This is a genomic window from Leisingera sp. ANG-DT (genome assembly GCF_000813785.1).
Taxonomy (GTDB): Bacteria; Pseudomonadota; Alphaproteobacteria; order Rhodobacterales; family Rhodobacteraceae; genus Leisingera.
Genome location: NZ_JWLE01000003.1, coordinates 1 through 51,373, shown reverse-complemented (window position 1 = coordinate 51,373; position 51,373 = coordinate 1). Strand labels below are relative to the sequence as shown.

Genomic DNA, 51,373 nt, shown 5'->3' with positions numbered 1-51,373 from the left:
CGCCGGGCGATGCACCGGAAGACGACGTCATTGATCTTGGCGCCCTGTTTGCCACCTTGTGGCGCGGCAAGTGGATCATGCTGCTGGCCACTATGGTCACCATTATCATCGGCGGCTTTTATGCCTTTGTGGCCGCGGTGCCGCTCTACACTTCCAGCGCCGTGGTGATGTTGGAGACCAAGCAGCAAAGTGTGGTGGATCTGCAAAGCGTCGTCAGCGGATTGTCGGGCGATTATGCCGAAGTAAACTCCGAGTTGGAGGTGCTGCAATCCCGCGGGCTGATGACCAAGGTCGTGGACAAGCTCAGCCTGATGGAGGATCCAGAGTTCAACGGCACGTTGATGGAGCCTTCTGCCTTGGGGACCCTGATCTGGACGGTGAAATTGGAGATCAAATCGCTCCTGGGCCTGCAGCGCCCGGGAGTGGAAATGCCCCCGGAGTTAGTCGAGCAGCTAATCCGGGACAGCGTGGTCTCTACCCTGCTGGACAAGGTGTCGGTGCGCAATGTTCCCAACACCTTGGTGTTCCAGGTTGTCGTGGAGACCGAATCCGCCCGCAAATCGGCGCTGATCGCCGATACCATCGTCGATCTCTATATCCTCAACCAGATCGAGGTGAAATTCGACGCCACCGAACAGGCAACCACCTGGCTGACCGACCGGGTGGCCGAGCTGAAGGCGGAGCTGGAAGCCGCCGAGGCCAAGGCCAGTGAATTTAATGCCGGCACCGCGCTGATCTCAGCAGAGGCGCTGCAGGCGCAGGAGGTGCAGCTGAAGGATCTTCGCGAGCGCATTTCTCTGGCTAAATCAGCCGCGGAGACTGCGCAGGCGCGTTATGACGGGCTGCGCGGCACAGAGACACGCGCGGCGCAGACGGAGATCAGCCAGGACCGGCAGCTGCAGCGGTTGCTGGCGCAGGCGGACACCGAAGCGGGTGCGGCTGCCTTTGACACCGCGTTCCAGCGACTGCTGGCCAGGGCCGCACTGGAAGCCCGCCGCGCAGGCCAGCAGCTGCAGACGCTGGTCCAGTCGGAAGCCGAGCTGAGCAGCCAGCTTGCCCGGCAGAGCGAGGATCTGATCACATTGCAGCAACTCAGCCGCGAAGCGGAAGCGGTGCGTCTGCTCTATGAGTATTTCCTGACCCGCCTTAAAGAGACCTCGGCTCAGGAGGGCATCCAGAAAGCCGACAGCCGACTGTTGTCGCGGGCGGTGATCCCGCTGTTCCCGTCTGCCCCGCGGAAATCCCTGGTTCTTGCCATGAGTGGCATTCTGGGGCTGATGCTGGGGGCGGGTGCGGTGCTGCTCCTGGAGGCGCGGCGCAAGGGCTATCGCTCGGCCAAGGAGCTGGAGCGCAAGACCGGCTACAGCGTGCTGGGGCAGATCCCGGTGTTCCCGGCAAACGGCCGCCGCAAGGTGCTGGAATACCTGGCCGAAAAACCCTCATCCGCCACTGCGGAGGCGGTGCGCAACCTGCGCACCTCGCTGATGCTGTCCAATGTGGACCAGCCGCCGCAGGTGGTGGTGATGACCTCCTCGCTGCCCGGCGAAGGCAAGACCACCAACGCGCTGGCGCTGGCGCAGAACTTCGTGGGCATCGGCAAGAAGGTGCTGCTGGTCGAGGGCGACATCCGGCGCCGGACCCTGACCGCCCAGCTCAGCAATGTGCCGCCGCAGGGCATCGTTTCGGTGCTGGCGGGCGATGTCCCGGCCGAAGCGGCGATTTTCCAGGACCCGCTTTTGGGCTGCGACATCCTGGCGGGGGAGAAGACCTCGGCCAATGCTGCTGACCTGTTTGCCTCGGAGCGGTTCAGGGACTTCCTGCAGGAGATGCGGCAAGGCTACGACATCATTCTGATCGACACGCCGCCGGTGCTGATCGTGTCCGACGCCCGACTGATCGCGCGCAATGCGGATGCGGTGCTGCTGGCGGTGAAATGGGATGACACCGCCGCGCAGGATGTGGAGGAAACCCTGCGGCTGTTCCACACCGACAACCAGCGCCTGACCGGGATGGTGCTGGGCCAGATCAACACCCGCCGGATGAAGCAGTACGGCTACAGCTACGGTGATTACGGCTCGAAATACTACGCCAGCTGAGGCGGCAGGCCGGGGGGCCTGCCTTGCAGAAACGGCGCGCCCCCAAGGGACGCGCCGTTCTTGTGAGCCGGGGCCAGGACCGGATCAGTTGGTGCTGACGGTGCTGGTGGTGGAGGGGGTCGAGCCGCCGCCTGCGGCGGCCGCAAGGCCGGCCGCAGCAGCGGCGGCGCCCAGGGCCGGGGCAATCAGCGGCACAAAGCCGGTGACGCCTTCCGCTTCCGCCGCTGCGGCGGCTTCTCCGGCGTCCACCACAGCGCCGGTGCAGGCGTCGTCTTGATTGGTCTGGTTTTCTTCACAGTTGTCCTGGCTGGCCGTCTGGGCGGCAACGCCGGTTGCAGACAGGGCCAGTGCTAAGAGGGTAATCCGGATCATCGTCAATCTCCTAAACCTATCCGGCGCGAGCCTATCATGCCCGGTCTGTCCTGAGAATGCCGCACGGCTGCAAAAGCCCGCCATGCTTCACTTTTTTTACGGTGTTCCGCCGCCGTCGCAACCCTTGCGGGGTGTTCCGGAGACGGCCCGGGCCTATCTGCGCCGCTGCGCGGCCAGCAAGGGTTGCAGCGGCGGCGCAAAAGCGCAATGAGACAGGCAGATTCGCCACAGGCGGGAGACATTTTATCCGGTCCCGCCCGGCTGCGGGACAGCCAGCCGGAAAACGGATATGGGGAAGCGGGCGACAAGTGATTTTTAAAAGCGTTATGAGACAACGGAGACTTCAGGGACGGCATTTGCTGCTGGCAGCGCTGATGCTGGCGGCCCCCGCAGCGCTGACAGCCCAGACCACGTCGAATTACGGCACGCCAGGGCTGATCGAGACGCCCACCGCCGAGATGTATCCCGATGGCACCCTGGCCTTCACCAGTGGCATGCTGGACCGAACGCTGCGGGCCACAATGACCTTTCAGATGCTGCCCTGGGTGCATGGCAGCTTCCGCTATGCGGTGATCGAAGATTTTGACCAGGGCGGGGCACTGAACCGCTACGACCGTAGCTTTGACATTCACTTCCTGCTGCGCGAGGAAGGCCGCAGATCCCCGGCCCTGGCCCTGGGGCTGCGCGACTTTGGCGGTACCGGCATCTACGCCTCGGAATATTTGGTGGCCACTAAGACTTTCCGGGAGCGGCTGAAACTCTCCGGTGGCATCGGTTGGGGCCGGATCGTCGGGCGTGGCAGTTTTTCCAACCCTCTGGGGATGCTGTCTGATCGCTTCAAGACCCGGCCTGACGCAAATGCGGGCGGCATTGCGACCACCGGCCAGCTGGATTTTGGCAATTGGTTCCGCGGCGATGCAGCTTTGTTCGGCGGCGCTAGCTGGCAGTACAATGACCGCCTGACCCTACTCGCGGAATATTCGCCGGATCTTTATACTCAGGAGCGCAGCCGCATCGGCTTTGAGGTCAATTCGCCGGTCAACTTCGGCCTCCAGTACCGGTTCAAAAATGGCACACAGCTAACCGCCTCCTACTTGTACGGCAGCACCCTGGGGGTCAACTACAGCTATTTCATTGATCCGCGCCAGAGCGTGGCGCCGGGCGGGCAGGGGGCGGCGCCGCCGCCCTTGCTGCCGGTTGACCGCGTGGCGCTGGCCAGCTGGAACCTGCCGGACGGCCCTGCCGCACCTGCCCGCCGCCAGCAGGCGCTGGCGCGCAGCCTCGAACAGGAAGGGCTGCGGCTGGTCTATCTTGAGGAGGCGGGCGAAACCCTGCGCATCGGGGTGGAAAACGGTCGCTACGGCCAGGCCGCCCAGGCCATTGGCCGAACCGCGCGGGTGCTGGCCAATACCCAGCCGACGCAGGTGCAGGGCTTTGACATTGCGTTGATGGCCAACGGGGTGCCGCTCAGCGCGGTGCGGATTGCCCGCAATGATCTTTATGAACTGGAGCATGACCTGGACGGCGCCTGGCGCAGCTTTGCCCGTGCCGAGGTCTCCGACAGCATCTCTCTGGTCAAGGGCGGCTTCACCGAGGCCGCCTATCCGCATTTCAGCTACCGCTTCGGCCCCTATCTGCAGGCGTCCTTCTTCGATCCAGATGCGCCGTTGCGCTATGAGATCGGCGCCCAGCTGGGGCTGGATTACACGGCTGCCCCGGGGCTGACCCTGTCAGCCGGGCTGCGCCAGCCCGCGGCCGGCAACCTGGACGACAGCCAGCGCCAGTCCAACTCGGTGATCCAGCGGGTGCGCTCTGACTGGGGGCTTTATGCGCAGCAGTCCGATCTGCGCATTGAGCATCTGACCGCGGAATATATCTGGCGGCCCGGTGAAAACCTCTATGCCCGCACCACGCTGGGCTATCTGGAAAGCATGTATGGCGGGCTGTCGGGAGAGATCCTGTGGTTCCCGGCCAACAGCCGCCTGGCCCTAGGGGCTGAGCTGAACTATGTGCGCCAGCGCGATTTCGACGTGCTGTTCGGATTCCAAGAGTATTCCACCGCCACCGGCCATGTCTCCGCTTATTACGATCTGCCCGGCGGCTACCACGCCCAAGTGGACGCGGGCCGCTACCTGGCCGGCGATTACGGCGCCACGCTCACGCTGGACCGGGAATTTGCCAATGGTTTCAAGATCGGTGCCTTTTTCACCCTGACCACGGTGAGCTTTGATGACTTCGGCGAAGGCTCCTTTGACAAGGGGATCCGGCTGGAGATCCCGGTGTCCTGGCTGACCGGCCGCCCGTCGCGCGACCGGCTGGCCCAGGTGATCCGCCCGGTGCTGCGCGATGGCGGCGCCCGGCTCAACGTGCGCAACCGGCTTTATGGTGTCACCCGCGAGGCGCGCGCGCAGCAGCTGGTCAAGGGCTGGGGAAGGTTCATGCGATGAAACGCCTGTGGTCCGTGCTGTCCGCCCTGCTGCTGCTCGCCTGCGGCGAGGCAAAAGACGACCTCGAGCTGCTGCGCGGCGCGCTGCAGCCCGATGCGCCCCGGTTCCACCCGCGTGCCTCGGCGCTGGCCTCTGTCCGGCCGATTCCGCCGCGGCTGGAGGTGGGGTTTCCGAGCCGCGGCCTGAGCGGTGTCATGCTGCTGGAAACCGAACGTGCGGGGGTGCAGACCTGGCTCACCGCCGATGGCGCCACCATCACGCTGGAGCAGGGCTTCCTCACCTCCGCCAAGGGCTTCGGCTCCGGCCTTGCGGGGTCGGATGTAAGCCAGAGCGTGGATCTGGTGCTGGCCGCGCAGCCCGGCACAGTGGAGCGGTTTCACAGCTTTCTCAACGGCAATGACCAGATCGAGCTGCACGCCTACCGGTGTGAAGTCACGCGCCCGGGGGCGGACACCATCTTCCTGCGCGGTGTGCCGGTACCTGTGCAGAAGCTGGAGGAGCGCTGCCACGGTCTGGCGGAAAGCTTCACAAATACCTATTGGATACGGCAGGGGGCAGTGCTGCAGTCTTCGCAGTGGACCGGCAGCTTCCTAGGCAACCTCTTCATGAAAAGGGTGCCGGATGAGAATTGAATGTAAGTTGATTGGAGGACGCACCGTGCGCCGCATTTCCCTTGCCCTCAGCGCCCTGGCCCTGGCCGGACTGGCCTCCGGCTGCTCAACCATCTACCGCAGCCCAGCCGTCAAGGCCGGCGTGTCGGAGGCCGGCAAGGTCCGGGTGGTGGCAATGACGCCGGAGACGGTGCTGGTTGCCAACCGCGCCGCCTATCAGCCGAAGACCCTGCCGGCTGTCTTCGGGATCTCTGCGGGCTCCGGCGCCGGCGCCAGCCCGCGCGGCCTGGGCGCGCTGCCTGATGCGCCGTCCTCCCAGGACGGCAGCCGCCAGGGGCTGCGGCTGGACCCACCACCCAGCGTTGACCCCGGCCCCTATACCATCGGCACCGGCGATGTGGTGACGCTGTCCACCCCCTCGACGCAGGGCACGGTTGCCGAACTTTCGGGCCTGCTGGCGGCGCAGAACAGCCGCAACGGCTATACCGTGCAGGATGACGGCGCGATCAATATCCCGGACGTGGGGCGGGTGCGCATTGAGGGGCTCACCGTGGATGAGGCCTCGGCGCTGCTGTTCCAGCGGCTGGTGGAAAGCCAGATCGACCCGACCTTCAGCCTGGAGGTGTCGGAGTTCAATTCCCGCCGGGTGTCGGTGGGCGGTGCCGTCGGCAAGCCTGGCGTCTACCCGATCACCCTGACGCCGCTCACCTTGGGCGAGGCGCTGGCGGCAGCGGGATCCGTCTCGGTGGCGGATATCGACACCAGCTCGGTGCGGATCTACCGCGATGGCGCCATGTACCAGATCCCGCTGGAGGATCTCTATGCCCGCTCCGCTCTGCAGCGCCTTACCCTGCTGGCGGATGACTCGGTGTTTGTGGATACCGATTACGACCTCGATCGCGCCGAACGTTATTTTGCCCAGCAGATCCAGCTGCAGCAGACCACGATTACCGGCCGCCGCGCCGCTGTTGAAGAGCTGACGGCTGCGCTCAACCTGCGCCGCGCCGACCTGGAAGAGCGCCGCGGGAATTTCACCCAGGCGGTGGAACTGGACGCGGTGGAGCGGGATTACGTCTATCTCAGCGGCGAGGTGCGCACCCAGGGCCGCTACACGCTGCCCTTCGGGCGCCGGGCCACTCTGGCCGATGCGCTGTTTGACACCGGCGGCGGTATTGCCAAGGAAACCGGCGATGCCTCCGAGGTCTATGTGCTGCGCGCCTCTGACGACATCCGCGAATTCGGTGCGGTCACAGCCTGGCATCTGAATGTGCGCAATGCCGCCCATCTGCCGCTAGCCGCCAGGTTCGAGCTGCGCCCTGGAGACATTGTCTTTGTTGCTGAAAACCCGGTCACCCGCTGGGGCCGCACCATCGATCAGATCACGCCTTCTCTGATCACCACGCCGATCAACGCGCTGTCGGATTAAAAACCTGCCGACGGGCGGCCCGGACCCACAAACGGGCCGCTCTGCCGGAGCCTGCGGTGCAGCCGGAAGCCGCGCCCTGGCCTAAAACTGTATTTATAAAGAATAACACAGATGCCCCACACCCTTTCAGAGCGCACGTCTCTCTTCTTGGATTTTTCCCGCGCGTCAGCAGCCATCTATGTTGCGCTGCATCACGTTGTAAAAGACTTTATCGGTTTTGATGGCCTCTGGAACCTGTTCCGTTTCGGGCAGGAAGCGGTTCTCATTTTTTTCCTGATGAGCGGGTTTGTCATCTATGCCAGTGAACACGGAAGGGCTCTGGATCTGCGGGGCTATCTTTTCCGCCGGGTCAGGAGAATATACCCCCCTCTCCTGGTCGCATTTTGTGTTTCCGCTGCCGTTGCACAGTATAACGGGACTTTTGCAAGGGAGTTTGACTGGGTCAATTTGGGCGGAAACATTCTGGCCCTCCAGGATCTCGCGGGGCTCAAGCCCGGAACGATTACGGAACCTTTCCTGGCCAACGATCCGCTGTGGTCGCTGTCTTACGAAGTCGCTTTTTATCTCATGTTTCCCGCCGCCTTGCTGCTTCTGCAAATAGCGCCGCGGGCCGCTTCGCATCTGATTGGGCTCGGGGCCGTTGCCTGTTTCGCGGTCTACACCGTCTTTCCGCATCACTTTTTGGCAGTCGCCGCTTATTTTCAAATATGGTGGACCGGAGCCATGATCGCCGCGTCCTATCTGAAAGGCGGACGCAGCTGGGCCACTATAGGCCCTGCCTTTTGGTGGCTGGCGGTTCTGACGATAGCTGCGGCCGTGAATTGCGCCTTTGCCGGCATCGGTAAAATCTGGTCGTATCCGGTGCTCCCGTTCCGCCACTTCATCGTTGCTTTGGTCTTTGTGCTTGTTGTCTTTAGCAGGCCCGGAAACCGGATCATCCAAACGGTTGCATTACCGCGAGCCGCCACGAGATATGCAGCCAGCATTTCCTATGCTGTCTATCTTCTGCATTTTCCCATTCTTATCCAATGGCAGGTCTCTCACTCCCCGGCCGGGTTTGCGTTCAGCCTGGTGCTTCTGATCGTCCTGAGCCATGCCACGGAAAGGTGGCTGTATCGTGTGCTGCCCCGGTTCCCTGCACGCACACCCGCCTAAGCGCGGAGACGTGTGTGCAGGGGAATGGAGAAGGGGCTAGCCTGCTTTTCTGTCCTGGCCCGGCTGGAGCTGCTGCAGGATGGCATCGATCATCTGCTGATCATCCTGCGCCACATGCAGCAGCGGATGGTCCCCGATGCCTTCCCCCCCGACCGGGGAAACAACGGTTGGAATGCCGGTGTCCAATGTCTCGAAAACCTTGATCTTGACCCCTGACCCCAGGCGCAGCGGCGCCACTGCAATATCCAGGGAACAAAACACCTCGGTGGGGTCCTCAATGAACCCCGTCACATGGACATCCTCGCCGGCAAGCGCCTTCACCTGATCCGCCGGATGCGCTCCGATGATCCAGAAATGCGCATGGGGGCAGGCCGCGCGGATGGCCGGCAGCAGGCTGCGCGCCATATGCGTGACTGCATCCACATTCTCCTGACGGGCCATATTGCCCCAGAAACCGATGCGGCCAGGCACAATTGTCTCCGCGGTCCGCTTTGACGGGTCGACAAACACCGTTCCCCGGACCGGTTCACCGGCAGCGGCGCATCCGGGCACAGTATTGCGGATCATCTCCGCGTCCTCATGCGCCAGGGTATTGACCTCCATCACCGCGCCCCAGGTGCGTTTCTCCCACTGCTGAGCGCGCCAGGTTTCAAACCTGTAAAACAGCCGTTTGCCCCCTGAGGAAGCAGCCGCCATCCGGCTGTACAGCTTGGACACGATATCGTGCTGACGGAACCGGAACAGGGGCATGGCGGAGGGGTCCACCGGCGCCAGACCCTGCGAAAAATCCGCATAGAAATCGGTCAGGGCAGGATCGGCGAGCTGCTGCTCCAGGCATGATTTTGCAGCCAGCCGCCGAGCTGAGACAAAACCGGGCAGCCAGGGGTGGCGCAGCATGCCTAGCAGGCGCAGCGGTTTGGAAATGCTGATCTGCCCCAGGTCCTGCACGTTGGCTGGCCATTCAATGTCTGTCTGGTCCAGCCGGTCCAGCTCATTCATGAAATACATCAGCCTCACAGATTTGTAGCCGCCGGCCTTTTCCAGGATCTTCTGGCGGGCCAGTTTCTGGCCGGAGGATGTGGCATCCGGGTTCGGCGCAAAGCCGCACAGATACAGCAATGTCCGGCTGCTGTCTGGCGGCAGCGTCAGGCTCTCCGCCTGGGTGTGCCACTGCGTCAGCACCCGCTGCCAGTCGGCATGATCCGGCATCCCCTCCAAAAACCGGCCAAAAGCATCAATTTCCGGTGCATAAATCCGCTGCAGCAGATTGCGCACGGCCTCGGGAACTGGCGCGTCCTCGCCGGGAAACACCTGCGCAGTGGTCTCCCCGACCGGCCTAGTACTGCGCCCGTCCGTGGCGTGGGACAGAAGCGCCTCCAACAGCTCCTGCGGCTGGGAACTGATCTGCTCAAACGGAAACACGCGCAGCCTGTCGCGGCCGAACACCCGGCTCCAGCGCTCCAGCTGGCTGGCATAGTCGCTGTAGCGTCTGGAGCGTTTGAGGCATAGGTAGCCTGCCAGATCCCGCACCGGAACATCGGCCAGGCTCCAGCCCCTATCAAAGGCAGTTTCCATCTTGGCACCGGACCAAGCGCGCTCCACCGGATTGCGCGCAATGAAGACCACCTTCATGTCCGGGAACAGGGCCCGGACGGCACGGATGCGCCACAGCGGCATCGGGCCGTAATCCGGCGCAACCTCGACAACCGGACCTTCATTCTCCAGCCCTTCGAACTGGGCCAGATAGCGCTGCAGGCTCCACATCCGGCCGCGGTCGAAATGGTGGCATTCCTTGATCTGCGCAACCGCTGCCAGCTGCTGCCGCTCCAGCTGCGCATGCACCCAGGTGGTGCCGGATTTCTGGGCTCCGACAACCATCAGGCTGACCGGCCGTTTCATCCGCGCCCGTACCAGCGCCCGGTAAGGCGGCAGGTAAAGCACCATCAGCAGTTCCGCAGATGCAACAGCCATCTGCAGCCCTTTGGCGGCTGTTGAAAAAACGCCTTTGCGTTCCCGGTAGGGGTTGGCCCCAATCAATTTGCGCAACATGCTTCCGTTATCCCTTGCAGCCTGGCTGCTGTCCAATCCGTTGTGTCCAATAGCAGTATCCGCCTCTGGCTCAGCCAGGATTCTGCAGCCGCCCCGCTTGCTGCCGGGCGCCGCTCAGGCACCGGTGACCCGCCAGCCTTTGCGCAGCCAGGACAGCACCGAGGCATCAAATCCGGTCTTGCGCAGCGCTGCCGTCCAAAGCGTGGCCTCCAAGCCTGCAAGGCCCAGACCGGCCCCCGCCGCAATCCCCGGAACACCCCAGGCATAGCCGCAAAGCGCAATACAGCAAACGCCTGCAGCCAAAGCCCAAAAAGAGATCCTGGCGTGCAGTTTCTCATGTCCGGTCATGTTCAGCAGCATGCCGCAGCTGCCGCTCATACCATTGGCCAGATGCCCTGCAGCCAGGATCACCAGAACCGGATACATCGGCACAAAATCCGGCCCCAGAAAGGCCAGCAGCTGCTCTCCGAAAGCAAGCGCCAGAACAAAGGCAGCCAGGGCGGGCACAAAGGCCAGGCTCGCGCCGGTCCGCAATTCCCGCCGCAACCGGTCCAGGTCACCTGCGAAATAGGCAGCGGAAATCCGCGGTCCGATCACCGTGTTGACGGCGTTCAAGGTGAAGGCTGCAAGCGCTGCCGTGCGCGATGCGGCAAAATAGGGGCCTGCCTGTTCCGGCGAGATAAAAACCGCAACTGCAACCACATCCAGGTTGCTGAACCCGACGGCAGAAACAGTTGTCACCCAGATGCTGCGGGTGGTTTTCGAGACCTCGGCCAGATCGATTGCGCTCTGCCCTGTGCTGCCATTCCGAGGCGCTGCCACCAGCCGCCACAGGACCCGGGCCTGCAGCAAAGCCAGCACCGCCAGCAGCACCGCCCCCGCAGCCAGAAGAGCCGGAAACTGCTGTCCCGGCGGCAGGCTCAGAGCCACTGCCAGCCCGGCAGGCAGAAGCAGCAGGCGCCAGATGACATCGCGCGGCGCCAGAGCCAAGAAGATGCGGCCGAAGGATCTCAGCATCGCGCCATGCACCTCAACCGAAACAAATGCCGGCAGCAAGATCAGCCCAAGGCCCTGAACAGCAATGCTGCCCAATACGCCGTCCGGGAGCCGGCCCGCAGCCAGCAGGATACCGCCGCCGCACAGGATCCCCGCCGCCGCACAGACCGATGAGACAGCCAGCGACCGGCGCGCAGCATGGCGCATCACCATACGGGCCCCGGCCCGCTGCTGTGCCGCATTGTATTGCCCGAGATAGCGCAACAGGCTGATCGGCAGACCCAAGCCGCAAAACGCCGTCATCAGGGTCACAAAGCTGATGACAGAAACGAAACGGCCATAGTCCGTGACCGACAGCCAGCGGCCAAGAAGCATGACCATTGCATAGGTCGCCGCCGCCGCCAGGACACGCAATGCAAGCGCGGCAAGCGCCTTGCCGACCAGCCTCTCTCCGGCCCGCTCACCCATGGGCATATTGCTCTTCCTGGGCCGCGCGCAGCCGCGCTTTGCGCTGTGCCGCGCTGCGCATCTGGACACCGATGCAAAACCCCGGAGCTGCCCAGATGTAAAAGGAGGTCAGAATGCCGCCATCCATGAAGGCCGAAAGCCCGAATATCAGAAAAGTCAGCCGCGTCCGGCTGCGGTCATAGGGATACCCCGCATAGCCGCGGCTGAACAGGCAGATCAGAATGGCCCCCAACAGCAGCAGCATCATCGGAATGCCCAGATACATCAGCAAGCGCAAAAAGAGGCTTTTGGCTGTCAGCGCATCGCCGTTGGCCAGGTTCTCCCGCACTTCCCATAGGAAAGACAGCTTGGCCACACGCTCGGGGAAATAGAAGATCTCGTTCGACCAGCCGATCCCGAAAACCGGGTTCTCCAGGGCAATCTCCAGCGCCGTGAGATTATAAACCGCCCGGATAATTGCGGAGGCATCGTATTCCACATTGGCCAGACGGTCGATAATTCTCTGGAACAGAATGTCGCCTGCCGCCATCAGCGGCACCAGCGCCAGGAACAGCAGCACGAACAGGACAACTTTGGTGCGGCCATGCACATGCCTGCGCGTCAGCATCACTGCCACTGCGGCCACCGTCATCCCCACACCAATGATCGACAGGGAGGCCAGCCCAAGAAGCAGGCAGATGGTGAGCTTTCCCCAAGCAGGGCCGCCGCTCAGCGGCTGCGCAAACCAGGGCAGGAAGAACACCAGCATCAGCTTGGCAAGCTCAGAGGGCTCCATTGTTGGCCCATTCAAACGGCCGAATCTTTCAATATAGGGCAGCCCGAGATTGTCCCGGGCTCCCTCGAACAACGGCCACAGAAGGTCATACAGCGGGTTAGATACCTGGGATGACGCAATCTGGAGCAGTGTATAGCCGACTGTAATCCAAAATGCCGCCGTGATCATACGGTTAAGCCTATGCGCCGTCATCAGCTGGCTGACTGCCACGCAGAACACGACGAGAACAGAAAGGAAAACCGGAACGATACTTGTAATTATAGCCTTGCGGGCCGGGTTCAGCCCGTAACCCTGAACCCCCTGCGCACTAAGCAGCGCCCCATGAAATACAGTTAGCAACGAAACCAGAAAGAAAATGATCACGAAACAGCGGAGGAAGAACCCTTCTGGCCCCCGCTGCAAGACAGGCTTGAGCAAACCGCCATTCAGGAAGAGTAGCGGTGCCAGCAGCAGAAAAGGTAGCAAAGACAGATTGGTGTCGAAATTCCCGAGAAGCCCGGGTTTGATCATCGCACAGAACGGCAGTGTCAGCACAAAAGCTGATGCAAGCATCAGTTTTGCGCGGTAGGGTTTCGCCTGATGTGTAATAGGCATTTCCAGCGCTACGCCCGCCCGTTCATGACCTTCGTGCGCAGCGGGGACTGATAAATCATCCGCATGAACCCTGCTGGCGCTACTCTTAGCAGAAAGCGCGCAACGGCAAGACAATAATCTGCTGTCAGCAGTCCGTTGCGGGCTCGTATAGCCCGGCTGTACCAGTACAACTCCGCCAGCCCCCGCTTTAGTGAACTGCGGCGCTCAAAGAATCGGCTGCCGAGGCGCCAGCTGAACACTCGGTCAGGGCAGTTTCCGATTTTCACGCCGCGTTCCACCAGCGTCACCAGAAATGCGAGATCTTCACTCAGAAAAGCCACTGGGTATCTCGTTGCAGGATCGCGGGCAACGTCGCCACGCATGCAGTAAGTCGGATGTAGAACTGGATTCAAGCATCTCAGGGCGCGTGTGCAAGCGTCATGGGACAGAGGAAAGTTGCGTTGTCCGGACGGCTTGCCCGAGTCGTCAATGTCAGTCACTTGGCAGCCAATCAGTCCAAGCTCCGGATTGGCCTCAAGGTATGCGATTTGAGACCGGAACCGCTCTGGATGGGAGATATCATCTCCATCCATACGGAACACAAAACTCTCGTCCTCTAGCACTTCCAGGAGGGCATTGAGTGATTTAGCCAGCCCTTCATTCTGCGCGTTCCGGACGATCTTGTAGAATCTGCTTGCATTCTGCTCCAGCCAAGACTCATGCCTAGTAGGCAACGGGCCATCGCAGCACAGATAGATCCGGGTGTAAGCCCCGAAACCGGCTTGTGCTTCGATTGATCCGACAGCTATGTCAAACTGCTCAAGGCTATCGTTTTCGTAGAGAGTGGTGAGAACTGCTGTCTGTGTAGACAACACCGGGGGAAATTGATCTGCCTGCACACTCATAAATCTATCCACTATTCCTCAGTTTTGACCCGCCAGAATGCTGATGGGCCGGATATCAAGCCTCACCTCACCCTCTGGCATAGACGTCCTCGTAGCGCACGATGTCATCCTCGCCCACATAAGCGCCGGTCTGCACCTCAATTAGCACCATCGGCACCTTGCCGGGGTTTTCCATCCGGTGGACGGCGCCCAGCGGCACATAGATGCTCTCGTTCTCGGTTACCAGTTTTTCCACCCCGTCCACAGTGACCTTGGCCGTGCCCTCGACCACGATCCAATGCTCGGAGCGGTGAACGTGGCTTTGCAAGCTGAGCGCGGCGCCGGGATGCACAAGGATCCGCTTCACCTGGAACCGCTCGCCCACCGCCAAGCTCTCGAACCAGCCCCAAGGGCGGTGGTCCTTGGGGAACTGGGTGGCTTGGGGCGCGTGTTTGGCCTTGAGTGCCGCCACCGCCAGTTTCACATCCTGGGCGCGGGATTTGTCGGCGACCAGCACCGCGTCATTCATCGCCACCGCCATGATGTTCTCAAGCCCGATGCCGACCAGTTCCAGCCGCTCGCTGTCCGCGCGCAACAGCGTGTCGCGGCAGCCGATCGCGGTGGCGCCGCCGCTGGTCACAACGCCCTGGGCATCCGGGGGGCTTTCGCGCCAGACCGCATCCCAGCCGCCCAGGTCGGACCAGGCGGCATCAAACGGCACCACCGAAAGATTGTCCGCCTTTTCCATCACCGCATAGTCGATCGAGATATCCTCGGCGCCGCTCCAGGGTTCCGGCGCCAGACGCAGGAAGCCGAGGTCAGGTTTGGCCTGATCCAGCGCCGCCTGCACCGGTGCAATGAGGGCCGGCGCATGAGCCTGGAAGGCGGCGATCATATCGGCGGCGCGGAACAGGAAAATGCCCGCATTCCATTTGAAACTGCCCGCCGCCAGCATTTCGGCGGCGCGGGCGGCATCGGGTTTTTCGACGAACTGCTTGAGCGGCACCGCGGCGCCGTCCGGCGCGCCCCCGGTCTCTGGCGCGGCGGCAAGCTCAAGATAGCCATAGGCGGTTTCGGCGTGGGTTGGCGTGATGCCGAAAGTGACCAACTGACCCTCCGCCACCGCCTCAAGGCCCTTGGCCACGGCGGCGTGGAAGGCGGCGGTGTCCGGCACCACATGGTCCGAGGGGGCCACCAGGAGCACCGCATCGGGGTCCACGGCCTGCGCGCGCAGGGTGGCGGCCAGCACCGCGGGCGCGGTGTTGCGGCCCTCCGGCTCGATCAGGATGGCACCAGGGTCGATGCCGATGGTCTGTAGCTGCTCAGTGACGATGAAGCGGAAATCGGCGTTGGTCAGCACCACCGGCGCGGCAAAGCGCAGGCTGCCCGTCTGCCCGGCCAGCCGTCGGGCCGAGGCCTGGAACAGGGTCTCCTCGCCCATCAGGGGCACGAACTGCTTAGGGTAGCTCTTGCGCGACAGCGGCCACAAACGGGTTCCGGAGCCTCCGCACAGGAGGACGGGGGTAATCAACATGATTAAATACTCAGTCAAAGTTCGCTTGCCTCCGGTCCTAGTGAATGCCTGCCGCACTGACAAGTCTCAGGGGCGAGGTGCAGCAAAAAATTCATCATACGGTTTAAAAGGTGTGCTGGGATGCAATCTCCAGAAGGGCGCGGGTTCAGGAGTTGGTGCAAGCTGATTTCTGCTAGAAGGGTGCTCCTAAAAATGGAAGCCAACGGTTCCTGAGATAGCAACGGACTATTCGGTGGCCTCGGAAAATTAGGGCCAAGCCGCGTACTCTACACAAAAGGCTCGTGTTTAGCTTATGGTGCCGGGAAAAAGCAGGCAGAGGCGTTCGATGCGGGCTATTCTTTCAAGACCGCTCCTTCCCCGGCTGGCGGTCTTTGCGATCATCATGCTGGCGGAAGTTTATGCCATCCGGTCTGTCTTTCAATACCGGGAGGTGTTCTCCTGCGCTGAAACCGCGGCGCCGGGCTTGTGTTTCTGGATGACCTCCCTGCCGGTGCGTGCGGTCTATGTTAGCCTGGCTCTGGTGTTTGCGGCGGCGCTGAAGCCATCCCTATGGCAGGCAGCCCTGTCCGGTGCCGCCGCCTCAGCGGTCCGCCCGCAAGCTGCCCTGCTGCATTTTGCAGGCCTGGCGCTGCTCTTTGCGCCGCTCTGGCGGGTGCCCTTTGCGGAGTTGGAGGCGCAGTTTCTATTGGTGGCACCTGTCTTTCTGCTCGGCGCTTTTTGTACCGCCCTGGGGGCGCTGCTGTGGCTGATGCCGCTCCGGGCCTGGCGGCAGGGGTTGTTCGCAAGCGGCCTGTTCCTACCGGCCACCCTAGCGGCCTTCTTTGCGCTGCCGGATATCGTTGATGCAACCGGGTTCCTCTGGGGCGACAATCATCTCCTGACCCGGCTCACCTTTACGGCTGTTGGCCATGTCCTGTCAGTTTTTCACGCAGATGTCAGAAGCCTGCCGGAAGATCGTATTTTTGCCCTGAATGATTTTGCTGTCCGGGTTGGCGATCCATGCTCCGGGATTGAGGGCTTGGCCCTGATTACGCTCTTCATGAGTGGCTATGCGCTTCTCTCCATCGGCAGCCTGCGCCTGAAACCCTATTGGCTGCTGCTGTTCCCCGCAGCCCTTCTGCTGAGCTGGCTCTTCAATGTCCTCCGCATCTCGGTGCTGGTCTGGCTCGGCGCCTTTGTCTCGCCGGAGCTGGCGGTGGAGGGCTTTCATTCCTACGCCGGCTGGCTGGTGTTTTCCCTTCTGGCGATTGCCATCCTGATTGCCGCCCACAACATGGCGCTGTTTCAAAAAACGGCCGCGGCGAAGGCCCCGGGGGCCGCCTCGTCCCTGGCCGCGGATCCGCTGTTTGCCCGCATCGTGCCCTTCATCCTCTTCATGATCAGCGGCACGCTGACACCTCTGTTCTGGGAGGTCCCCTCCGATGGCTACCCGCTGCGGGCGGCATTGATGCTGCTGGGGCTGACGCTGTTCTGGCCCGCGCTGAAGGTGTTCAACTGGCGCGCCGGGCCGCTGGACTGGCTGGCGGGTGCCGCGGTGGCAGTGCTGTGGCTGTGGACGGCGCCGGAGAGCGGCGGCAGCAGCACCGCCGCGGCGCCGGATCTGTTCTGGATTGCCTGCCGCCTGCTGGGCACGGTGCTCCTGGTGCCGGTGATCGAAGAACTGTTCTTCCGCGCCTATGTGCTGGAGCGCATCGCCGACGCACCCGGCGCGCCCGCCTGGCGGCGCCTGGCCGGGCTGGCGGTCAGCAGCCTGCTGTTTGCCGCGCTGCACGACCGCTGGCTGGCGGGGGCAGGGGCGGGGATCATCTTCGGGTTGCTGTATCTGCGGACCCGCCGCCCCGGCGGCGCGGTGCAGGCGCATATGCTGGCTAATGCCCTAATTGCCACCGCCGCCATTGCCGCCATGGATTTCGGCCTGCTCTGATCCCGCCTGGCCGGTACCGGCAAAACTCGGCACGCAGCAAGCCGCCGAAGAGTGTTTTTATATGACCGGCCACATCACCATTTATACCTATGAAAACAAATATAAAATATGGATGGCCGAGTGGCTGGCTTCTCCTGAAGTCGCTGACCTCAGTAAAATTTCTAGCGCAGACAGAGGTAATATGCCAGCCCATACGGCGGTCCACACTTTCTCCAAATAGTCCCCGCTTGCTTAGCCTGCAGGGGTGATACAGAACATTGTTGTTTGGCTCTTTACCGCGCCGTGAAGGAACTCAGCGTGGCGTGTGCTCTGCTGCGCGCGCAAAGGTCTCAGGACAATTTCCCGAATAGCGGACACCTATGAATTTGAGCCGGCCCTGGTTCATGCTGCGAGCGACGTTGGCGCAGCGGCCTGCAGATAGCGACCCTTGCAAAGTCACGGTTACATTATTGAGTAAACTGATGCTGTTGGTCCGGAGCTGCCATGTGGAACTTCGAGGCTCAAGCCGCGTAAATGAGAACTGGAAGCAACATACAAACGTGACAGGACCAGGTTCTCTGCAAAGGCTGATTGAGAACCAGCAAAGCATTCTCTGGCTATTTAGAGCATGAGCATCAGTATCGGGACTATCGCGAGAGCCCCTAGGAGAGCTCCAAATCCCCCATCGTCACCGTCTTCTTCCGATTCTTCTGTAGGATCGGGCGCGTCATCTTCATCGACGTCTGGGATTATGGGATCATCGGAATCGTCTGGCGCATCATCCAGTCTGGCCCAATACTCCTCCATGGCAGGCGACCACTGTGGGCGATCGATAACCACTCTCATAATTTCAAATCCATCCAGGTCAGCGCGAAGGTGTCCTTCAACGTAGATCTCAGTTTCAACTTCGCTTTCTGACGGCGTGTCCAAGAAAGCATCTGCGTGTCTGCTACCAGGATTGTCACCATCTTCCACACCTAAGCAGGAGACAGAGATCTCATCACCGGACGTAAGCAATCCGTTCAAGTCCAAAATCGTGGAGGAAACCTCATCTGTTTTTGAAGCGACGAACAAAACAAGTTTCTCAGGTGAGGCAAATGCATGAAGGTCGACTTGTTCAAGCGACAATTCGTTCTGGTCACTTTCTGACCCAAATAGGTCAAGTGGACGAGTTCCAGGAAGTGCCTCCTCCATAAGCCGGAACATCTCACCAGCCGGTGTAAGTTCTTCATGCTCAAAGCCATGACTGAGAGTATTTCTTGTGTTCTGGAGAAGCGGCCAGACGTGAGCGGTATCCACATCGTGCTCCGAGAACTCCTCCATAATGTTTAGGATCTCATGCGCCTGTTTCAGACCGTAGTCGTTTTCTTCATCAAGACTGTCAGTAGATTTTTGGTTCCATTCTGTGACGTACTTTTTCAAATCTGGATCCCGCTCTTCCCAGCCCCGCTGAATTTTTTTCAGAGAGAAATCACGATGAACGGGGAGTTCGGGACCTCGGGAATAAATGTGGGCAACGACGCCATCTATCGACGCGAACTCTGTGTCGCTGAACTCGTTTCGAAGTAGCTCGTCATTTACCGCCGCCCAATTGACATCACCGGAACCGTTCAGGAACCTTTCACCGAGCTCCACTTCGTAATCTTGGGCCAGTTGCTGCAGCATCTCTTGAGGTGTTTCCAGATCAGAATACTGGTCATCCAGCTTGGCGTGATTGAAGTTTGTTGCGGATTGCACAACAATTTCAATGTCCTGCGCCTGGGGGAATTCCCCCTCAATGGAGGCTAATGCTTCATCTACGACAACGCTCATCTCGCTTGCTAGTCTTCCGTACTCCACAGAGGACATCTGCCCCCCGTCCCAGTATTCATTGCCGATTTCGAATGCTTTGATTTCGGCAACGCCATGAACTCCGGTTGCAACGTCCTGAATAAACTTGGTGAGTTCACCGTGATCGAAATCAGGATATCTGTTCCCATTGACGTCTGTGCGCTCAGATAAAAAATTTCGCGTTGGAAGAACAATTGTAACTGAGTGGCCAGCCTTCCCGGAAAACGCCAAAAATTCGGATAAAGGTACGAGTTCTTCCATTTCATCTTCAGCGTCATCGTAGCCGATCACCCGGTTTGGATCGTTGATATCAAATAGTCGCTCTGTGATAGCCCCGCCAGGATAACGCAGTGTTTCTACCCCCAACTCGGCAGAGAGTTCATCGAAGGTTCCATTTTCACCAAGGCGATCTCTCATAAAGAGAAAATTTCCGCCAAACTGATCTGGTCCGAATGCGTTCCAGTATTCTTGGTTAACCGACACACTGATCATAACAACACCTCTCAACCACAGCTTTCATCTTGAGCAGGTCGAGATAACAAATTGGAAACAATAAATTTTTAAAAATTACAAATTCACTAAAGCTCAGCTTGAAATCAGGGTAGCTGGGTAAAAATTTCCTTCAGAAATGACGGATTCGGTTACTGTTGAAGGTTTTGGGGGCGCGGCGAATGGCGTGACGTTTCTATTTTGAAAACAATGGTGCTTCTCTTTGTCTAGGCTTTATGGCGCGAATGCCGAGAGGGGTCCCCGTCACTGAGTCAGCATGACACGTCCGTCTGAGGGAGGGGAGCTACGGGCGTCAACTCCTTTTGCAGAGGAAAGCCATGCTCAGGGGAAGCTTCCGCTGAAAACCCAAAAACTTTCGTAAAATGAATCGGAGGTTTACCAGTGCTTAAGGCTTTGGCAGAAATGCTTGTTGTGTGGTTGGGTTTGGTTAGCCAATAAGAAGTAGATGCGAAAAATAAGAGGTCGTCACTTCCTTCTCCGACCGAGCATCGGCAGGAGCAATTTATTGATGTGCCAAAAACACTGGAAGATTACAGGCGTTGTATGCTGCCACAAAATAGGCGCCAAATTTGGAAGTAGTCTTACTGGAGTAATCACATGCCAAAAGAGAATGATTGTAGCACAACAAATGTGTTCCAGATTATCGATGGGGCGCCAATGCCAAGGATGCAGCTCCCGAAGGCACCTTTGCAAAACGTTCCTACAGCACGCGAACTAGTTCAGCGGGAACATCTTTCAAGGCTCAATCCATCACCAAATGCCGATCTGTTTGAGGCGATTTTCGACCAAATGGACGACGACACGTTTTGGGAGATAATCAACTTGATAGAGGGATGTGGCTTCTCTTTCTATTACGATGAAAGCGGAAAGAGGACTGTGCGAGAAGATCTCAAAGAAGCAAAACCTATTCCCGATCGCAGTTAATTTTTGAAGTTGCACAAAATTGGTACTGGGGATTCATGTCACGGATCCAGCATGATAGCTGAAAGGCATGAGCATTTGGGTCCCTACGAAGTACCAGACCACGAACTGCTCGTCCTGCAATGATGCGCTGAAGCGGCGCGGATCGCTGACAATCTGGTTCGATCCTGAGATGACCTGGACACCACCACCAAGCGGCAGAGCGGTCGACAACAGCGCTTTTGCGATGCGGCGATCCAGTCCTGTCTGGCCATGAAGGTGCTGTTTGGATTACCGCTGAGGCAAACGACCGGCTTCGTCGCGAGCCTATTGCGTCGATTTGGTCTGTTCCGGACTTCAGCACGCTGTGCCGTCGTCAGAAGGCGCGGAACGTGAACCTCCAGTATCGCGGTTCCCTCGGTCCATTGAACCTCCTGATCGATAGCACCGGCATCAAAGCCGAGGGCGAAGGTGAATGGAATGCCGGCAAGCATGGTGGTCCCAAACGCCGTATTTGGCGCAAGATGCACCTTCGGATCGACGAGGGAACACTGGAAGTGCGGGCTGACGAGATCACCAGCAGCAACGACGGAGATGCTCCCATGTTGCCGATCAAATCCCACCAGAACAGCAGAACAATGTAATCGCCGGACGTAATCTCCCAAAACCGTCGTTTGAAAACCCCCGCCGTTAGCGGCAGGGGCAATTCCGAACCTCAAATAGTCTGAATTGGCGCTGCCGCGGTACACAGACGGGCATTCGGCTCAGCCCTCTCGAAGGGATCGGGCCAGCAAGGCCCAATTCGGCCCTTTAGGCCTCATAGGCAGGTCCACACTCCAGGCGGCCTGTGGGCGCAGATCCTTAAAATTTTCCTAACATGAGACCTAAAGTGTTGATAATGTACTAATTTTTGCCACATCTCCAGCCCGGTCAGTGCGCAACGCTTTCTTAATCAGTCTCCAACGCCCGTTAACGCTTTGGAGGCCTGACCATGCTGGCACAGAACATCGCATCTTCCGCCGCCGCCCTAATTGGCCGCCGCCGCTCCGTCCGCCGCACCCTGATTCACTCCGGTGCAAAAGCCGCCGCCGTGCTGGGCCTGGCGCTGATGGCGCTGCAGCCCTCTGCCGCCGCCGCCCAGCAGACCTATGTGGTCGGCAGCGACCGCGGCGGTTATCTGCATGACCGGCTGATCGAGCTGAAGAACCTGCAGCAAAACGGCGTCCGGGTCGAGATCCGCGGCAAGGTCTGCTATTCCACCTGCACCATGTTCCTCGGGCTGCCGGGCGCCTGCGTCGACCCGGCCACCACTTTCGGCTTCCACGGCCCCTCGCGCGGCGGACGCCGCCTGACGCAGGAGAAATTCGACTACTTCAGCCGGGTGATGGCGCAATATTATCCGGCGCCGCTAAAGAACTGGTTCATGGCAGAAGGCCGCAACCGGATTTCCGGGGTCCACAAGATCAGCGGCCGCGAGATCATCCGCATGGGCGTGCCCGCCTGCCGCAACGCCTGAGCAGGCCGCGCTTGTCCGCTGCCGGCAGGGCAGTGTTCCCGGCTGTTTCCCACGCCCTCGCTGCAGGAGCTCCCGCGGCGGGGGCGTACTCTTGTGCGCAGGCCTCTTTGCGGGCCGACAGGGCATTTTTTCCTGCGCCGGCCGGGCAAGCGATTCCCGCCTACAACTATCACCTGTAATCCGTATTATGAAAAATAACTGAATGCGGCCTGCGGGGCGGACAAAAAAACGGGCCTCGCTTGAGGCCCGTTTTCCAAAGATTGCGGCGCCGCCGGTGCCGGCGGCAGGCCGTCAGATCAGTTGGTGGTGGTGGTGGTGGTGGTGCTGACGGAATCGTCGTCGTTGGCAATGATGCCGACGACCAGCAGGGCACCAGCCACGGCTGCAGCGGTGCCAGCGGTCACGCCGGTGCCGAGCAGGCCGGTGTTTTCGCCGCCGGTCGGTGCCGGAGCGGTTTCCTGAGCGGAAACGGCAGTTGCCGACGCCAGGGCTGCCAGGGTCAGAGCGGACAGAAGATTTTTCATTTTCAAACTCCTTTGGAGAACTGTGATAGGTGCGTTGAGGCGACCTTATGGGAGGCGGATGGTTATTTCAACGTATGGAATAGCGGCAAAACTGTTGAAATCCCGTTTGCATTGAAGATTTTTTCCGCCCGTTGCCGCAATGCCGCGGGAACAGGGCAGAAAACCGGCGCAGCCTCACCGCTGCAGATGGCGGATTCGGATATATCCGATCTCCGGACCGGCCCATTGCCGCGATTGCCAGACCCGGATGCGCCCCGGGCGGGAATCAACCCAGTAGTCATTGACCACCGCCCCGCCGGCGCCTTCGCAGCGCTCCTGCAGGTGGCGGGCCGGATGGGTGATCTCGACAATTTCCACCGGTTCCGGGCCGAGGTCGTGCAGGCTGCAGGCCATGTTCAGCACCCGCTGGCTGTTGCCATCGGCGCGCACGGTATAGCGGCGCGCGCCGCCGCGCGCCGGGCCGCCCTTGCCGTCTGCGGCCGGCACCTGCGCCGACAGCAGCCCGCCGCCCAGGCCGCGGGTGGCAATCAGCATGCCCTGGCGCAGCGCAACGGAGGCATTGTCCCGGCTGCGCCAGACCTCGATTTCGCCGGCATGGCTGTCGCGGCGGCGCAGCCCCGGGGTCAGGTAGGCGGTGACCGCGCGATTCTCGATGGTGAGCTCGATATGGGGCAGGGTCTCGTTGTCCAGAAGCGCCCGGGTCAGCTTGGGCAGCGGCGGCGGGCTGCGGCGGCGTTTGAACTGCTCTGCCACCGCCTGCACAACTTCCAGCTCGGCCTGGGTCTTTTCCGGCCCCTGGCTGCAGCCCGCCAGCAGCAGCGCAGCGGCCAGGGCGGCGGCGGCCATCCGGATCATGCTCATGCTCATTCCCAGAACCTCGCGCGCTGGTCTTCCAGGCTCTTGCGGTGGGCCTCGCGCACCGGACCGTAGAGCCGGTCCGGCACCGCCACCCGCTGGCCGCCGTCGCGCTGGGTCGGGCGGATGGTCAGGCCGAATCCCGACCGCGACGGTTTGCCCAGCATCCAGTCGACCGGAATGCGGAAGCGGAAGCCCTTGTCAAAGGAGCCCTCGCCGAAATCCTCGGCGGAAACATTTGTCAGGGTAAAGAAGGCGCCGACCAGGAAGCCATTGTCGAACTCCCGGTTCAGGCTGAAGGTGCCGCCGTAGTCGCCGGCCAGGTAGCGGCCCGCATCCAGCTGCAGCAGATAGCCCTTGCCCAGCTCCGCATAGGCCGAGGCATGGCCGGTGAAGGTGCGGTAATCGCGGAACGAAAACCGCTGGTCGAAATCGCGCTGCACCACATAGTTGGCCTCCAGCCCGAAGCCGATGCGGCTGTTCACCGGTTTCCACAGCACCTCGCCCGAAATGCCGCCGTACATCGTCTCAAACAGGCCGGCGGTGGCGCGGGCATAAAGGTTGCGGCCCGGTTTCCACAGGCGGCTCACATAGAGGTTTTCCAGGGTGGTGCCGAACTGGGCGTATTCGCTCTGGTCGGTGCGCACATGCGGCAGCACCGAGTTGGAGGCGCGGCCGTTCTTCACATTGCCGGCCAGCCGCTGGCGGATGGTGCCGGCAATGCGCCAGCCGGGCGCGGGCGCATAAGAGGCGGTAAAATCGAGGCCTGCATCAATCCGGAACGGCTTTTCAGGATCGAAATAGGCGGGCTCGGTATAGGGGCTGATGGAGCTGGCAAACGCCGGGTACAGCTCGCTGGAGAACAGCGCATCCGCGGGCAGCGGCCCGGCGTCCTGCACCCCGGCGGCGGCAAACAGCGCGTCCGCGGCTTCCGGGTCGAACTCCAGCGCCTCCAGGTCGGAACGGCGGATCTCGATCACAGACAGGCCGAGGCCGCGGCGCACCGGCACCAGCCGGAAGCTCTCCACCGAGGGCGGCAGGGCCTGGGCCAGGGCGCGGGCGGCGCGGCCCGCTGCCTGGCTCTGCGAGCGGTAGCGGATGTTGCGGTAGCGCAGCTCGGCGCTGGTGCCGGTGAGGGTGATCGCCTCCAGCACCAGCCCGTCCGCCTTCAGCGCCTCGGCGGCGCGGTCACGGACGGTGCGGGACTTGGTTTCGCTGGCGGCCCAGTCCTGGCTCCAGTGCGCCTCTTCGGTGGCCCATTGGCTGCGCGGGTTGACAGGGTGCGGCGCCGGCACCGCCATCAGGGTGGGCGGATGCTTCGGATTGAGCTGGATCTGCGCGGTCAGGCCGATCTCGGAGCCATAGAGGTAATAGGCGCCCAGACGCACCCGGTCGGAATACTGGTATTCCACCCCGAAGTTGGCGGCCGATTTATGCTCGAACACATCCGATCTGCGGGTTTCGGTCACATAGGCGTCAGTGGAATATTCCGCTTTCAGGCTCCAGCGCTCATCCGGCTGCCATTCAAAGCCGGCAAAAGGCGCGACGGGGCCGCGGAACCACTGATCGGTGGCCAGCTTGCCGCCGGTGCTGCCGCCGACAAAGCCGGGGCGGGTGCCGGTTGAGCCGATGCCGCCGTTGCTGCCGAGCCGCCCCCAGCCCAGGCCCGCCGAGATCTTCAGCCGACCGGGACCGCGGCCCCAGCCCAGGGCGGCGGCCTGAAACCGCTTGGTGGCAACAAAATACTCTGCGGCATAGATGCCGGTGCCGGCAAAATCCTGAAGCCCCATGGTGACCTCGGGCAGCCAGCCGCGCTCTTGCCAGAGCCGGGCGCGCACATCGAAGCCGCGGTCGTAATAGGTGCTGAAGCCGAACAGGTTCAGGTCCTGGATGCCGTTGTAGCGGAACGAGGCGCTGAGCCAGGGCAGCGCCTGGAAGGTGATGTTGTAGCGCGAAGTGCCCGCGAACCAGGAATAGGTGACCGCATACTGGCCGTCGGGCAGCATTTCGGCGCTTGGCATGTCGATGAGGCCGGGGCTGCCGTAGAAGTTGAGGCTGGGCGGCGGCAGCGGTTTCAGCCGCGGCGCCGCGGCTTCCGTGCCCGGGGCCGCCTGCGGATCGTCACGGGTGATCTGCGGCACCTCCGCCTGTCCCGGAGCGGCAGCCAGGCACAGCAGCGCCAACGCTCCGGTGCTGTGCAGAAGGGTCTTGATCGGGGTCACGGGGAAACCTGCCTTATGGAACTGCCTGCCGCCGGTCTTCGCGGTCCCGGCCTGTTGTCTGTGGCCCGCTTAGACCATGGGGCGGGCGGCGGATCAATTGCCGGCAGCGCCGGGGCCGCGGTTTTGCCGCCATTGCTGCCCCCGGGCCGCACTCCGGCCCGCCTGCCCGGCCGCAGAGGCCGGCGCGTTGTCAGGAACTCTTGCGCTCCGGGGCCGGCGCCTGGCAATAGCCTTCGACCCAGTGCCGCACCACCTGCAGCGCCGCCGCCTCGTCGCCCGCCGCCACCGCCTGGCGCAGGCTGCGCAGGAAGCCCGCGACCTCGATCTCCGACAGCACGGTTTCGCGGGCGCAGAAGATCTTCTGGTGGCGGGTGTGGATCAGCTCCTCGCTGAGGGTCAGCTCTTCTTCCATTTTCTCGCCGGGGCGCAGCCCGATGATCTCGATGGCGATGTCGCCCTCGGGATGCTCTGCATCGCGCACCGTGTGGCCTGCGCTTTCGATCACCTGGCGGGCCAGCTGCAGGATCGGCACCGGCGCGCCCATATCCAGCACGAAGACCTCGCCGCCCTTGGCCATATCGCCCGCCTGCAGGACCAGCTGCACCGCCTCGCTGATGGTCATGAAGAAGCGCTTCACATTCGGGTCGGTCACGGTGACCGGGCCGCCGCGGCTGATCTGCTCCTGGAACAGCGGCACCACCGAGCCGGAGGAGCCCAGCACATTGCCGAAACGCACCATGGTGAACACGGTGCGGCTGCCGAAGCGGGTGGCCAGGTCCTGCACAATGAGCTCTGCCATCCGCTTGGAGGCGCCCATCACATTGGTGGGGTTCACCGCCTTGTCGGAGGAAATCAGGATGAAGCGCTCGACGCCTGCGCGCGCCGCGGCGCGGGCCAGGGTCTGGGTGCCGAATACGTTGTTGGCCAGCCCCGGCAGCGGGTTGGCTTCGACCAGCGGCACATGTTTATAGGCGGCCGCATGCAGCACCACCTGCACCTCATGGGCATTCAGAACCATCCGCACCTGGCGCGGATCGGTGACCGAGCCAAGGACCGGCACCAGCTCGATGCCGGCTTCCTCGGCCAGCGGCCCCAGTTCCTGATGCACGGTGTAAAGCGCCAGCTCGCTGAGCTCGAACAGCACCAGCTTGGACGGGCGGCAGGCCAGCACCTGGCGGCACAGTTCCGAGCCGATCGAGCCGCCGGCGCCGGAGACCAGCACCGCCTTGCCCTGGTAGGAGCCGGCCGCTTCCTGCAGCGGCACATCGCGCGCGGCCCGGCCCAGGAAGGCCTGCGGCGCCACCGGGGTCAACTTGTCGACCAGCGCCTCCTCCCCGATCAGCTGGGCAAAGGAGGGCAGCGCCTGCACCTCCAGCCCCAGTTTCTGCAGCCGCTGGGTGATCTGCGCCTGGCGCGGCTGGCTCTGCGAGGGCATCGCCAGCAGCACCCGGCGGATCTGGCGCGCCTGCACGATCTCGGCAATCCGCGACGGCGCGAACACCGGCAGCCCGACCAGCGTCAGCCCCTGCAGCGAGGAGTTGTCATCGGCAAAGGCGACCGGGTCGATGCCGCTGTGCGCCTTCAGCGCCTGCGCCAGCTGGGTGCCGGTATTGCCGGCGCCGTAGATCAGCACCCGGCAGCGCGGCTTGGCGCGGCGGTAGACGGCCAGCACCAGCTGCAGCATCGCGGCGCGGGTGACCACCATGAACAGGAAATAGCAGATCGCAAACACCACATGGGTGCCGGGGCCCAGCACCGGCCCGAAGATGGCGGTGAGCGCCGCCAGCACCAGCGCGGTGCCGGCAGCCAGCAGTGCGCTTTGCGCCGCGGCGTGGCGCTCATAGGCGTTGAGCTGCACATAGGGCAGCCCCAGCCACAGGGTCAGCGCCGCGGCGGCGGCCATCACATAGGGCAGCAGCGGCGACAGCTGCGCCAGGGTGGCCAGCGCCGGCTCCGGCAGCGGCTGCACCTCAAGGGTGAACAGCAGCGCCAGCGGCAACAGCGCCAGGTCCACCGCCAGGAAGACGTAGGATTTCTGCCTGCGCGACAGCGCGCTGATCAGATTGTACATGCCTGTTTGCCCTTGAATGCCTGCATTCCTGCCCTGCTCTATATCCGTTTGCCTGTTCCGGAAGCGCCCTGCTGCCGGATAGCAGAAAAAAGTAAATCAAACACGGCCCAGATGCGCTGAAATCCGGTGCGCGGCCCATAAAACACAGTTTCTATCATAGCCGACTTCCCCTGTTCCGCAAAACGGCCGACGGCGGAAACCCGCCGGACAGCGCCCGCCGCCTAGACAGCTTGCCCCGGCCAGGCGGCGCAGGCTATGCGGGAATCACTAAAACTGTGTCTACCCCCGGCGGAATATGTTGCCAATGGTCTGGAACACGATGTCGAAATCGAAGCACATGCTTTGATGGCGCTGGTAGATCAGATCCAGCCGCGCCTTCATCGGCACGCAGAGGCGGGAATAGACCGCATGGGTTTCTTCGGCGCTTTTGCAGCGCGCCAGCAGCGCCGCCTCATGCTTGTGATAGGTGATCGAGGCGAGCCCGGTGACCCCGGGACGCGATTTCAGCACCTCTGCGTAAAGCGCAGGGTCCGCCTCCACATACTGCCTGAGCGGCGGGCGCGGCCCGACAAAGGAAATGTCGCCCTTGAGGATGTTCCACAGCTGCGGAAACTCATCCAGCCGCTTGCCGCGCAGCCAGGCGCCGGTGCGGGTGATGCGGGCCGATTTGTCGCCGCCAGACACCCCGGTGTCGGTGTCCACCACCGTCATCGTCCTGAGCTTCCAGAGGCGGAAGGGCTGGTCCACCCCCTTCATCCGCTCCCCCGCATAGAACAGCGGCCGCCCCTCCTTCCACAGCAGCCAGCCCATCAAGAGCAGCAGGACGGGGCCCAGCACCGCGATCAGCAGGCTGGCAAAGAACAGGTCGAACAGCCGTTTGCGCCAGGTCATATCGTGTCTTCCATCAGGTTAGTCATCCGCCATATCAGGCTCTAATGCGGCCCATTCTGCCGCCATGGCGCCCGCATCCGCTGCAGGCAGCGGGGCGGGCAGCAGCGCCTGCAGGCGGGCCGCATCCAGCGCCACCTCCGGGATTGCCGCGGGCGGCGCCGGGCGGGTGGCAAACTCACGCCCCGCCGCCTGCAAGAGCGCGCCCATCTCCACTGCTCCGGGCTGCGCGACATTCAGCACCGGCGGCAGATCCGGCGCTCTCAGCAGCGCGCCCAGCACCTGCGCCAGGCAGCGCACCCCGATGTAGCTGCGCCGCGGGGTGGCGCCATCGGCGAACCGGTCCAGGGTGAACCCCGGGCGCCAGCCGCCCAAGGCCGCATCAAAGCCCGCAATATTGCCGATCCGCAGGGAACAGACCGGCACCGCCAGTTTCGCCCCCAGCGCCGAGGCGCGCGCCTCCATCTCTGCCTTGGCTGCGCCGTAAGGATTGGCGGGCTGGAGGGCTGCGTCCTCAGCCAGCAGGCCGGAGCCCGCGCCGTAAACCGCCGCTGAGGAAGCCAAGAGCACCCGGGCGCCCGCAGCGGCGCCGGCCTGCACCGCCGCTTCGCCCAGATGGATATGGTCCGCTATCTCCCCTGCTCCGCGTCCGGGTACTGGCCCCGCCAGGCAGAGAATCGTTTCCGCGCCTGCTGCGGCGCGCGCCAGCGCCGCCGGCTCTGCCAGCGGATCAAAGATGTGCCAGTCACCGGTGCTGCGCCCGGCCGGGATCCGGCGCGCCTGCAGCTGCAGATCCAGGCCTTCGGGCAGGCACAGCTGCAGCAGCCGCCCGATGCGCCCTGTTGCGCCCAGAACCAATACGGCGTGTTTCGCCATCGCTGCTGCCCGTTCCTGTTGAACCCTCTCGCCCAGCCCAGTATCCTTTGCCCGGACAAAAATCAAAGCGGTTCCCCCGGGCATGGGCCAGACATTGGCAAGACATGGGTCAGGGGGCGCCCCGAGCGCTTCAAGGGCAGGCTCCCGATGCTGAAACTACTTCCCTGGCTGGCCGCTGCCAGCCTTTGCCTTCTGCCCGCGGCCTGTTCCCGCCTGCCCGGCGGCGCCCCCGCCAGCGAGGAGATTCTGAAGGAATCAGGCGAGGCGGATGCCAATTTCGCGCTCTACAAGGTGAACCGGGCGCTGCTGCCGACGGTGGCGGCCTGGCCGCCCACCGGCAAGCAGGAACGGCTCTCCTGGCTGCACGCCCGCCAGGGCGCCCGCACCCAGATCATCCAGCCCGGCGACCTGCTGACCCTCAGCATCTGGGACAGCAACGACAATTCGCTGCTCACCTCGCTTGAAGAGAAGATGGTGCAGCTGCAGGACATGAAGGTCGCCGCCAACGGCACCATCTTCATGCCCTATGTGGGCGATGTGAACGTGAACGGGCTGACCCCGGACCTGGCGCGCCGCAAGCTTCAGGAGGCGCTGGAGCCTGTTGTTCCGTCCGCCCAGGTGCAGCTGGCGATGGCCGAGGGGCGCGGCAACTCGGTTGACCTGGTCTCCGGCGTTGCCCAGCCCGGCACCTATCCGATGCCCGACCGCAACTATACGGTGATGGGGCTGATCTCCGCGGGCGGCGGCATCAGCGCCACCCTCAACAACCCGCAGATCCGGCTGGTGCGCGGCCAGAGCATCTATGGCACCTCGGTCGACACCCTGCTGAACAACCCGCGCCTGGATACGCTCCTGCGCGGCGGCGACCGGGTGTTTGTCGAGGAGGACGAGCGCTATTTCCTCTCCTTCGGCGCCACCGGCGAAGAAGACCTGCACATCTTCTCCAAGGATGAGATGTCGGCGATGGACGCGATGTCCGTGGCAGGCGGCTTTCAGGACGGCAAGGCCGATCCCAAGGGCCTGCTGATCCTGCGCGAATACCCGGCATCCGCCATTGCGCCCGGCGTGCGCGGGCCGCGCCAGCAGCGGGTGGTGTTCTCGCTCGACCTCACCTCCGCCGACGGGCTGTTTTCGGCGCGCCAGTTCCAGATCAACCCGGGCGACCTGGTGATGGCCACCGAATCGCCGGTCAACGACGTGCTGACCGTCTCCAACATCTTCGGCAACTTCTTCGGCGTCTTCAGCCGCGCCGGCGTGATCGAGTAAACTGCCGCTGAGGGGAAACTCCCGCGCCTTGCCCGCGGCATCAAAGATGCCGCGGCAGAAGCCTTGGGCCCGGCGCCGCTGGCGCGGCGCTGTTTTCTTGCTGAGAAGCGCTTCAGGTGCGGCCTGCACCTGAAGACGCCTTGTTCATGGGACCGGCGGCCAGCGCCGCCTCAAGGGCAAGCCGCGCAGATGCGCGGAGGCTGACGCCTCCCTTGACCCGGCGCCGGCCTGAAAGGCAGGCCCGCTACTTCAGCAGCCCTTCCAGATAGGCGCCATAGGCGTTCTTGGCGAATTTCTCCGCCCGTGCCTTCAACTGGGCGTCATCAATCCAGCCCTGCTCATAGGCGATCTCTTCCGGGCAGCCGGTCTGCAGGCCCTGGCGCTCCTGCAGGGTGCGCACGAAATTGCCCGCATCCAGCAGCGAGCCATGGGTGCCGGTGTCCAGCCAGGCATAGCCGCGGCCCATGGTTTCGACCCGCAAATCCCCTTCATTCAGGTAGCTTTGCAAGAGATCGGTGATCTCCAGCTCGCCGCGGGGGCTGGGCTTGACCTGACGCGCCCGCTCCGGCGCGGTTCCATCCAGGAAATACAAGCCCGTCACCGCATAGTTCGAGGGCGGAACGGGGGGCTTCTCGATGATCTCGCGCGCCTTGCCGTCCCCGTCAAAGGCCACCACGCCGTAACGCTCCGGATCGGCCACGTGATAGCCGAAGACGGTGCCGCCCGCGGCCTGACCGTCTGCGGCGGCCAGGAGTTTCGGCAGGCCATGGCCAAAGAAGATGTTGTCGCCCAAGACCAGCGCCGAGGGCGCGCCCGCCAGGAAGTCTTCTGCCAGGATAAAGGCCTGCGCCAGCCCGTCGGGCGAGGGCTGCACCACGTAAGTGAGCTCAACTCCCCACTGGCTGCCGTCGCCCAAGAGGCGGATGAACTGCTCCTGGTCCTGCGGCGTGGTGATGACGCAAATCTCGCGGATGCCCGCCAGCATCAGCACCGACAGCGGATAGTAGATCATCGGCTTGTCATAGAGCGGCAAGAGCTGCTTGGAGACCGCCATGGTGATCGGATAGAGCCGGGTGCCGGAGCCGCCTGCCAGGATAATGCCTTTGCGTGCTGTCATGAGAGCTCTCCCAAATCCTTCAGAATATCATCCAGCCCCCGCCGCCAGTCCGGCTGCGGGATGCCAAAAACAGTGTCTAATGCGGCGCAATCAAGCCGTGAGTTCAGGGGCCGCGCCGCCGGCGTGGGATAGGCAGTGGTGGGGATGTCCTCCACGCCGCAATCTACCCTCGCACGGGCAAAGATCTCGCGCGCGAACCCGGCCCAGCTGGTCTGCGGCTGGCCCGCAAAATGATAGGTGCCGGATTTGCCCGGATCCGCCGTCAGCTGCCGCGCCATCGCAAGGCAGGCCGCGGCAATATCCCGTGCCGGCGTCGGCGCGCCAATCTGGTCGGCGACGATGGTCAGCCGCTCGCGCTCCTTGCCCAGACGCAGCATGGTCTTGACGAAGTTATTGCCGTGGGCCGAGACCACCCAGGAGGTGCGCAGCACCGCATAAGGTCCGCCCGCCGCGCGCACCATCTCCTCGCCCTTGAGCTTGGAGCGGCCATAGGCATTCAAAGGCGCGGTGGCATCCCCCGTCTGCCAGGGCGCATCCCCGCTGCCGTCAAAGACGTAGTCGGTGGAAACGGTGACAAAGGGAATGCCCATGTCCGCGCAGGCCGCCGCCATCGCGCCGGGGGCGCCGCCGTTGATCACGGTTGCCAGCGCTTCTTCTTCTTCCGCCTTGTCCACGGCGGTGTAGGCGGCGGCATTGATCACCGCCTGCGGCTGCGCCTGCCGGATCGCCGCTGCACAGGCCGCCGGATCAGACAGATCCGCCTGATCCCGGCCCAGGCAGGTGACGCCGTCATAGGCTGCCAGTTCCTGCGCCAGCTGGCCGGTCTTGCCGAAAATAAGGATGGTCATGCTTCAGTCCTTTTCCGGAACAGAGGAAGGCGCCGGCCCGGCCGCGCTCACTTCCCCGTTCCCAGCCGCTGGCCGACGCCGTCGCGGTCCTGCAGGGCGCGCCACCAGGCCTCGTTGTCGAGATACCACTGCACGGTTTTCTCCAGCCCTTCCTCCACCGTCACCGAAGGCCGCCAGCCCAGCTCTTCGCGGATGCGGGTGGGATCAATGGCATAGCGCGCATCATGGCCCGGGCGGTCACTGACAAAGGTGATCTGGTCCTTGTAGGACTTGCCGTCTGCGCGCGGGCGCTTCTGATCCAGGATGTCACACAGCGTATGGACCAGCTCCAGGTTCGACCGCTCATTCTCGCCGCCGATATTGTAGGACCGTCCCAAGGCGCCCTTTTGCACCACCAGGAGCAGCGCATCGGCGTGGTCTTCGACATAGAGCCAGTCGCGCACGTTGGAGCCGTCGCCGTAGATCGGCAGCGGATTGCCCGCCAGCGCATTCAGGATCACCACCGGGATCAGCTTTTCCGGGAAATGGTATGGCCCGTAGTTGTTGGAGCAGTTGGTCAGCACCACCGGCAGCCCGTAGGTCTCCGCCCAGGCCCGGACCAGATGGTCGCTGGCGGCCTTGCTGGCCGAATAGGGCGAGCGCGGATCGTAAGATGTCTCTTCGGTGAACTGCACCGACGGATCCGCGGGCAGGCTGCCGTAGACCTCATCCGTTGAAATATGGTGGAAGCGGAAACCCTCCGGCTTGCCCGCCTGGATCCAATACTTCCGGGCTGCTTCCAGCATGTTGAAGGTGCCGGTGATATTGGTCTCGATGAAATCGCCCGGCCCGTCGATCGAGCGGTCCACATGGCTCTCGGCCGCCAGATGCATCACCGCGTCGGGTTTATGGGTCTCAAACACGTGGTCCAATGCGGCGCGGTCGCGGATGTCGCATTGCTCAAAGGCATAGTCCGGGCTCTGCGCCGCCTCCGCCACATTCTCCAGGCAGGCGGCATAGGTCAGCGCATCGAGGTTCACCACCTGATGGCCGCGGGCGATGGCCAGCCGCACCACGGCGGACCCGATAAAGCCGGCGCCGCCGGTCACCAGTAGTTTCATGCCGCACCTCCGGTTGCGCGCAGTTTCATCTCTTATCCTTCCCAGACAAAGGGGCTGGCGAAATCCGCAAGCGCCGGCGCTGCGGCGTCTTTCTCGGACAGCACCGGGGTGCCTTCGAATTCCCAATCAATGCCGCAGCTGTCCCAGGCCACCGCGCCGTCGCAGTCGGGCGCGTAGTAATCGGTGCATTTATAGATCACCTCGGTATCGGGCACCCGGGTGATGAAGCCGTGCAGGAAGCCCTTGGGCACCAAGAGCTGTTTGCCGTTTTCCGCGCTCAGCTCGATGCCGAACCATTCCCCGTAAGACGGCGAGCCCTTGCGGATGTCCACCGCCACGTCAAACAGCGCGCCGCGGCCGCAGCGCACCAGCTTGTCCTGGGCCGCGGGCGGCGCCTGGAAATGCAGGCCCCGCAACGTGCCGGGCTCGCGCGACAGCGAATGATTGTCCTGCACGAAATCCAGATCGATCCCAGCCTCCTGCATCCGCCGCCGGTTCCAGCTTTCGCTGAAAAACCCGCGCGCATCGCCGAACCGGGCCGGTGTCAGCACCTTCAGCCCCGGCAGCCCCGTTTCCTCAACCTGCATTCCGTCCTCACGTCATCGCATTCATGCCTTTGCCACTCCTAGCCCCGCGCTGGCGGCAGGGCAACAGCCGCGGCAGATCCCTGCCCGCGCCCGCCTCCCGCGCTTGCATCCCCGCCGCCGCCCCGGCAAGCATAAGCCCATGAAAATCCTGTTTGTGCATCAGAACATGCCCGGCCAGTACCGCGAGCTGGCCCCCTGGCTGGCCGCCCAGGGCGGCCATGAAATCGTCTTTCTGACCCAGCGCGGGGGCGTGCAGCTCCCGGGCATCAAAACCGTGGTCTACAAGCCCTTCCGCACCCCGGAAAAAGACGCCTTCGGCCTCTCCAAGGACTGGGAGGCGGCGGCCGGCGCGGGCCTTGGCGCGGCGCTGGCGGCGCGGCAGCTGCGGGATGCGGGCTTCACCCCCGACATCATCATCGGCCACACCGGCTGGGGCGAGCTGATGTTCATCAAGGACCCCTACCCCGATGTGCCGGTGATCGGCTTCTTCGAGTATTTCTACCAGACAACCGGCGGGCTGGTCGGGTTCGACCCGGAAAACCCGGCCAACGACCAGGCCTATTTCTTCGCCGAGGCGCGCAACTCCGTGCCTTACGCCAGCATTGAGCAGGTGGACCTGGGCCATGTGCCCACCATCTGGCAGCGCGACCGTTTTCCGGCCAGCTTCCATGACCGCATGTATCTCTGCCATGACGGCATCCGCACCGACCGGCTGGGCCCCGATCCGGCGGCCTCGGTCAGCCTCGGGCGGCTGGACAAACCCCTCACCCGCGATGATGAGGTGGTCACTTACATTGCCCGCAACATGGAGCGCGCCCGCGGCTTCCACATCATGATGCGCGCCCTGCCCCGGATCCAGGCGCAGCGCCCGAATGCGCGCATCCTGATGATCGGCGGCAACGAGACCTCTTATGGCGCCGAAAGCAAGCACCCCGGCGGGTTGCGCGGCGAGATGGAGGAGGAACTGGGCGATAGCGTCGACTGGAGCCGGGTGCATTTCCTCGGCAAGGTGCCGTATGACGACCTCACCCGGATCATCCAGATCAGCCGCTGCCACATCTATCTGACGATGCCCTTCGTGCTCAGCTGGTCGCTCCTGGAATCGATGGCGATGCAGGCCACCGTGGTGGCGGCGGATGTCGCCCCGGTGCGCGAGGCGATCACCCATGGCGAAACTGGGCTGCTGGTCGATTTCTTCAGCCCTGAGGCGCTGGCGGACCAGGTGGCAGACGTGCTGGCCAATCCTGGCGCCTACGCCCATATCGGCCCCGCCGCCCGCGCCCATGTGGTGGAAAAGTATGATTTCCTGACCCGCTGCCTGCCGGAGCATATCGCCCAGATCAATGCGCTCGTGCCGGAGGCACGGAGAATAAAGGTCTAGCCGGAGGCACGGAGGATAAAAGTCTAGCCGGAGGCGCGGCGGATCAGGCTCTGTTCAGGCCGTTTCCGCCTGTTCCGGGTCAAGACCGGCGCAGCCGCCGCGCAGCGGCTTGGCCTTGAGGCGGAACGGGCGTGTCCCAAAATGGGCAAGGCGTCTTGAGAGGCAGACCTGCCGCTCAAGCGCTTCTCAGCAAACAAACGCCGCGCGCGGCACCCGAGGTTTTTCAGAAAAGCCTAGGCAGAAGGTTTCAAAAACTTTTGCCCACCGGCCGGATGCGGCGGGCCCCGGCCCCGCCCGCATCCGGCAAGCGGCGCCGCCGGCCATGGGCCGGGGCGCCTGTTGCATGTCTGGCGCTGCCGCCCGCAGCCCGCTCAGTGGCGCGGCGCCTGCGGCGGCAGCTGCTCGGAGGCCCAAAGCGCCGCCTGGGTGCGGTTCTTGGCGCCGATCTTGCGGAAGCAGGTGCGCAGATGCACTTTCACCGTGGCTTCGCAGATCCCCAGTTCATTGGCGATGCTCTTGTTGGTGGCGCCTTCCGTGAGCTTGGCCAGGATCAGCTGCTCGCGGTCCGACAGCCCGTGCCGCACGTCCTGGCGGGCCGGTGCCGCCGCCTGCGGCTCCGCCCCGTTCAGCATTTCCGGCACCGGCCCTGCCGCCGCTGCGGCGGACAGCACGATGCGGTAGCCGTCCTGCACCACCTGCAGCGCCGCAATCAGCGCGCCGGCCGATTTGCGCTCCGGGATCACCGCCTCGGCATACTGGCTCAGCTGCATCTGGGCCGAAGCCGGGCAGCCGTCGCCGGTGATCAGGATCAGCGGCACTGCGCCGTTGCGGGCGCGGAAGGCCTGCAGCTCCGCCTGCAGCTCAGCGCCGGCGGCATGGCTGTAGCACAGCACCATATCCTGTGCGCTCAGCGGCGGCAGCTCCGCCAGGGCGCCGCAGCAGCGCCCGGTCTCATAGTCGTTTGCTTCACAGATGGTCAGAAACATGTCCCTGAGAAGCCTGCTTTCCCCCACAACGTGAACAGGCATCCAAAACTCCTTTACTCGTAACATGCCGGAAATTGCCTCCGGCCCGTCCCCCTGGAGCGTGCTGTTTCGGCTGGCCCACCCCCGCAGACCGCCGGATTTTGCAATGCGCCGGCACACCCCGGAACACAACTCACCTGCTTGCCGCCGCCTGGGCCCCGGCAGCGCCCGCGCGCCGCCGTTTCCGGATCGTGATAAATACAGAACACACCCGGAAAAAACGTCCCGGGCCAGGCAGCGCACGCCGGCATTCAAACACTTCAGATGCGCATTGCTGTGGATAAACCGTAGCGAATCCAGCCTTTATTGTTAAGAAACTTCCCCTCCCGGAGCAGTGCTTTTTGGCAGCGGCGGGGCAGGCTCCGGGGCCTGCCCCGCCCTACTGGCCTGTTTTTTCACGCGATCTGCCCCCGGCGCCCTACCCCCTTGGCATTGTCCCCAAAGCGGAAACGCAGTGTTTCCGATTGGGTTTCTACAATTTTAAGACATTCGAATCTTTCATCATAACAACCCTAGGTTTCAGCGATTCGCCGCTTCCGGGCCCGGCAGCTACCCCCATGGTGGTATTTTGCCCGGGCGCCCAGCCAAAGGCCGCAGCGCTGCCCGGCCTTTGGCGTACCCCCTATGCCCGGTTTGACCCTGACGCCAGAGTGCTACCCTCAAGACATTCATTATGTCATGCCGGGGGGCAACATGGTTATGTTGAGTGCGTCCGTTTCGCAAACGGGCAGGTTGTTTTTCACGCGGTCTCTCCAGAGGCAAACCTCATCCCTGACACATCTGGCCCTGGTCCAGCCCGGTCACCGGCGCGCCCCGGTGCTGACCAGCGATCCCAGCCTGGGCGGCGCCTGTTCCAGCGCCGCCGCGGCGGTGCTGCGCCGCCAGCTGCAGCCCGGCAGCGCCACCGCTTTCCGCCCCCGCCAGCCCGGCGGGGCAGCGGCCCGGATGCTGGCCGCGCAGCTGGCCGCGGCAGAACAGCCGCAGCTGAGCGCCCTGGCGGCGGAACTGGCGGCTGGGCGCGGCTGGGCCATGTTCACCTGCAGCTTCGAGGACGGCAGCGAGGACCTGATCGCGCTGCGCCTCGAAGGCGGCCCGCATGATGCCCATTGCGGCGACATCCTGCAGGCGATCTGGCCGGTGCTGCGCGAGGACAGCCTGCGCGAGCTGGCTGGCGAAACCCAGGCGGCGGTGACCAGCGCGCTGCTGTGGACCGTCTCCAAGAAGACCGACAGCGCGGTGCTGGTGCTCGATGCCGAGGGCGCACTGCTGCACTGCAATGAATCGGGCCGCGACATGCTGGATGGCGGCGACCTGCTGAGCGACCAGTCCGGCCGCCTCAGCTGCGCCCGCCCCGGCGAGACCGCGGGCTTTTATGCCGCCGTCGCCGAATGCGCCCGCTCGCGCCGCGGCAGTGCCCGCGGCCCGCAGGAGCTGATCCTGTTCCTGGAGGACCGCAAGAGCGGCATGCGGCTGCCGGTGTCGCTGACCCGCTACCGCTGCGCCGGCTCCGGCCAGCCGCTGGTGGTGGCGATCCTGCCGCGCCAGCCCGACCGCCGCCGCATCGAGATGCTGGCCCAGAAAATGGGGCTGTCGCCGGCCGAAGCGCGGGTGGCGGCGCTCATTCAGCTCGGGCTCTCCAACCGCGAGGCGGCGCATATCGCCGGCCTCAAGGTGCAGACCTTCAACACCTATGCCAAGCGGGTGCTGGCCAAGATGCAGGCCCCCGGCCGGGCTGAAATGGCGCAGCGGCTGACCTGGCAGGCCTCGCTGGGGAGAGCGTCATGAACAAGATGGCACAGGACACCCCGTTCCAGGGCCCGCCCGCGCCGGCTGCCCCGCAGGCCCAGGCAACTCAGGCTCAGGCAGCTCAGCCCCAAACCGCGCAGGCCCAGGCCGCAGCGGCCCGGATGGAGCAGCCCGCACAGGACAAACCCCAGGGCAATTCCCAGGACAAGCCGGTGCAGCCGCCGCGGCTGAGCAACGCGGTGCTGGCGCAGATCTCCGCCGCGCTGCGCCAGGGCGGCGAGCCGCTGGCGGCCCAGGCCGACCTGGTGGCGCTGCACAAGCGCATCGCCGAGATGTTCACCACCCTCAATGAGGGGCTGGGCGAGCGCCACGCGCAGAAGGCCGCGGCCGACCGCGCCGCGCTGACCGCCCGCATCGACCAGCTGGAAACCGCGGTGAACCGGATGGAGGGGGCGCTCAGGATCGAATTCGAACCGGTGCTGAAGGCCGCGGTGGCCGAGGCGCTGGCGCAGGCCGCGCCGCCGCCGCGCCGCCGCCGCGGGCTGGCTGCGGCCGCGCTCCTGCTGGGCGCCGCCGGCCTGGCGGCCGGGGTTTATTGGCACGCCCCCCTGCAGGAAATGGCCCAGGCCGCTGCCGCGGCTGCCGAAAGCCGCACCGGCTGGCAGCTGCCCGGCCTTTAATCGGCATTTTGTCCCCATTTGGGGGCATCCGCTGCGGCGCGGATGCGCTGCAATACTCCCAGAAGGCATGATCTCGCCTTTATGCGCCAGCGGCCCCCCGGGGAATTCCTTCCAGGGCCGCGGCACCGGCGGGGGCGCGGCCCCGGGCATCCGCCCGCAGCCCAGCCCTGCATTTTAACGAGGAGGAAGTTTACCATGGGTATTGAAGACCAGAATCCTGAGTGGGAAGTCTGTGATCCGGAGTGCAGGATCGAGTTCTCCAAGGACAAGAATGATCCGAACTACAACAACGGCGCCACAGAACAGGGCGACGGCGGCGGCAACGTCATCAACCTGAACGACCACTATGCGGCAGACAACGCCCGCGGCGGGGCCGGCGATGACGCGATCTACGGCAACGAGCGCAACAACAAGCTCGATGGCGAAGAAGGCCAGGATTACATCGAAGGCCAGGACGGCGACGACAAGATCAAGGGCGGCACCGGCAACGACAAGCTGTTCGGCGGCGACGGCGACGGCAAGGGCCGTTACGAGAAGGTGGTGGCCTATTACGAGACCAAGATCGACTACGACACCTGGGAAGAATATCAGGTGCCGGTCTACAAGACGATCTATATCGACGACGGCGATGACTGGATCGACGGCGAGGAAGGCTGCGATTACATCGACGGCGAAACCGGCAATGACACCCTGCTGGGCGGCCTGGACGCCGACACCGTGTTCGGCGGCGACGGCGATGACCACATCTTTGGCGACGATGCCGACGGCGACTACAGCATGCGCGGCGGCAGCGACGACAAATGGGGCTATGACGGCTACGGCAAAGGTCGGCCGGAAGGCGACGGCGATGCCGGCGACTACCTCTACGGCAACGACGGCAACGACTGCATGGATGGCGAAGGCGGCGACGACTGCATGTGGGGCGACGACGGCCAGTTCGACCTCTACGGCTATGGCGACTACGACCATTCCAACAACAACGACACCATGTACGGCCGCGACGGCAATGACCGGATGAACGGCCAGCAGGGCAACGACCGGATGGCCGGCGGCCGCGGCGACGACCTGGTGATCGGCGGCTCCGGCGACGACGAGATGTTCGGCGACGAGCGTCAGGGCCAGGGCGACGATCTTGATTTCGGCGCCGACAGCGGCACCGGCAACAAAGGCGAAGATCCCGACGGCGACGACTGCATGCTGGGCGGCACCGGTGACGACACCATGGACGGCCAGGGCGGCAACGACACCATGTTCGGTGAGGAAGACAACGACCTGATGCAGGGCGGCCGCGGCGACGACGTGATGGGCGGCGGCGCAGGCGACGATGACGTCAACGGCGGCGCCGGCAAGGACACCATGCGCGGCGGCACCGGCAATGACGTGCTGGAAGGCGGCGCCCAGGGCGACCTGATCTTCGGCGACCGGGCCGACAACCTTGGCAGCGACCACTACAAGGCGCCTTATGTCGACTGGAGCTGCTGCGACGACGAAGAACCGTCCACGGCATCCAACGAGCATGGCGGCGGCCACAATATGAAGCCGGTTGATTGCCCGGACTGCTATGAGCCGGTTGATGAAGGCGAGAAGGTCGAGGGCCACGACGTAATCCGCGGCGGCTCCGGCAACGACACCATCTTCGGTGAAGGCGGCAATGACGTCATCTACGGCCAGACCGGCAATGATGTGGTCAGCGGCGGCGACGGCGAGGACATCATCAAAGGCGGCCTCGGCAACGACAAGCTGTCCGGCGATGACGGCGACGACTGCCTGCATGGTGAAGACGGCCACGACCTGCTGAAAGGCGGCTCCGGCGATGACACCATCAAGGGCGGCGATGATGCCGACAAGGCCTTTGGCGGCACCGGCAACGACAAGATCTTCGGCCAGGAAGGCAATGACACGCTGCACGGCGGCGATGACGACGACTACATCAGCGGCGGCACTGGCCGCGACGTGATCTTCGGCGACGACGGTGACGACAAGCTGATGGGCGGCCGCAGCCAGGACTTCCTCGATGGCGGCAAAGGCGAAGACACGCTGAAAGGCGGCAAGGCCGGCGACGTGCTCAAGGGCGGTTACAACGACGACCACCTCTATGGCAACACCGGCCAGGACTGCCTCTATGGCGAAGAAGGCTACGACAAGCTGATGGGCGGCTTCGGCCATGACTTCCTGGATGGCGGTTCCGGCAACGACAAGCTGTTCGGCAACGCCGGCAACGACTGGCTGAAAGGCGGCACCGGCGACGACTGGCTGGTCGGCGGCACCGGCAAGGACGTCTTCATCATCGACCTGAAGTGGGACGGCTACAGCTTCACCTCGAACGATGGCCATGACACCATTCATGACTTCGACATCGACGAGGATCATGACGTGCTGCTGTTCCGTGTCCACGGCGACATCTCGGCGCAGGACGCGTTTGAGAAGCTCAATGGCGGACCGGACGGTGTTGGCGGCCATGCCGTGGTCTCCGAATCCGGCGGCGATACCCAGATCAAAGTGGGCGGCGCCTGGGTCACCATCAAGGACCTGCAGGGCAACGAAGCGCCGTTCTCCTCGCTGGGCCATGACACCAACCCATGGGGCGGTGTCGGCATCAACGCGGTCTCCAGCGGCGACGCGGGCAGCTATGAAGCGATCCGTGTGGTCACAGCTGACGACTTCGATGACAGCTACGACAACATCTGGGGCCACCTCAACTACGGTGCCTGAGCTATAGGAACGGCGGGCCCGGGGTTTGCCTCGGGCCCGTCCAGCCCTGGTTCAGGACAGCGATTTGGTCCCCGGCCAAGGATTGCATCCTTGGACCAGGGCGCTGACCTCCAGATTTTACAACTTCACTTCGTGCAGCCGGGGGGCAACGACAATGAAGACAAAACGGGTATTCGACGGACAAAGGGGTGTGCTGGCAGCCATCTTCACCGCCAGCATCTTTGTGAACCTCCTGATCCTGACAGCGCCACTCTACATGCTGCAACTGTTTGCCCGGGTCATGGCCTCGGGCAGCATTCCAACCCTGATTGCTCTCACCACCGGCGCGTGCATCGCGCTGGTGTTCTTTTTTATTTTCGACATGCTGCGCCAGCGCCTGGTGGCGCGGCTCGGCTCCCGCCTCGAAGCCCGGCTCAGCCCGGTGGTGCTGGAAGGCATGATCAACGGCGAACTGCCGCCGGCCCTGCGCAAGGCGGAACCGGTCCGCGACATCCAGGAGCTCAGGAGCTTTGTCACCAGCCCGGTGTTCCTGGCGCTGCTGGACGCGCCCTGGTCGGTGATATTCCTGGCGCTGATCTTCATGTTCAGCCCGGTGCTGGGAATGGTGGCGCTGGCGGGCATCGCGGTGCTGTTCAGCCTGGCGCTGCTCAACGAGATGCTGGCCCGCAAGCCGATGGATGAAGCCGGCAAGCAGGCCACCGAGACCAATGCCGCGGTTTCCGAGATGATGCAGAACGCAGGCCTGATCCGCGCCATGGGCAAGACCGGCCCGCTGATCGGGCGCTGGCAGCTCAAGGCGTTCTCGGCGCTGCTGTTCAACACGCTGGCCACCGACCGGGTGGCGCTGATCACCTCGCTGGCCAAGGCCGCGCGCATGGGGCTGCAGATCGCGGTGCTGGGCGTCGGCGTGGTGCTGGTGATCAACAACCAGCTGACCCCGGGGCTGATGATTGCCTCCTCGATCCTGCTGGGCCGCGCCGCGGCGCCGGTGGAACAGTCGATCGCCGGCTGGCGCGGCTTTCTCAAGGCGCGCAGCGCGCAAGGGCGGCTCAACACCCTCTTGGCCCATCTCGGCGCCGCGCCGGAGCGGCTCACCCTGCCGGAGCCGGAAGGCCGGCTGGCGGTGGAGAACGCCACCGTGGTGCTGCACGGCCGCCCGGACCCGCTGCTGATGGACATCTCCTTTGAGCTGAAGCCCGGCCAGTCGCTGGGGCTCATTGGCCCCTCCGGTGCCGGCAAGACCACCCTGGCCCATGCGCTGGCAGGGCTGCAGCCCTTGGTGCGCGGCCATATCCGCATCGACGATGCCGCGCTTTCGGACTGGGATCCGGCGCAGATCGGCCAGCATGTCGGCTTCCTGCCGCAGCGGGTCGAGCTGTTCCAGGGCACGGTGGCGGAAAACATCGCGCTGATGGACCCGGACGCCAAACCCTCCGATGTGGTGGCGGCGGCCAAGCTGGCGCAGGTGCATGAGATGATCCTGGCGCTGCCCGGCGGCTACAACGCCGAGGTCGGCCCGCGCGGCGAGTTCCTGTCCGCAGGCCAGCGCCAGCGCATCGGCCTGGCGCGCGCCTTCTTCGGCGACCGCAAGCTGATCATCCTGGATGAGCCCAACGCCAATCTCGACCCCGAGGGCGAAGAGGCGCTGGCCTGCGCCATCGAGGAAGCCTGCGCCCGCGGCGCTGCGGTGGTGGCAGTGACCCACCGGCTCAGCCTGCTGCGCCGCGTCAGCCATGCGGCGCTGCTGCAGGACGGCCGCCTGGCCCGCTTCGGCGAGGCCCGCCAGGTGATCGAGGCGGCGGCGCAGCCGATGGCGGCCGCCCCGGCGCATCCCGACGACCCCAAGATCGCCCCGTTCCGCCACCGCAAGGGCCCGGCGGACCAGGACAACCGGATCCCTCCGGCTGAAGGAGAAAGCGCATGAGCCTGGTCAAGCAAGAGACCCGCACCCCGGCCCGCAGCAGCACAAGCCCGGACGGGCTGCAGAACGGCTTCCGCGACCTGATGCCGGCAGGGACCGGCCAGGACATCCCGCTGCCCAAGCACCCGCCCACCCGGGTGCGCCAGCTGGTGCTGTGGCTGGTGGTCTGCGGCTTCGGGTTGTTCGGCGGGCTGGTGTTCTGGGCCTCCAAGGCGGAGCTGACCAGCGCGGTGGTGGCCGGCGGCAGCTTCAACGTGGCCGGCGACCGGCTGGCGGTGCAGCATTTCGAAGGCGGCATCCTGCGCGAGCTGAATGTGAATGAAGGCGACCGCGTCCGCGAAGGCCAGGTGATCGCCCGGCTCGACGGCCGCCGGATCCAGGCGCAGCTGTCGATCCTGAACAGCCAGCTGGCCAGCGCCCTGGCGCAGCAGGCGCGGCTGGAGGCTGATCTGGCAGGGGCCGATACCCTGCAGCCCGGCGCCGAGCTGGACCGGCTGATCACCGCGGCGCCGGAACTGGCACGGCTGGTGGCAGTGCAGCAGGACCTGCTGGCCTCCAACCAGTCGCTGCATCAGGGCCAGATCGAAATCATCCAGGGCCGCATCACCCAGCTGGGCGACCAGCTCAAGGGCCGCGATGCCCGCATCCGCGCCACCGAGGAGCAGCTGGATCTGGTGCAGACGGAGCTGGCGGATCTGACCGGCCTGTTCGAAAAGGGCCTGGTGCCGAAAACCCGCATCAGCCAGCGGCAGATGCAGCAAAGCGACCTCCTGGGCACCCTCGGCGCGCTGGAAAGCGACCGCGGCAATGTGCTGGAGCAGATCGGCGAGATGGAAGAGCGGCTGCTGCAGACCGGCCGCGACCGGGTCGCCCGGATCGCCGCCCAGAGCCTGGAGGTGCAGGAAGAGGTGCTGGACTTGCGCCAGCGGCTGGATGCCACCCGCGATGTGGAGGAGCGGCTGACCATCCGCGCGCCGCGCAGCGGCCGGGTGGTCGGGCTTGAGATCAACACCCTGGGCCAGGTGGTCGATCCCGGCCGCACCCTCTTGGAGCTGATGCCCGAGGATGCAGGACTCCTGGTGGAAACCCGGGTTGCAGTGGCGGACATCGACGAGGTGTCGATGGGCAGCCAGGCGCGGGTGTCGCTGACCGCCTACAGCTTCCGTTCCACCCCGCCTGTGCAGGGCGAAGTGGTGATGGTCGCGGCCGGCACCACCACCGACCGGGCCACCGGCGAGACCTACTACCCGGTGCATATCCGCATCAAGGACGCGGAACTGGCGGCCCTGCCCAATGTGAAGACCCTGCCCGGCATGCCGGCCCAGGCAATGATCGAAACCGGCCGCCAGACCCTGGCCAACTATCTGATCAGCCCGGTGCTCGCCAGCATGTCGCAGGCGCTGAAGGAAGGCGATACCTGAGGCGGGAACCGCACAGACACCCGCCGCCCCCCGACCGGGCGGCGGCAGGAAAGGCAGCGGCCCAGGGGGGAGGGCCGCCCGCCTGACCGGGCCCGCTCCGGCCATGTGCCGGAGCGGGCCTGATCCGTTCTGCGCCCGGCGCTGCAGCAAAACCCGCGGCCCGCAAATAGGTCCGGACCGGACCAAATGTTTCGCGCGCGAAACATTTGGTCAACCCTGCTGACCCTTTTCTGAGAGGAGACAGCCCGCCTTTCCAGGCAAAGGCAGCGCCCAGCAGTCCCCGGCAAAATGAGTATTTATGGAAAGATGAAACCCCGGTGGCCCGAAAGCCAGCCGCCGCCTATTCCGCGGCGCGTTTCCTGACCCACCCCAGAAACGCCGCATCGGGCATCCTGAGCCGCGGGCTGCCGGACCGCACCCACATGGCGCGCCATTCCGCCTCCAGCGCATAGGCATCGGCACCCGGGATCAGCGCGCGCGCCTCCTCCAGCGTCTGCGGCTTCAGGCTGGGCGCATTGAGCACCGCCTCGGTCACTGCCGTCTTCTGGCTGAAGCGGATGATATCACCCTCCAGCTCCTCCAGCGCGTAATCGGGCAAGGGCTGCGCTTCGATCATGTCGCGGATCATCTTGCGGAACACCCGGCGCGGGCTGGCGGAGCCGGATTTCTTCAGCAAGGTCTCCACCGAGACCTGCCAGCTGTTCTGCCGCCCGCAATGCTTGCGCGCCAGCTCGTAGATCCGCCGCTCCAGCGGTTTCCTCAGCCGGAAGTAATCGCGGGAAAGCGTCAGCACCGATTTCGACAGCACCGCGCGGTACAGCCAGTCCGAAAGCGTCACCGCGACGCTGACCATCTTGCCCGCGCCCTTCTTGCCGGCCGGCGCCTTGCGCACGATCTCCCATTTCTCAATGAGGCCGAAACCGGTGGTGACCTCCTTGCCGCCGGTGACGATATTGGTGGTGATGCGGGTGCCTGCGAGGCGCTCGAACGCCTCGCGCAGGCGCCGGTAGGCATCGCCGGAGGTTTCGCGGTTGCAGGCCACCAGCAGGTCATGCGCCTTCAGATGCAGCACCCGGCTGACCTGGCGCCCGGCATTCAGCGCCGCCATCAGCTGGCTGATGCAGAAGATCAGGATGTCCTTGTCATGGATCGTCGCCAGCCCCTTGACCGAAGGGGTCACGGTGATCTCGGCGCCGTTATGCTGGTAGTTCAGAATGCGCCGGTCCGGCCGTGTGCCCAAACTGAACAGCGGATGCTCCATCGACGCCAGGTCGTTCTTGGGGATCGCCCCGAAGATATCGCAGAGGAAAAAGTCCCCCTGCCCCTCTGGCGGAATCCCTTCCGCTGTCAGCTCTGCTGCCATCTGCCTGCCCGTATCTGCTCTGCACGCCGCCGGAATTCTGCCGATCCCGTGCGACTCGTTTATCGTGGTTTTGATTACACTCACCCTAGGGTTATCCACATGCCCCCGCAACGGGGGTTCGGAATCGTCTGATCGGGGGTTCGGAGTCATTTCAACGGGGTTTCAGAGTCATCCCTCCCCCGGAATCTGCCCCGATCCCCCATGAAAAAAGGGCTTTGCGCGAGTCACACTTCCCCTGTAACTAATAAATAACCCATATTTAACAGGGCAGAATTTTTTGCACGCCCTGAAACACCCCCGCTTTCCCCTGCCGCAACCGCTGGATTTGCTTAGAAAAACCAAGGGGGATGCGCATTTTTCTTCCATGTGCCGTGTTTTTGGGTATTCTGGTAAAAAGGCAGCACATAGGGGCTGCAGAGCAGAACCATAAGCACTTCACATGAGTTGGGCCGCAGAGGTCCAAGGACAGCAGGCAGATCCTCATGGCCAGAGATATCCACAAGGCAGGCAGCAGCCTCCCCCCCTATTTCAGCATCGACCCGGACGCCGCATTGGCAGAGCTTGATGCCCCCACCAGCACCGCGGGTTTTGCCGAGATTGCAAGCGCCTGTGCGCAAGGCCGCGCCGACCTCGCCAGCCGGGGCCTCAATGAGGAGGGCCGCAAGGAGCTGCGCCTGTTCTCCACCTGGGAGATCACCCGCTACCTGATCCCGGTGGCCCAGGCCCATTTCCGCCGGGTGCTGAAGGCCAACCCCGATCTGCCCCAGGGCCGCTCCGAGACCGAAGGCGGTGCCAAGTGGTTTACCCTGGACGAGGTGCTGCGCCTGCGCGCCTTCTTTGCCGCCCAAGGCTCCAAGGCCAAGGACTACACCCCCTACCGTCCCGCAGGCCTGCCCGCCAAGATGGTGGCGGTTGCCAACTTCAAGGGCGGCGTCGGCAAGACCTCGACCGCGGCGCATCTGGCGATGTCGGCGGCGCTCGACGGCTACAAGGTGCTGGTGATCGACCTCGACTCCCAAGGCTCCATGACCTCGATCTTCGGCGGCCGGGTGGAGGATGAATGGCAGACCGCCTTCCCGCTGCTGGCGCGCCACTACGGTGAACATCTGCGGCTGGAGAACCAGCGCCGGCTCGACCGCGGCGACGCCCCGCAGCCGCTGGACGAGGCGCTGGATGCGGCGATGGAGATGACCGCGGCGGACGTCATTCAGACCACCCACTGGCCCAACATCGACCTCATCGGCGCCCAGCTGAACTTGTACTGGGCAGAGTTCCAGATCCCGGTCTGGCGGATGGCGGCGCGCAGCTGGAAGCTGTGGGATGCGCTGACCGAGCGGCTGGAGGCGGACGGGGTGCTGGACGCCTACGATGTGATCTTCATCGACACGCCCCCCGCGCTTGGCTACCTGACCATCAACGGCCTCTCGGCGGCCGACATCCTCCTGGTGCCGATGGGGGCGTCCTTCCTGGAGTTCGACTCGACGGGGCGCTTCTTTGACATGCTGCATTCGACCTTTGCCAGCATCGAAGAGGGCGAGAACCTGGCCGCCCGCGCCCTGGGCCGGCCCGGCCTCAGTTTCGAATGGGACGCGGTGCGCGCCGTCATCACCCGCTACGACGGCGCCCAGCAGGGCGAGCTGGCCGCCCTCATGCAGGCCTATATGGGCCGGGTGCTGTCGCCCCATAAGCAGGATTTCACCGCGCTGATCGGTCAAGCGGGGGAGCAGGTGAGCGGCATCTACGAGGCCGACTACCGCGACTTCAACCGCGAGACCTATGCGAGAGGGCGCGAGACCTTTGACGAGACCTATGCCGCCTTCAAGAAGCTCTTGATCGGCGTCTGGCGGCGCGAGGTGTTGCATCAAGAGGCCGAACAGCGCGCGGCGGGCTAAGGCCCTAACAAGAGATTTGGGGTAGAGTGAGCACCCCAACCGGAAAGAGGCACGAGGATCATGGCAAAACGCAAACGGCTCTCCCCGGCGCAAAGTGATTACCTGTCAGCGGCGCCTGCCGGCAAACCCGCGCTTGGCACCCCGTCCAGCGTCGGCGCCGCGCCGATTGCCCAGGTGGCCTCGGACGCCTCTGCCCAGGCGGCGCTGCAGGAACTCAGCGGCGTCCTGGAAAACGCCCGCGCCAAGGGGCTGATGATCGAGGAGCTGCCGCTGGCGGCAATCGACGAGAACCACCTGGTGCGCGACCGCATCGAGCAGGACGAGGAAGAGCTGCAATCGCTCATGGACTCGATCCGCGCCCGCGGCCAGCAGACCCCGGCAGAAGTGGTGCCGCTGGAGGATGCATTCGGTGGCCGCACCCATGGCCTCATCTCCGGCTGGCGCCGCCTGACCGCGCTCCGCAGGCTCTATGAAGAGACTTCAGACCCGCAATTCGCCACGTTGAAGGCGCTGGTGATCCACCCGGACAGCGCCGAAGGCGCTTATGTGGCGATGGTCGAGGAAAACGAGATCCGGGTGAACCTGTCCCATTACGAGCGCGCCCGGATTGCGGTGCGCGCCTGTAAGGAAGGCGTCTTCACCCGCCGCAAATACGCGCTGCAGGCGCTGTTCGGCAATGCGACCCGCGCCAAGCGCTCCAAGATCGGCAGCTTTGTCACCCTGGTGGAAGCCTTGGATGCGGTGCTGTTCTACCCCACTGCGATCAGCGAGAAGCTGGGCCTGGCGCTGGTGCGGGCGATCGAGGCGGATGAGGGTTTTGCGGAACGCGCCACCGCCGCGCTGCAGGCCGCGGACCGCAGCACCCCGGAGGCAGAGCTGGCAGTGCTGACCCGCCTGGTGGAGGGAGAGGCGGCTGAAACGCCCAAGTTAGAGCCTGATACACCCCCTGCCCCGCCGACCCTGGAGCAACTGGCGGCCCAGGTTAAGGAACGGAATGCAGGCCGGGATGCGGAACACGCCCAGCCCCCAGCATCCCCGGTGCCGCCGCTGGTCAGCGCCCCGCGGGTGCGCGGCGCCGGCGACTGGGACGCTGCCATGCCGGGGGAGCGGATCATCCTGCCCGCCCCCCGCCGCGGCGTGCGGCTGGCCTATACCCCCGGCGAGCAGAAGATCGAAATCAGCGGCGAGGCCGTCAGCGCCGCGCTGGTGAAAGAGCTGGAGGCCTGGCTGAAAAAGCTCTGATCAGACTCTGATAAAACAGCAAAGGGCGCGGAAACCGCGCCCTTCTTTCTGCCTTGTTAGAGCCTGATATTAGGTCGGTATGATTGACCAAATGTTTCGCGCGCGAAACATTTGGTCCGCAGCGGACCTATTTTACATCCCCCCGTCCCACCGAGGTATAGGTCTCGAAACCCGCCCGTTTGGCGGATTTGGCAGAGTAGATATTGCGCAGGTCCGCCATCCGCGGGGTCTGCATCTTGCGGGCCAGTTTCTTCAGATCCAGGGCGCGGAACTCGTTCCATTCGGTCAGGAGCACCACCAGGTCGGCGTTCTGTGCCGCCTTGTAGGGATCCTCCTCCCATTTGACTCCGGGCAAGAGCCCCTCGCCCTCGGACCTTCCTTGCGGGTCCACCACCCGCACCTTGGCGCCGCCGCCGACCAATGCGGGCACGATGGTGAGGGCTGGCGCCTCGCGCATGTCATCGGTGTTGGGCTTGAAGGTGACGCCGAGCACCGCGATGGTCTTGCCGTTGAACGACCCCTCGCAGGCATCGCGCAGCTTCTCCACCATCCGCAGCTTCACCTCGTCATTGACCCGCATCACGGTCTCGGTGATGCGCAGGGGGAAGGCATGGTCCTGGCCGATCCGCGCCAGCGCCGCGGTGTCCTTCGGGAAGCACGAGCCGCCATAGCCCGGCCCCGCATGCAGGAACTTGTTGCCGATCCGCCCGTCAAAGCCGATGCCGCGGGAGACTTCCTTGACGTCCGCCCCGACCCGCTCGCAGAGGCCGGCGATTTCATTGATGAAGGTGATCTTGGCGGCCAGAAACGCATTGGCCGCGTATTTGATCAGTTCGGCGGATTCCAGATCGGTGGTCAGGATCGGGAAGTCGCGCAGATAGAGGGGGCGGTAGATCTCCGCCATCACCTCGGCGGCGCGCTCGTTCTGGACGCCGACCACCACCCGGTCGGGTTTCATGAAATCCTCGATCGCGGCGCCTTCGCGCAGGAACTCGGGGTTGGAGGCGACATCGAAATCGGCCTGCGGCTTGGCCTTGGCGATCACCTGTTTCACTTGCCGGTTGGTGCCCACCGGCACCGTGGATTTGGTCACCACCACCGCGTAATCCGTCAGCGCCCCGGCGATCTCCTCTGCCGCCGCCATCACATAGGTGAGGTCGGCATGGCCGTCGCCGCGCCGGGTCGGGGTGCCCACGGCGATGAACACCGCCTCTGCCCCGTCGACCGCCGCCGCCAGATCATCGGTGAAACTGAGACGGCCCGCGGCCACGTTTTTCTCCATCAGCTGATCCAGGCCCGGTTCGTAGATCGGCACCTCGCCCCGGTTCAGCCGGGTGATTTTATCCGCGTCCTTGTCGACGCAGATCACGTCATGGCCGAAATCCGAAAAACAGACGCCGGACACCAGTCCGACATAGCCGGTGCCAATCATCGCAATGCGCATGAACTGCCCTTTCCCCAATCGCTCTGCAGCGGCTTGGCTGCCGCCCTTGTTCTGAGATTAGAAGGATATACGCCGTTGCACAGGGCAGGAACCGGTTTTTTAGGCGGCCGGGAAACAGGACACATAATAGGTCCGCTTCGGACCAAA

General features: G+C 63.9%; 39 protein-coding genes and 1 pseudogene. 20 read left to right on the top strand and 20 right to left on the bottom strand.

Features of this window, described 5'->3' with window-relative positions; genetic code table 11:
* A partial coding sequence (locus tag RA21_RS04390; RefSeq protein ID WP_039146736.1) for a polysaccharide biosynthesis tyrosine autokinase occupies positions 1–2,096 on the top strand: 2,096 nt, incomplete at its 5' end.
* 84 nt (positions 2,097–2,180) lie between these two features.
* Here RA21_RS04390 and RA21_RS04385 read toward each other — a convergent pair.
* Complete coding sequence (locus RA21_RS04385; RefSeq protein WP_039146733.1) at positions 2,181–2,468, bottom strand: hypothetical protein; 288 nt, start codon at positions 2,466–2,468, stop codon at positions 2,181–2,183.
* A 326-nt stretch (positions 2,469–2,794) separates the two neighbouring features.
* Here RA21_RS04385 and RA21_RS04380 point away from each other — a divergent pair, with 326 nt between their 5' ends.
* The 4 genes from RA21_RS04380 to RA21_RS04365 all read left to right on the top strand — a co-directional run bounded on the left by RA21_RS04380 (position 2,795) and on the right by RA21_RS04365 (position 8,107).
* On the top strand, positions 2,795–4,915 hold the full coding sequence (locus tag RA21_RS04380; protein WP_241483472.1) for a YjbH domain-containing protein: 2,121 nt from the start codon (positions 2,795–2,797) through the stop codon (positions 4,913–4,915).
* Positions 4,912–5,547, top strand: a complete 636-nt coding sequence (locus RA21_RS04375; RefSeq protein WP_039146730.1) for a YjbF family lipoprotein — start codon at positions 4,912–4,914, stop codon at positions 5,545–5,547. Before RA21_RS04380 ends, RA21_RS04375 begins: the two co-directional genes overlap by 4 nt.
* Before the next feature lie 25 nt (positions 5,548–5,572).
* Complete coding sequence (locus RA21_RS04370) at positions 5,573–6,952, top strand: polysaccharide biosynthesis/export family protein (protein ID WP_193748049.1); 1,380 nt, start codon at positions 5,573–5,575, stop codon at positions 6,950–6,952.
* A gap of 111 nt (positions 6,953–7,063) precedes the next feature.
* Positions 7,064–8,107 carry an acyltransferase family protein gene (locus RA21_RS04365; RefSeq protein ID WP_052257593.1) on the top strand — a complete coding sequence of 348 codons (1,044 nt, stop codon included), beginning with the start codon at positions 7,064–7,066 and terminating at the stop codon, positions 8,105–8,107.
* Positions 8,108–8,143: 36 nt separating this feature from the next.
* On the opposite strand, the gene RA21_RS21945 is transcribed toward RA21_RS04365, so the two are convergent.
* From RA21_RS21945 to RA21_RS04340, 5 genes are all read right to left on the bottom strand, one after another.
* Positions 8,144–10,078: a glycosyltransferase gene (locus RA21_RS21945; RefSeq protein ID WP_193748048.1), complete on the bottom strand. Its 1,935-nt coding sequence runs from the start codon at positions 10,076–10,078 to the stop codon at positions 8,144–8,146.
* Positions 10,079–10,270: 192 nt separating this feature from the next.
* The gene (locus tag RA21_RS04355; protein ID WP_152610488.1) at positions 10,271–11,626 is read right to left on the bottom strand and encodes a lipopolysaccharide biosynthesis protein; all 1,356 of its coding nucleotides are present in this window, start codon (positions 11,624–11,626) and stop codon (positions 10,271–10,273) included.
* Positions 11,613–12,905: a hypothetical protein gene (locus RA21_RS22970; RefSeq protein ID WP_206540042.1), complete on the bottom strand. Its 1,293-nt coding sequence runs from the start codon at positions 12,903–12,905 to the stop codon at positions 11,613–11,615. The genes RA21_RS04355 and RA21_RS22970 overlap by 14 nt, the downstream gene beginning before the upstream one ends.
* A 92-nt stretch (positions 12,906–12,997) precedes the next feature.
* Positions 12,998–13,873, bottom strand: coding sequence for a glycosyltransferase (locus RA21_RS04345; protein ID WP_039146724.1), 876 nt, complete (start codon positions 13,871–13,873; stop codon positions 12,998–13,000).
* A 67-nt stretch (positions 13,874–13,940) separates the two neighbouring features.
* The gene (locus RA21_RS04340) at positions 13,941–15,386 is read right to left on the bottom strand and encodes a mannose-1-phosphate guanylyltransferase/mannose-6-phosphate isomerase (RefSeq protein WP_039146721.1); all 1,446 of its coding nucleotides are present in this window, start codon (positions 15,384–15,386) and stop codon (positions 13,941–13,943) included.
* 382 nt (positions 15,387–15,768) lie between these two features.
* On the opposite strand from RA21_RS04340, the gene xrtE reads away from it, so the two are divergent.
* Both xrtE and RA21_RS22965 read left to right on the top strand, forming a co-directional pair.
* The gene (gene xrtE / locus RA21_RS04335) at positions 15,769–17,310 is read left to right on the top strand and encodes an exosortase E/protease, VPEID-CTERM system (RefSeq protein WP_241483471.1); all 1,542 of its coding nucleotides are present in this window, start codon (positions 15,769–15,771) and stop codon (positions 17,308–17,310) included.
* Positions 17,282–17,530 carry a hypothetical protein gene (locus RA21_RS22965; protein ID WP_206540041.1) on the top strand — a complete coding sequence of 83 codons (249 nt, stop codon included), beginning with the start codon at positions 17,282–17,284 and terminating at the stop codon, positions 17,528–17,530. The genes xrtE and RA21_RS22965 overlap by 29 nt, the downstream gene beginning before the upstream one ends.
* Before the next feature lie 380 nt (positions 17,531–17,910).
* On the opposite strand, the gene RA21_RS04330 is transcribed toward RA21_RS22965, so the two are convergent.
* On the bottom strand, positions 17,911–19,611 hold the full coding sequence (locus tag RA21_RS04330; RefSeq protein WP_052257591.1) for a hypothetical protein: 1,701 nt from the start codon (positions 19,609–19,611) through the stop codon (positions 17,911–17,913).
* Positions 19,612–20,226: 615 nt separating this feature from the next.
* Between RA21_RS04330 and RA21_RS22545 the strand changes: the two genes are divergently transcribed.
* The 4 genes and pseudogenes from RA21_RS22545 to RA21_RS04320 all read left to right on the top strand — a co-directional run bounded on the left by RA21_RS22545 (position 20,227) and on the right by RA21_RS04320 (position 22,045).
* A complete protein-coding gene (locus RA21_RS22545; RefSeq protein WP_152610486.1) occupies positions 20,227–20,553 on the top strand; it encodes a hypothetical protein in 327 nt (108 codons plus the stop codon).
* Between the two features lie 174 nt (positions 20,554–20,727).
* Positions 20,728–20,939, top strand: a pseudogene (locus RA21_RS23490) (transposase); the annotation flags it as partial.
* The gene (locus RA21_RS23485) at positions 20,922–21,173 is read left to right on the top strand and encodes a transposase (protein WP_446720191.1); all 252 of its coding nucleotides are present in this window, start codon (positions 20,922–20,924) and stop codon (positions 21,171–21,173) included. The pseudogene RA21_RS23490 and the gene RA21_RS23485, both read left to right, overlap by 18 nt.
* 347 nt (positions 21,174–21,520) lie before the next feature.
* Positions 21,521–22,045, top strand: a complete 525-nt coding sequence (locus RA21_RS04320; protein WP_039146715.1) for a hypothetical protein — start codon at positions 21,521–21,523, stop codon at positions 22,043–22,045.
* A gap of 296 nt (positions 22,046–22,341) precedes the next feature.
* Here the strand turns inward: RA21_RS04320 and RA21_RS04315 are convergent, their stop codons facing one another.
* The 6 genes from RA21_RS04315 to RA21_RS04290 all read right to left on the bottom strand — a co-directional run bounded on the left by RA21_RS04315 (position 22,342) and on the right by RA21_RS04290 (position 29,481).
* A complete protein-coding gene (locus tag RA21_RS04315; RefSeq protein ID WP_039146712.1) occupies positions 22,342–22,569 on the bottom strand; it encodes a hypothetical protein in 228 nt (75 codons plus the stop codon).
* 174 nt (positions 22,570–22,743) lie between these two features.
* Positions 22,744–23,430 carry a YjbF family lipoprotein gene (locus RA21_RS04310; RefSeq protein WP_241477457.1) on the bottom strand — a complete coding sequence of 229 codons (687 nt, stop codon included), beginning with the start codon at positions 23,428–23,430 and terminating at the stop codon, positions 22,744–22,746.
* Positions 23,431–23,432: 2 nt separating this feature from the next.
* Complete coding sequence (locus RA21_RS04305) at positions 23,433–25,646, bottom strand: YjbH domain-containing protein (protein WP_039146709.1); 2,214 nt, start codon at positions 25,644–25,646, stop codon at positions 23,433–23,435.
* Positions 25,647–25,836: 190 nt separating this feature from the next.
* Complete coding sequence (locus RA21_RS04300; protein ID WP_039146707.1) at positions 25,837–27,717, bottom strand: polysaccharide biosynthesis protein; 1,881 nt, start codon at positions 27,715–27,717, stop codon at positions 25,837–25,839.
* 279 nt (positions 27,718–27,996) lie between these two features.
* Entirely contained in the window at positions 27,997–28,608 is a 612-nt protein-coding gene (locus RA21_RS04295) for a sugar transferase (protein ID WP_039146704.1), read from the bottom strand.
* An 18-nt stretch (positions 28,609–28,626) separates the two neighbouring features.
* Positions 28,627–29,481 carry an NAD-dependent epimerase/dehydratase family protein gene (locus tag RA21_RS04290; RefSeq protein ID WP_039146742.1) on the bottom strand — a complete coding sequence of 285 codons (855 nt, stop codon included), beginning with the start codon at positions 29,479–29,481 and terminating at the stop codon, positions 28,627–28,629.
* Positions 29,482–29,628: 147 nt separating this feature from the next.
* Between RA21_RS04290 and RA21_RS04285 the strand changes: the two genes are divergently transcribed.
* On the top strand, positions 29,629–30,747 hold the full coding sequence (locus RA21_RS04285) for a polysaccharide biosynthesis/export family protein (protein WP_039146700.1): 1,119 nt from the start codon (positions 29,629–29,631) through the stop codon (positions 30,745–30,747).
* A 244-nt stretch (positions 30,748–30,991) separates the two neighbouring features.
* On the opposite strand, the gene rfbA is transcribed toward RA21_RS04285, so the two are convergent.
* Genes rfbA through rfbC form a run of 4 tightly spaced genes read right to left on the bottom strand, consistent with a single transcriptional unit; the run spans position 30,992 to position 34,399 of the window.
* Positions 30,992–31,864: a glucose-1-phosphate thymidylyltransferase RfbA gene (gene rfbA, locus RA21_RS04280; RefSeq protein ID WP_039146697.1), complete on the bottom strand. Its 873-nt coding sequence runs from the start codon at positions 31,862–31,864 to the stop codon at positions 30,992–30,994.
* Positions 31,861–32,712, bottom strand: coding sequence for a dTDP-4-dehydrorhamnose reductase (gene rfbD, locus RA21_RS04275; RefSeq protein WP_039146694.1), 852 nt, complete (start codon positions 32,710–32,712; stop codon positions 31,861–31,863). The genes rfbA and rfbD overlap by 4 nt, the downstream gene beginning before the upstream one ends.
* Before the next feature lie 47 nt (positions 32,713–32,759).
* Entirely contained in the window at positions 32,760–33,812 is a 1,053-nt protein-coding gene (gene rfbB, locus RA21_RS04270; RefSeq protein ID WP_039146692.1) for a dTDP-glucose 4,6-dehydratase, read from the bottom strand.
* A gap of 32 nt (positions 33,813–33,844) precedes the next feature.
* Positions 33,845–34,399: a dTDP-4-dehydrorhamnose 3,5-epimerase gene (gene rfbC / locus RA21_RS04265; protein ID WP_039146690.1), complete on the bottom strand. Its 555-nt coding sequence runs from the start codon at positions 34,397–34,399 to the stop codon at positions 33,845–33,847.
* Positions 34,400–34,538: 139 nt separating this feature from the next.
* Here rfbC and RA21_RS04260 point away from each other — a divergent pair, with 139 nt between their 5' ends.
* Positions 34,539–35,780 (top strand): glycosyltransferase family 4 protein, encoded by a 1,242-nt coding sequence (locus RA21_RS04260; RefSeq protein WP_039146688.1) that lies wholly within the window; start codon positions 34,539–34,541, stop codon positions 35,778–35,780.
* A 371-nt stretch (positions 35,781–36,151) separates the two neighbouring features.
* On the opposite strand, the gene RA21_RS04255 is transcribed toward RA21_RS04260, so the two are convergent.
* A complete protein-coding gene (locus RA21_RS04255) occupies positions 36,152–36,808 on the bottom strand; it encodes a helix-turn-helix transcriptional regulator (RefSeq protein WP_039146685.1) in 657 nt (218 codons plus the stop codon).
* 813 nt (positions 36,809–37,621) lie between these two features.
* On the opposite strand from RA21_RS04255, the gene RA21_RS04250 reads away from it, so the two are divergent.
* The 5 genes from RA21_RS04250 (at position 37,622) to RA21_RS04230 (ending at position 45,285) form a co-directional block, all read left to right on the top strand.
* Positions 37,622–38,590, top strand: a complete 969-nt coding sequence (locus RA21_RS04250; RefSeq protein ID WP_241477456.1) for a helix-turn-helix transcriptional regulator — start codon at positions 37,622–37,624, stop codon at positions 38,588–38,590.
* The gene (locus tag RA21_RS04245) at positions 38,587–39,231 is read left to right on the top strand and encodes a hypothetical protein (RefSeq protein WP_039146683.1); all 645 of its coding nucleotides are present in this window, start codon (positions 38,587–38,589) and stop codon (positions 39,229–39,231) included. The genes RA21_RS04250 and RA21_RS04245 overlap by 4 nt, the downstream gene beginning before the upstream one ends.
* 195 nt (positions 39,232–39,426) lie before the next feature.
* A complete protein-coding gene (locus tag RA21_RS04240) occupies positions 39,427–41,943 on the top strand; it encodes a calcium-binding protein (RefSeq protein ID WP_039146680.1) in 2,517 nt (838 codons plus the stop codon).
* A gap of 154 nt (positions 41,944–42,097) precedes the next feature.
* A complete protein-coding gene (locus RA21_RS04235; protein WP_052254328.1) occupies positions 42,098–43,867 on the top strand; it encodes a type I secretion system permease/ATPase in 1,770 nt (589 codons plus the stop codon).
* Entirely contained in the window at positions 43,864–45,285 is a 1,422-nt protein-coding gene (locus tag RA21_RS04230) for an HlyD family type I secretion periplasmic adaptor subunit (RefSeq protein ID WP_039146674.1), read from the top strand. Before RA21_RS04235 ends, RA21_RS04230 begins: the two co-directional genes overlap by 4 nt.
* A 340-nt stretch (positions 45,286–45,625) precedes the next feature.
* Here the strand turns inward: RA21_RS04230 and RA21_RS04225 are convergent, their stop codons facing one another.
* Positions 45,626–46,648: a replication initiator protein A gene (locus RA21_RS04225; RefSeq protein WP_019294842.1), complete on the bottom strand. Its 1,023-nt coding sequence runs from the start codon at positions 46,646–46,648 to the stop codon at positions 45,626–45,628.
* 482 nt (positions 46,649–47,130) lie between these two features.
* On the opposite strand from RA21_RS04225, the gene RA21_RS04220 reads away from it, so the two are divergent.
* Positions 47,131–48,540: an AAA family ATPase gene (locus RA21_RS04220; protein ID WP_039146672.1), complete on the top strand. Its 1,410-nt coding sequence runs from the start codon at positions 47,131–47,133 to the stop codon at positions 48,538–48,540.
* A gap of 60 nt (positions 48,541–48,600) precedes the next feature.
* Positions 48,601–49,782, top strand: a complete 1,182-nt coding sequence (locus RA21_RS04215) for a ParB/RepB/Spo0J family partition protein (protein ID WP_039146670.1) — start codon at positions 48,601–48,603, stop codon at positions 49,780–49,782.
* 127 nt (positions 49,783–49,909) lie between these two features.
* Here RA21_RS04215 and RA21_RS04210 read toward each other — a convergent pair whose 3' ends face one another.
* On the bottom strand, positions 49,910–51,226 hold the full coding sequence (locus RA21_RS04210; RefSeq protein ID WP_039146667.1) for a UDP-glucose dehydrogenase family protein: 1,317 nt from the start codon (positions 51,224–51,226) through the stop codon (positions 49,910–49,912).
* Positions 51,227–51,373: the final 147 nt, after the last annotated feature.

Coding starts and splice junctions, on each gene's coding strand:
- RA21_RS04385 (WP_039146733.1), bottom strand. CDS start 2,468: ATGATCCGGATTACCCTCTTAGCACTGGCCCTGTCTGCAACCGGCGTT.
- RA21_RS04380 (WP_241483472.1), top strand. CDS start 2,795: ATGAGACAACGGAGACTTCAGGGACGGCATTTGCTGCTGGCAGCGCTG.
- RA21_RS04375 (WP_039146730.1), top strand. CDS start 4,912: ATGAAACGCCTGTGGTCCGTGCTGTCCGCCCTGCTGCTGCTCGCCTGC.
- RA21_RS04365 (WP_052257593.1), top strand. CDS start 7,064: ATGCCCCACACCCTTTCAGAGCGCACGTCTCTCTTCTTGGATTTTTCC.
- RA21_RS21945 (WP_193748048.1), bottom strand. CDS start 10,078: ATGGCTGTTGCATCTGCGGAACTGCTGATGGTGCTTTACCTGCCGCCT.
- RA21_RS04355 (WP_152610488.1), bottom strand. CDS start 11,626: ATGCCCATGGGTGAGCGGGCCGGAGAGAGGCTGGTCGGCAAGGCGCTT.
- RA21_RS22970 (WP_206540042.1), bottom strand. CDS start 12,905: ATGATCAAACCCGGGCTTCTCGGGAATTTCGACACCAATCTGTCTTTG.
- RA21_RS04345 (WP_039146724.1), bottom strand. CDS start 13,873: ATGAGTGTGCAGGCAGATCAATTTCCCCCGGTGTTGTCTACACAGACA.
- RA21_RS04340 (WP_039146721.1), bottom strand. CDS start 15,386: ATGTTGATTACCCCCGTCCTCCTGTGCGGAGGCTCCGGAACCCGTTTG.
- xrtE (WP_241483471.1), top strand. CDS start 15,769: ATGCTGGCGGAAGTTTATGCCATCCGGTCTGTCTTTCAATACCGGGAG.
- RA21_RS04330 (WP_052257591.1), bottom strand. CDS start 19,611: ATGATCAGTGTGTCGGTTAACCAAGAATACTGGAACGCATTCGGACCA.
- RA21_RS22545 (WP_152610486.1), top strand. CDS start 20,227: ATGCCAAAAGAGAATGATTGTAGCACAACAAATGTGTTCCAGATTATC.
- RA21_RS04320 (WP_039146715.1), top strand. CDS start 21,521: ATGCTGGCACAGAACATCGCATCTTCCGCCGCCGCCCTAATTGGCCGC.
- RA21_RS04315 (WP_039146712.1), bottom strand. CDS start 22,569: ATGAAAAATCTTCTGTCCGCTCTGACCCTGGCAGCCCTGGCGTCGGCA.
- RA21_RS04310 (WP_241477457.1), bottom strand. CDS start 23,430: ATGAGCATGATCCGGATGGCCGCCGCCGCCCTGGCCGCTGCGCTGCTG.
- RA21_RS04300 (WP_039146707.1), bottom strand. CDS start 27,717: ATGTACAATCTGATCAGCGCGCTGTCGCGCAGGCAGAAATCCTACGTC.
- RA21_RS04295 (WP_039146704.1), bottom strand. CDS start 28,608: ATGACCTGGCGCAAACGGCTGTTCGACCTGTTCTTTGCCAGCCTGCTG.
- RA21_RS04290 (WP_039146742.1), bottom strand. CDS start 29,481: ATGGCGAAACACGCCGTATTGGTTCTGGGCGCAACAGGGCGCATCGGG.
- RA21_RS04285 (WP_039146700.1), top strand. CDS start 29,629: ATGCTGAAACTACTTCCCTGGCTGGCCGCTGCCAGCCTTTGCCTTCTG.
- rfbA (WP_039146697.1), bottom strand. CDS start 31,864: ATGACAGCACGCAAAGGCATTATCCTGGCAGGCGGCTCCGGCACCCGG.
- rfbD (WP_039146694.1), bottom strand. CDS start 32,712: ATGACCATCCTTATTTTCGGCAAGACCGGCCAGCTGGCGCAGGAACTG.
- rfbB (WP_039146692.1), bottom strand. CDS start 33,812: ATGAAACTACTGGTGACCGGCGGCGCCGGCTTTATCGGGTCCGCCGTG.
- rfbC (WP_039146690.1), bottom strand. CDS start 34,399: ATGCAGGTTGAGGAAACGGGGCTGCCGGGGCTGAAGGTGCTGACACCG.
- RA21_RS04260 (WP_039146688.1), top strand. CDS start 34,539: ATGAAAATCCTGTTTGTGCATCAGAACATGCCCGGCCAGTACCGCGAG.
- RA21_RS04255 (WP_039146685.1), bottom strand. CDS start 36,808: ATGCCTGTTCACGTTGTGGGGGAAAGCAGGCTTCTCAGGGACATGTTT.
- RA21_RS04245 (WP_039146683.1), top strand. CDS start 38,587: ATGAACAAGATGGCACAGGACACCCCGTTCCAGGGCCCGCCCGCGCCG.
- RA21_RS04240 (WP_039146680.1), top strand. CDS start 39,427: ATGGGTATTGAAGACCAGAATCCTGAGTGGGAAGTCTGTGATCCGGAG.
- RA21_RS04235 (WP_052254328.1), top strand. CDS start 42,098: ATGAAGACAAAACGGGTATTCGACGGACAAAGGGGTGTGCTGGCAGCC.
- RA21_RS04230 (WP_039146674.1), top strand. CDS start 43,864: ATGAGCCTGGTCAAGCAAGAGACCCGCACCCCGGCCCGCAGCAGCACA.
- RA21_RS04225 (WP_019294842.1), bottom strand. CDS start 46,648: ATGGCAGCAGAGCTGACAGCGGAAGGGATTCCGCCAGAGGGGCAGGGG.
- RA21_RS04220 (WP_039146672.1), top strand. CDS start 47,131: ATGGCCAGAGATATCCACAAGGCAGGCAGCAGCCTCCCCCCCTATTTC.
- RA21_RS04215 (WP_039146670.1), top strand. CDS start 48,601: ATGGCAAAACGCAAACGGCTCTCCCCGGCGCAAAGTGATTACCTGTCA.
- RA21_RS04210 (WP_039146667.1), bottom strand. CDS start 51,226: ATGCGCATTGCGATGATTGGCACCGGCTATGTCGGACTGGTGTCCGGC.